The 56,283-nt window shown below is 69.0% G+C and carries 55 protein-coding genes (2 of these 55 cut by a window edge); 26 read left to right on the plus strand and 29 right to left on the minus strand.

Annotated elements, in window-relative coordinates; all coding sequences use genetic code 11:
- Both ACWESM_RS06750 and ACWESM_RS06755 read right to left on the minus strand, forming a co-directional pair.
- Positions 1-210, minus strand: partial view of an SDR family oxidoreductase gene (locus ACWESM_RS06750; RefSeq protein WP_355076832.1) — the 5' portion only. Its footprint begins 588 nt before the window's first position; the window shows 210 of its 798 coding nt (coding positions 1-210); its start codon is at positions 208-210; its stop codon lies beyond the left edge, outside the window.
- Positions 207-1,424 carry an acyl-CoA dehydrogenase family protein gene (locus tag ACWESM_RS06755; protein ID WP_364425164.1) on the minus strand — a complete coding sequence of 406 codons (1,218 nt, stop codon included), beginning with the start codon at positions 1,422-1,424 and terminating at the stop codon, positions 207-209. The genes ACWESM_RS06750 and ACWESM_RS06755 overlap by 4 nt, the downstream gene beginning before the upstream one ends.
- Positions 1,425-1,499: 75 nt before the next feature.
- On the opposite strand from ACWESM_RS06755, the gene ACWESM_RS06760 reads away from it, so the two are divergent.
- The 6 genes from ACWESM_RS06760 to ACWESM_RS06785 all read left to right on the plus strand — a co-directional run bounded on the left by ACWESM_RS06760 (position 1,500) and on the right by ACWESM_RS06785 (position 8,769).
- Positions 1,500-3,047 (plus strand): FadD3 family acyl-CoA ligase, encoded by a 1,548-nt coding sequence (locus ACWESM_RS06760; RefSeq protein ID WP_452491081.1) that lies wholly within the window; start codon positions 1,500-1,502, stop codon positions 3,045-3,047.
- Positions 3,047-3,952, plus strand: a complete 906-nt coding sequence (locus tag ACWESM_RS06765; protein ID WP_355076828.1) for an enoyl-CoA hydratase — start codon at positions 3,047-3,049, stop codon at positions 3,950-3,952. The genes ACWESM_RS06760 and ACWESM_RS06765 overlap by 1 nt, the downstream gene beginning before the upstream one ends.
- Positions 3,952-5,094 (plus strand): acyl-CoA dehydrogenase family protein, encoded by a 1,143-nt coding sequence (locus ACWESM_RS06770; RefSeq protein ID WP_452491082.1) that lies wholly within the window; start codon positions 3,952-3,954, stop codon positions 5,092-5,094. Before ACWESM_RS06765 ends, ACWESM_RS06770 begins: the two co-directional genes overlap by 1 nt.
- On the plus strand, positions 5,091-6,107 hold the full coding sequence (locus ACWESM_RS06775) for an acyl-CoA dehydrogenase family protein (RefSeq protein WP_452491083.1): 1,017 nt from the start codon (positions 5,091-5,093) through the stop codon (positions 6,105-6,107). Before ACWESM_RS06770 ends, ACWESM_RS06775 begins: the two co-directional genes overlap by 4 nt.
- The gene (locus ACWESM_RS06780; RefSeq protein WP_397275182.1) at positions 6,104-7,156 is read left to right on the plus strand and encodes an acyl-CoA dehydrogenase family protein; all 1,053 of its coding nucleotides are present in this window, start codon (positions 6,104-6,106) and stop codon (positions 7,154-7,156) included. Before ACWESM_RS06775 ends, ACWESM_RS06780 begins: the two co-directional genes overlap by 4 nt.
- Before the next feature lie 215 nt (positions 7,157-7,371).
- Positions 7,372-8,769 carry an FAD-binding oxidoreductase gene (locus ACWESM_RS06785; protein ID WP_355076821.1) on the plus strand — a complete coding sequence of 466 codons (1,398 nt, stop codon included), beginning with the start codon at positions 7,372-7,374 and terminating at the stop codon, positions 8,767-8,769.
- A gap of 9 nt (positions 8,770-8,778) precedes the next feature.
- Here ACWESM_RS06785 and ACWESM_RS06790 read toward each other — a convergent pair whose 3' ends face one another.
- Positions 8,779-9,372, minus strand: a complete 594-nt coding sequence (locus ACWESM_RS06790) for a TetR/AcrR family transcriptional regulator (protein ID WP_452491084.1) — start codon at positions 9,370-9,372, stop codon at positions 8,779-8,781.
- Positions 9,373-9,449: 77 nt separating this feature from the next.
- Here ACWESM_RS06790 and ACWESM_RS06795 point away from each other — a divergent pair, with 77 nt between their 5' ends.
- The 4 genes from ACWESM_RS06795 (at position 9,450) to ACWESM_RS06810 (ending at position 12,609) form a co-directional block, all read left to right on the plus strand.
- Positions 9,450-9,938 carry a cupin domain-containing protein gene (locus ACWESM_RS06795; RefSeq protein WP_355076817.1) on the plus strand — a complete coding sequence of 163 codons (489 nt, stop codon included), beginning with the start codon at positions 9,450-9,452 and terminating at the stop codon, positions 9,936-9,938.
- Positions 9,939-10,051: 113 nt separating this feature from the next.
- The gene (locus ACWESM_RS06800; RefSeq protein WP_355076815.1) at positions 10,052-10,525 is read left to right on the plus strand and encodes a MarR family winged helix-turn-helix transcriptional regulator; all 474 of its coding nucleotides are present in this window, start codon (positions 10,052-10,054) and stop codon (positions 10,523-10,525) included.
- Positions 10,522-11,763 carry an MFS transporter gene (locus ACWESM_RS06805; protein WP_364425178.1) on the plus strand — a complete coding sequence of 414 codons (1,242 nt, stop codon included), beginning with the start codon at positions 10,522-10,524 and terminating at the stop codon, positions 11,761-11,763. Before ACWESM_RS06800 ends, ACWESM_RS06805 begins: the two co-directional genes overlap by 4 nt.
- Before the next feature lie 93 nt (positions 11,764-11,856).
- Positions 11,857-12,609 carry a DUF427 domain-containing protein gene (locus ACWESM_RS06810; RefSeq protein WP_355076813.1) on the plus strand — a complete coding sequence of 251 codons (753 nt, stop codon included), beginning with the start codon at positions 11,857-11,859 and terminating at the stop codon, positions 12,607-12,609.
- A 134-nt stretch (positions 12,610-12,743) separates the two neighbouring features.
- On the opposite strand, the gene ACWESM_RS06815 is transcribed toward ACWESM_RS06810, so the two are convergent.
- On the minus strand, positions 12,744-13,661 hold the full coding sequence (locus ACWESM_RS06815) for an AraC family transcriptional regulator (protein ID WP_452491085.1): 918 nt from the start codon (positions 13,659-13,661) through the stop codon (positions 12,744-12,746).
- A 96-nt stretch (positions 13,662-13,757) separates the two neighbouring features.
- Here ACWESM_RS06815 and ACWESM_RS06820 point away from each other — a divergent pair, with 96 nt between their 5' ends.
- Together ACWESM_RS06820 and ACWESM_RS06825 are read left to right on the plus strand one after the other, a co-directional pair.
- Positions 13,758-14,831, plus strand: coding sequence for a saccharopine dehydrogenase NADP-binding domain-containing protein (locus ACWESM_RS06820; RefSeq protein WP_355076810.1), 1,074 nt, complete (start codon positions 13,758-13,760; stop codon positions 14,829-14,831).
- A 7-nt stretch (positions 14,832-14,838) separates the two neighbouring features.
- Entirely contained in the window at positions 14,839-15,249 is a 411-nt protein-coding gene (locus tag ACWESM_RS06825) for a cupin domain-containing protein (protein WP_355076809.1), read from the plus strand.
- A 6-nt stretch (positions 15,250-15,255) separates the two neighbouring features.
- Here ACWESM_RS06825 and ACWESM_RS06830 read toward each other — a convergent pair whose 3' ends face one another.
- The 3 genes from ACWESM_RS06830 to ACWESM_RS06840 form a co-directional block, all read right to left on the minus strand.
- Positions 15,256-16,074 (minus strand): MBL fold metallo-hydrolase, encoded by an 819-nt coding sequence (locus ACWESM_RS06830; protein WP_364425187.1) that lies wholly within the window; start codon positions 16,072-16,074, stop codon positions 15,256-15,258.
- Positions 16,075-16,243: 169 nt separating this feature from the next.
- Entirely contained in the window at positions 16,244-16,576 is a 333-nt protein-coding gene (locus ACWESM_RS06835; protein WP_355076806.1) for a hypothetical protein, read from the minus strand.
- Entirely contained in the window at positions 16,576-17,772 is a 1,197-nt protein-coding gene (locus ACWESM_RS06840; protein ID WP_356963597.1) for a Rieske 2Fe-2S domain-containing protein, read from the minus strand. The genes ACWESM_RS06835 and ACWESM_RS06840 overlap by 1 nt, the downstream gene beginning before the upstream one ends.
- A gap of 198 nt (positions 17,773-17,970) precedes the next feature.
- Here ACWESM_RS06840 and hsaA point away from each other — a divergent pair, with 198 nt between their 5' ends.
- From hsaA to ACWESM_RS06865, 5 genes are read left to right on the plus strand one after another with little or no spacing between them, the layout of a single operon-like run.
- Positions 17,971-19,134: a 3-hydroxy-9,10-secoandrosta-1,3,5(10)-triene-9,17-dione monooxygenase oxygenase subunit gene (gene hsaA, locus ACWESM_RS06845; RefSeq protein WP_355076804.1), complete on the plus strand. Its 1,164-nt coding sequence runs from the start codon at positions 17,971-17,973 to the stop codon at positions 19,132-19,134.
- A gap of 10 nt (positions 19,135-19,144) precedes the next feature.
- Complete coding sequence (gene hsaD, locus ACWESM_RS06850) at positions 19,145-20,023, plus strand: 4,5:9,10-diseco-3-hydroxy-5,9,17-trioxoandrosta-1(10),2-diene-4-oate hydrolase (protein ID WP_364425192.1); 879 nt, start codon at positions 19,145-19,147, stop codon at positions 20,021-20,023.
- A complete protein-coding gene (gene hsaC, locus ACWESM_RS06855) occupies positions 20,023-20,928 on the plus strand; it encodes an iron-dependent extradiol dioxygenase HsaC (RefSeq protein ID WP_355076801.1) in 906 nt (301 codons plus the stop codon). The genes hsaD and hsaC overlap by 1 nt, the downstream gene beginning before the upstream one ends.
- 20 nt (positions 20,929-20,948) lie before the next feature.
- The gene (gene hsaB, locus ACWESM_RS06860) at positions 20,949-21,521 is read left to right on the plus strand and encodes a 3-hydroxy-9,10-secoandrosta-1,3,5(10)-triene-9,17-dione monooxygenase reductase subunit (protein WP_364425196.1); all 573 of its coding nucleotides are present in this window, start codon (positions 20,949-20,951) and stop codon (positions 21,519-21,521) included.
- 34 nt (positions 21,522-21,555) lie between these two features.
- On the plus strand, positions 21,556-21,972 hold the full coding sequence (locus tag ACWESM_RS06865) for a DUF433 domain-containing protein (protein ID WP_364425199.1): 417 nt from the start codon (positions 21,556-21,558) through the stop codon (positions 21,970-21,972).
- Between the two features lie 298 nt (positions 21,973-22,270).
- On the opposite strand, the gene ACWESM_RS06870 is transcribed toward ACWESM_RS06865, so the two are convergent.
- Together ACWESM_RS06870 and ACWESM_RS06875 are read right to left on the minus strand one after the other, a co-directional pair.
- The gene (locus tag ACWESM_RS06870) at positions 22,271-23,128 is read right to left on the minus strand and encodes a 3-hydroxyacyl-CoA dehydrogenase (RefSeq protein WP_364425201.1); all 858 of its coding nucleotides are present in this window, start codon (positions 23,126-23,128) and stop codon (positions 22,271-22,273) included.
- Between the two features lie 57 nt (positions 23,129-23,185).
- Positions 23,186-24,667 carry an AAA family ATPase gene (locus tag ACWESM_RS06875; RefSeq protein ID WP_452491086.1) on the minus strand — a complete coding sequence of 494 codons (1,482 nt, stop codon included), beginning with the start codon at positions 24,665-24,667 and terminating at the stop codon, positions 23,186-23,188.
- Positions 24,668-24,852: 185 nt separating this feature from the next.
- On the opposite strand from ACWESM_RS06875, the gene ACWESM_RS06880 reads away from it, so the two are divergent.
- From ACWESM_RS06880 to ACWESM_RS06890, 3 genes are all read left to right on the plus strand, one after another.
- Positions 24,853-25,425 carry a YdeI/OmpD-associated family protein gene (locus ACWESM_RS06880; RefSeq protein ID WP_452491087.1) on the plus strand — a complete coding sequence of 191 codons (573 nt, stop codon included), beginning with the start codon at positions 24,853-24,855 and terminating at the stop codon, positions 25,423-25,425.
- Positions 25,426-25,514: 89 nt separating this feature from the next.
- On the plus strand, positions 25,515-26,360 hold the full coding sequence (locus ACWESM_RS06885) for an ATP-grasp domain-containing protein (RefSeq protein WP_452491088.1): 846 nt from the start codon (positions 25,515-25,517) through the stop codon (positions 26,358-26,360).
- Between the two features lie 164 nt (positions 26,361-26,524).
- Complete coding sequence (locus tag ACWESM_RS06890; protein ID WP_452491089.1) at positions 26,525-27,700, plus strand: lipase family protein; 1,176 nt, start codon at positions 26,525-26,527, stop codon at positions 27,698-27,700.
- A gap of 97 nt (positions 27,701-27,797) precedes the next feature.
- On the opposite strand, the gene dmpG is transcribed toward ACWESM_RS06890, so the two are convergent.
- From dmpG to ACWESM_RS06910, 4 genes are read right to left on the minus strand one after another with little or no spacing between them, the layout of a single operon-like run.
- Entirely contained in the window at positions 27,798-28,835 is a 1,038-nt protein-coding gene (gene dmpG / locus ACWESM_RS06895; RefSeq protein WP_452491090.1) for a 4-hydroxy-2-oxovalerate aldolase, read from the minus strand.
- 12 nt (positions 28,836-28,847) lie between these two features.
- A complete protein-coding gene (locus ACWESM_RS06900) occupies positions 28,848-29,756 on the minus strand; it encodes an acetaldehyde dehydrogenase (acetylating) (protein WP_452491091.1) in 909 nt (302 codons plus the stop codon).
- Positions 29,757-29,766: 10 nt separating this feature from the next.
- The gene (locus tag ACWESM_RS06905) at positions 29,767-30,552 is read right to left on the minus strand and encodes a 2-keto-4-pentenoate hydratase (protein ID WP_364436159.1); all 786 of its coding nucleotides are present in this window, start codon (positions 30,550-30,552) and stop codon (positions 29,767-29,769) included.
- A gap of 1 nt (position 30,553) precedes the next feature.
- Positions 30,554-32,179, minus strand: a complete 1,626-nt coding sequence (locus ACWESM_RS06910) for an FAD-binding protein (protein WP_452491092.1) — start codon at positions 32,177-32,179, stop codon at positions 30,554-30,556.
- A gap of 114 nt (positions 32,180-32,293) precedes the next feature.
- Between ACWESM_RS06910 and kstD the strand changes: the two genes are divergently transcribed.
- Positions 32,294-33,994, plus strand: coding sequence for a 3-oxosteroid 1-dehydrogenase (kstD, locus tag ACWESM_RS06915; RefSeq protein WP_452491093.1), 1,701 nt, complete (start codon positions 32,294-32,296; stop codon positions 33,992-33,994).
- A gap of 223 nt (positions 33,995-34,217) precedes the next feature.
- Positions 34,218-35,084: a MaoC/PaaZ C-terminal domain-containing protein gene (locus tag ACWESM_RS06920; RefSeq protein ID WP_452491094.1), complete on the plus strand. Its 867-nt coding sequence runs from the start codon at positions 34,218-34,220 to the stop codon at positions 35,082-35,084.
- A 148-nt stretch (positions 35,085-35,232) separates the two neighbouring features.
- Here the strand turns inward: ACWESM_RS06920 and ACWESM_RS06925 are convergent, their stop codons facing one another.
- From ACWESM_RS06925 to zapE, 9 genes are all read right to left on the minus strand, one after another.
- Positions 35,233-35,688 carry a TraR/DksA family transcriptional regulator gene (locus ACWESM_RS06925; protein ID WP_364436146.1) on the minus strand — a complete coding sequence of 152 codons (456 nt, stop codon included), beginning with the start codon at positions 35,686-35,688 and terminating at the stop codon, positions 35,233-35,235.
- Between the two features lie 25 nt (positions 35,689-35,713).
- Positions 35,714-36,283: a CBS domain-containing protein gene (locus tag ACWESM_RS06930; RefSeq protein ID WP_364436193.1), complete on the minus strand. Its 570-nt coding sequence runs from the start codon at positions 36,281-36,283 to the stop codon at positions 35,714-35,716.
- A gap of 122 nt (positions 36,284-36,405) precedes the next feature.
- The gene (locus tag ACWESM_RS06935; protein WP_452491095.1) at positions 36,406-37,929 is read right to left on the minus strand and encodes a PucR family transcriptional regulator; all 1,524 of its coding nucleotides are present in this window, start codon (positions 37,927-37,929) and stop codon (positions 36,406-36,408) included.
- A gap of 274 nt (positions 37,930-38,203) precedes the next feature.
- Positions 38,204-38,665: a hypothetical protein gene (locus tag ACWESM_RS06940; protein ID WP_452491096.1), complete on the minus strand. Its 462-nt coding sequence runs from the start codon at positions 38,663-38,665 to the stop codon at positions 38,204-38,206.
- Complete coding sequence (locus tag ACWESM_RS06945; RefSeq protein WP_355076768.1) at positions 38,662-39,936, minus strand: DUF58 domain-containing protein; 1,275 nt, start codon at positions 39,934-39,936, stop codon at positions 38,662-38,664. Before ACWESM_RS06945 ends, ACWESM_RS06940 begins: the two co-directional genes overlap by 4 nt.
- On the minus strand, positions 39,933-40,895 hold the full coding sequence (locus ACWESM_RS06950) for an AAA family ATPase (RefSeq protein ID WP_355076766.1): 963 nt from the start codon (positions 40,893-40,895) through the stop codon (positions 39,933-39,935). Before ACWESM_RS06950 ends, ACWESM_RS06945 begins: the two co-directional genes overlap by 4 nt.
- 29 nt (positions 40,896-40,924) lie before the next feature.
- Positions 40,925-41,413: a hypothetical protein gene (locus tag ACWESM_RS06955; protein ID WP_356963885.1), complete on the minus strand. Its 489-nt coding sequence runs from the start codon at positions 41,411-41,413 to the stop codon at positions 40,925-40,927.
- Positions 41,414-41,447: 34 nt separating this feature from the next.
- Positions 41,448-42,365, minus strand: coding sequence for a DUF4129 domain-containing protein (locus tag ACWESM_RS06960; protein WP_397275222.1), 918 nt, complete (start codon positions 42,363-42,365; stop codon positions 41,448-41,450).
- A 179-nt stretch (positions 42,366-42,544) separates the two neighbouring features.
- Entirely contained in the window at positions 42,545-43,555 is a 1,011-nt protein-coding gene (zapE, locus tag ACWESM_RS06965) for a cell division protein ZapE (RefSeq protein WP_364436136.1), read from the minus strand.
- Between the two features lie 64 nt (positions 43,556-43,619).
- Here zapE and ACWESM_RS06970 point away from each other — a divergent pair, with 64 nt between their 5' ends.
- Positions 43,620-44,192, plus strand: a complete 573-nt coding sequence (locus tag ACWESM_RS06970) for a TetR/AcrR family transcriptional regulator (RefSeq protein ID WP_452491097.1) — start codon at positions 43,620-43,622, stop codon at positions 44,190-44,192.
- On the opposite strand, the gene ACWESM_RS06975 is transcribed toward ACWESM_RS06970, so the two are convergent.
- The 7 genes from ACWESM_RS06975 to ACWESM_RS07005 all read right to left on the minus strand — a co-directional run bounded on the left by ACWESM_RS06975 (position 44,193) and on the right by ACWESM_RS07005 (position 51,661).
- Complete coding sequence (locus tag ACWESM_RS06975; protein ID WP_364436130.1) at positions 44,193-44,651, minus strand: NUDIX hydrolase; 459 nt, start codon at positions 44,649-44,651, stop codon at positions 44,193-44,195.
- 95 nt (positions 44,652-44,746) lie between these two features.
- Positions 44,747-45,925 (minus strand): lipid-transfer protein, encoded by a 1,179-nt coding sequence (locus ACWESM_RS06980; RefSeq protein WP_355076758.1) that lies wholly within the window; start codon positions 45,923-45,925, stop codon positions 44,747-44,749.
- The gene (locus ACWESM_RS06985) at positions 45,918-46,322 is read right to left on the minus strand and encodes a MaoC family dehydratase (RefSeq protein ID WP_355076756.1); all 405 of its coding nucleotides are present in this window, start codon (positions 46,320-46,322) and stop codon (positions 45,918-45,920) included. Before ACWESM_RS06985 ends, ACWESM_RS06980 begins: the two co-directional genes overlap by 8 nt.
- Positions 46,319-47,254, minus strand: a complete 936-nt coding sequence (locus ACWESM_RS06990; RefSeq protein ID WP_364436125.1) for a bifunctional MaoC family dehydratase N-terminal/OB-fold nucleic acid binding domain-containing protein — start codon at positions 47,252-47,254, stop codon at positions 46,319-46,321. Before ACWESM_RS06990 ends, ACWESM_RS06985 begins: the two co-directional genes overlap by 4 nt.
- An 18-nt stretch (positions 47,255-47,272) precedes the next feature.
- A complete protein-coding gene (locus ACWESM_RS06995; RefSeq protein ID WP_356963576.1) occupies positions 47,273-48,433 on the minus strand; it encodes an acyl-CoA dehydrogenase family protein in 1,161 nt (386 codons plus the stop codon).
- Entirely contained in the window at positions 48,418-49,482 is a 1,065-nt protein-coding gene (locus ACWESM_RS07000; protein WP_452491098.1) for an acyl-CoA dehydrogenase family protein, read from the minus strand. Before ACWESM_RS07000 ends, ACWESM_RS06995 begins: the two co-directional genes overlap by 16 nt.
- A gap of 25 nt (positions 49,483-49,507) precedes the next feature.
- On the minus strand, positions 49,508-51,661 hold the full coding sequence (locus ACWESM_RS07005) for an acyl-CoA dehydrogenase family protein (RefSeq protein WP_452491099.1): 2,154 nt from the start codon (positions 51,659-51,661) through the stop codon (positions 49,508-49,510).
- A gap of 139 nt (positions 51,662-51,800) precedes the next feature.
- On the opposite strand from ACWESM_RS07005, the gene kstR reads away from it, so the two are divergent.
- The 3 genes from kstR to ACWESM_RS07020 form a co-directional block, all read left to right on the plus strand.
- On the plus strand, positions 51,801-52,451 hold the full coding sequence (gene kstR, locus ACWESM_RS07010; protein WP_039794748.1) for a cholesterol catabolism transcriptional regulator KstR: 651 nt from the start codon (positions 51,801-51,803) through the stop codon (positions 52,449-52,451).
- Positions 52,452-52,707: 256 nt separating this feature from the next.
- A complete protein-coding gene (gene otsB / locus ACWESM_RS07015) occupies positions 52,708-55,281 on the plus strand; it encodes a trehalose-phosphatase (protein ID WP_355076747.1) in 2,574 nt (857 codons plus the stop codon).
- Between the two features lie 157 nt (positions 55,282-55,438).
- Positions 55,439-56,283, plus strand: partial view of a metal ABC transporter solute-binding protein, Zn/Mn family gene (locus ACWESM_RS07020; protein WP_355076745.1) — the 5' portion only. It continues 37 nt past the right edge of the window; 845 of the gene's 882 nt are visible here — the first part of the coding sequence; its start codon is at positions 55,439-55,441; its stop codon lies off the right edge, out of view.

The raw sequence follows: 56,283 nt of genomic DNA on the forward strand, positions 1-56,283 counted from the left end.
CGGGAACTCGGCGGCCAGCTCGGTCGCGGTCTCGGCCAGACGCCGCTCGTGCCAGTCGGAGACCACCACGTCCGCGCCCTCGGCCAGCAACCTGCGCGCGGTGGCCGAGCCGATGCCGGTGCCCGCCGCCGCGGTGATCACGGCCGAACGTCCGGTCAGCAGGCCGTGCCCAGGAACGGGCGCGGGGGCGACCGACAGCGGCCCGGTCACGGGCGGGCCTCGCGCGGCAGGCCGAGCACCCGCTCGGCGATGATGTTGCGCTGCACTTCGTTCGAACCTCCGTAGATGGTGTCGGCGCGGGTGAACAGATACAGCCGCTGCCATTCGTTGAGATCGTTCTCGCCCGCCACCAGGCCGCGGGCGCCGAGCACGGCCATCGCCAGCTCCCCCAGCCCGCGATGCCAGTTGGCCCACAGCAGTTTCGCCACCGAGGCCTGGCCCGCGCCGTCGTCCACGCCCGCGCCCTCCATCGTGCGCATGGCGTGCGCGCGCAGCACGCGCAACCCGACCCAGGCGCGGTCGATTCGGTCGGCGATCAGCGGGTCGTCGGCCGCGCCGGTGCGGCGGGCCAGAGCCTCGATGTCGGCCAGTTCGCGGGCGAACCGGATCTGCTGGCCCAAGGTGGAGATGCCGCGCTCGAAGGTGAGCGTGCCCATGGCGATCCGCCAGCCGTCGCCCGGCTCGCCGACCACCAGGTCGGCCGCGGTGCGGGCGTTGTCGAAGAAGACCTCGTTGAATTCCGAGGTCCCGGTCAGCTGGATGATCGGACGCACGTCGATCCCCGGCTGCCGCATCGGGACCAGCAGGTAGGACAGACCCTTGTGCCTCGCGGACCCGCGCTCGGTGCGGGCGACGACGAAGCACCAGTCGGCCACGTGAGCCAGCGACGTCCAGATCTTCTGCCCGTTGATCGACCACTCGTCGCCGTCCAGGTGCGCCGAGGTGGTGATGGCGGCCAGGTCGGAGCCGGCGCCGGGCTCCGAATAACCCTGGCACCACAGTTCGCTGACGTTGCGGATGCCGGGCAGGAAGCGGTCCTTCTGCGCCTGGGTGCCGAACGCGAGCAAGGTCGGGCCGAGCAGTTCCTCGCCGACGTGCGACACCCGCGCGGGGGCGTTCGCCTTGGCGTACTCCTCGTGGAAGATGACCTGCTGGCGCACCGTGGCCTCGCGGCCGCCGTACTCCTTCGGCCAGCCCAGGCAGGTCCACCCGGCCGCGGCCAGGTGCCGGTCCCAGGCCAGGCGTTCGTCGAACGCCTCGTGTTCGCGGCCGGGACCGCCGAGGCCGCGCAGCGCGCGGAATTCGCCGTTGAGGTTCTCCTCCAGCCACTCGCGCACTTCGGCGGCGAATCGCTCGTCCTGCACGGCGGAAAACCGCCCGTCCGGAGCGGCGGTGTCGGATTCTGAGGTCTGGATCGCACCCACGCCGGTAGGATAACCTACCAAGCACTTGCTTTGTAGAGTGCACGCATAACTCGCTCGCGGACGGTAAGGACAACCGTGACAACCCCTGCACAGACGACACCGATGGCACTGCACCACGCCGCTCGGACCTTCGGCGACGCCGCGGCGATCGCCGACGGCGAGGTGCGGTTGAACTGGGCCCAGTTGCTCGAGGCGGTCCAGGAAGTGGCACGGGCGCTCATCGCACGCGGGGTGCGGACGGGCGACCGGGTGGCCATGTGGGCGCCCAATACCCACCACTGGGTGATCGCCGCGCTCGCCGCGCACTACGCGGGCGCGGCGCTGGTGCCGCTGAACACCCGCTACGTGGCCGAGGAGGCCGCCGACGTGCTCGGACGGGTGGACGCGAAGGCCCTGTTCATCGCGGGGCCCTTCCTCGGCCGCGACCGCTTGGCCGAACTGCGCACGTCCGACCTGGCCATCGACACGGTGGTGGTGATCCCGGTCGAACCCGGCACGGAGAACACCGACATCGCCGCGCTGGACTGGTCGGAACTCGCGACCGTCGCCGCGCCGGTCACCGTGGCCGAAGCCGAGGAACGCGCCGAGTCGGTCCGCCCCGACGACATCTCCGACATCTTGTTCACCTCCGGCACCACCGGCCGCAGCAAGGGCACGCTGGTCGCGCACCGGCAGGCGCTGTCGGTGGTGCGGGCCTGGGCGGAGTGCGCCACCTTGCGGGGCGACGACCGGTATCTGGTGGTGAACCCGTTCTTCCACAACTTCGGATACAAGGCGGGCATCCTCGCCTGCCTGGTCACGGGAGCCACGATCATCCCGCAGGTCACCTTCGACGTACCGGAGACGATGCGGCGGATCGGCGCGGAGCGGATCACCGTGCTGCCCGGCCCGCCGACGATCTACCAGACGATCCTGGATTTCCCGCGCCGCGCCGAATTCGATTTGAGCTCCCTGCGCGTGGCCGTCACCGGAGCGGCGACGGTGCCGGTGGTGCTGATCGAGCGGATGCGCTCGGAACTGGCCTTCGACGTCGTCATCACCGCCTACGGCCTGTCCGAGAGCGCGGGTTTCGGCACCATGTGCCGCGTCGACGACGACGCCGAGACCATCGCGAACACCTGCGGCAGGCCGATCGCGGATTTCGAGTTGCGCCTCGGCGAGGCGGGCGAGGTCCTGCTGCGCGGGCCGAACGTGATGCTCGGATACCTGGACGACCCGGAAAGCACCGCGGAGACGATCGACGAGGACGGCTGGCTGCACACCGGCGACATCGGCACGGTCGACGACCGCGGATACCTGACGATCACCGACCGGCTCAAGGACATGTACATCTCCGGCGGCTTCAACGTCTACCCCGCCGAAGTGGAACAGGCGCTGGCCCGGCTGGACGGCGTGGCGGAGTCGGCGGTCATCGGCGTGCCCGACACCAGGATGGGCGAGGTGGGCAAGGCGTACGTGGTGCGCAAGTCCGGCTCGGGCCTGACCGAGGACCAGGTGCTCGCCCACGCCACCACCGTGCTGGCCAATTTCAAGGTGCCGCGGTTCGTCGAGTTCCGCGACCAGCTGCCCTACAGCGCCGCCGGGAAAGTGCTCAAGCGTCAACTACGTGAGGAGAAGTCGTAATGTCGGAACCGGCAACCCCGGACGAGGGTCCGGCGATCCCGGACGAAGGTGAGGTCGTCACCTACGAGCGGCGCGGACGCGTCGCGATCGTCACGCTGAACCGGCCGGACTACCGCAACGCGCAGAACTCGGTGATGACCTACGCCCTCGACGCCGCGTTCGAGCGCGCTGTGGAGGACCCCGAGGTCGGAGTGATCGTGCTCGCGGGCAACGGCAAACACTTCAGCGCCGGGCACGACATCGGCACGCCCGGCCGCGACCACCACGTGCGGTACCAGAACAAGGCCGCGCTGTGGTGGGACCATGTGGACCGGGCCGGCGGCGACCAGCGCTTCGCCCGCGAGCTCGAGGTCTACCTCGGCATGTGCAGGCGCTGGCGGGAGATCCCCAAGCCGACCATCGCCATGGTGCAGGGCGCCTGCATCGCGGGCGGGCTCATGCTGGCTTGGGTGTGCGATCTGATCATCGCCTCCGACGACGCGTTCTTCTCCGATCCCGTCGTCCGCATGGGCATTCCGGGCGTCGAGTACTTCGCGCATCCGTGGGTGATGGGTCCGCGCGCGGCCAAGGAGTTCCTGTTCACCGGCGACCGGTTCGGAGCCGCGCAGGCCAAGGAGTGGGGCATGGTCAACCGGGTGGTGCCGCGCGCCGAACTGGAGGCCGAAACCCTCGCGCTGGCCGAGAAGATCGCCACCATGCCGCAATTCGGTCTCGCGCTGACCAAGAAAGCGGTCAATCAGGCCGAGGACCTGATGGGCATGCGCTCGGGCATGGATTCGGTCTTCGGCCTGCACCACTTCGCGCACGCGCACAACGCCGAGGTCGGCGCCGACTCGCTGGGCGGCATGAACGCCAAGACGATGAAGGCCTCCGCGAGCACCGCAGAACAGAACGGAACGACCTAGTGGATCTGGATCTCGATCAGGCGACCCAGGAATTCCAGCGGGAGGTCCGCGAATTCCTGGCCGTGAACAAACCCGCGAAACCGCTGCCCTCCATGGACACCAAGGCGGGATTCGAGGCGCATCGCGCGTGGGAGCGCACCCTCGCCGACGCCCGGCTCTCGGTGGTGGCCTGGCCGGAGGAGTTCGGCGGGCGCGACGCCTCGCTGCTGGAGTGGGTGCTGTTCGAGCAGGAGTACTACGCGGCGGGCGCGCCGGGGCGGGTCAGTCAGAACGGCATATTCCTGCTGGCGCCAACGCTTTTCGAACACGGCACCACGGAACAGCTGGAACGGATCATGCCGCGGATGGCGCGCGGCGACGACATCTGGGCGCAGGCGTGGTCGGAGCCCGAAGCGGGCAGCGACCTGGCCGGTATCCGCTCGACCGCCCGGCGCACCAACGGCGGCTGGCTGCTGAGCGGCCAGAAGACGTGGAGTTCGCGCGCCGCCTTCGCGGACTGGGCGTTCGGACTGTTCCGCAGCGATCCCGAGGCCGAGCGGCACAAGGGCCTCACCTACGTGATGTTCCCGCTGACCGCCGACGGGGTCTCGGTGCGCCCGATCCCGCAGCTGGACGGCGAACCCGGCTTCGCGGAGATCTTCCTCGACGACGTGTTCGTGCCCGACCGCGACGTCATCGGCGCGCCCGGCGAGGGCTGGCGCGTGGCGATGAGCACCTCCAGCAACGAACGCGGCCTCTCGCTGCGCAGCCCCGGGCGGTTCAGCGCCACCGCGCGACGGCTGATCGATCTGTGGCGCGAGGCGGGCGACGAGGACAACACCGCGCAGCGCGACGCGGTGGTGGACGCCTGGATCGGCAGCGAGGCCTACCGGCTGCACACGTTCGGCACGGTCACCCGGCTCAACGAAGGCGGCAGGCTCGGCGCGGAATCCTCGATCACGAAGGTGTTCTGGTCCGAGCTGGACATCGCCATGCACGAGACCGCGCTCGAGGTGCTCGGTCCGGCGGCGGAACGTTCCGGGCCGTGGACGGACGGATACCTGTTCGCGCTGTCGGGACCGATCTACGCGGGCACCAACGAGATCCAGCGCAACATCATCGCCGAGCGGCTGCTCGGACTACCGAGAGGAAGCAGCCGATGAGATTCGCGCTCAGCCCCGAACAACTCGATTTCGCCGCCAGCCTGCGCAAACTGCTGGAGGCGGGCCGCGCGCCCTCCGCCGTGCGCGCGTGGGCGTCCGGCGACAGCGGGCCCGGTCGCGCGTTGATCCGGCAACTGGCCGAGGCCGGTGTGCTGGGTCTGGCCGTGGCGGAGGAGCACGGCGGCATCGGCGCCGAACCGATCGATCTGGTCGTGGCGTTCCAGGAGATCGGCCGGGCGGCCGTGCCGGGACCGGTGCTGGAGACCGCCGCCGCGATTCCGGCTCTGCTGCAAGCGCTTCCGGACCGAAATCCGGCCGCGCGCTGGCTGCCCGGGTTCGCGGAGGGCACGGCGCTGGGCACCGTCGCCTTCGCGAGCGGTGTCGCGCTGGACGCCGACACCGCCGAGGTGGTCCTGCTGGCCGGCGAGCAGCTGTCCATCGGGCACCGCGGCGGCCTGGTGCGATCGGTCGATCCCGCCCGCCGCCTGTTCGCGGTCGCCGCGGCCGAGCCCGTCGCCGAGGGTGAGCAGGTCGCCGCGGCCGTGGCCGCCGGTTTCGACACCGGCGCGCTGGCCTGCGCGGCCCAGCTGCTCGGCGCGGGAAAGGCCCTGCTGCACGCGTCCACCGAATATGCCAAGCAGCGCAAGCAATTCGGTAAGCCGATCGGCGAGTTCCAGGCCGTGAAGCAGAAGCTGGCCGACGTGCTCATCGCGCTGGACCTGGCCGAGCCGCTGCTCTACCGGGCCGCGCTGACCATGACCGGACCAACTCGGGGTCGCGACGTCTCGGCCGCCGTGATCGCCTGCGGCGACGCCGCCTACCGCGCGGCCCGCACCGCGCTCCAGGTGCACGGCGCGATCGGTTACACCGCCGAGTACGACCTGTCGCTGTGGCTGACCAAGGTGACCGCGCTGCGTTCGGCCTGGGGCACACCGGACCTGCATCGCGCCCGGATCGCACGGGCGCTGCGGGAGGACACCGACCAGGAACGCGCCGAGCGAGGCATCGCATGACCGCCGAACACCAGGAATTCCTCGCCTCGGTGCGTGCGCTGCTGACCAAGCACGCCGGGTCCGCGGCGGTGCGCGCCGCGATGGACACCGAACTCGGCTACGACCCGGCGCTGTGGCGGCTGCTGTGCGAGCAGATCGGCGTCGCGGCGCTGGCGATTCCCGAGGAATACGGCGGCTTCGGTGCGAGCCTGGTCGAATCCCTGCTGGTGGTAGGCGAATTGGGCCGCACGCTCGCCGGGGTTCCGATGCTCGGCTCGGCCGTTCTCGGTGGACAGGCGGTGCTGCTTTCGGGCGACGACGAAGCGTGCGCACGGCTACTGCCCGAGGTGGCGGAGGGCACGCGCACGATCGCGGTCTGCTGGGCCGACGAGCGCGGCTGGGACGAGCCGGGTGTGCACGAGACGGACGGCGCCCTCACCGGGACCGCGCACTACGTGCTCGACGGTATGTCGGCCGACACCTTCGTCGTCGTCACGCCGACCGGTCTGTTCGAGATCGAACCCACCGCGCCGGGCGTCACCCGCAGGCCCGCGCCCACCATGGACCCCACCCGCAAACTGGCCGAAGTCGGTTTCGCCGACGCGCACGCGCGACGGCTCGGCTCGGGTGACCAGTCCGGGACGGTCGCCCGGCTGCGCGAGATCGCGTGGGCGGCGGTGGCCGCGGAGCAGGTCGGCGCCGCCGACCGCTGCCTGGAGACGACGGTCGACTACGCCAAATCCCGCGTGCAGTTCGGCCGGGTGATCGGCAGTTTCCAGGCGCTCAAGCACCGCATGGCGGACATGTACGTGCTGCTGGAATCGGCCCGGTCCGTGTCCGTCGCGGCGACCGCGGCGGTGGCGGCGAACAGCCCGTCGGCCGCCGAGGATGTCTGGGTCGCCCGCGTGCACTGCTCGGAGGCGCTCACCGCCATCGCGGCCGAGACCGTCCAGTTGCACGGTGGCATCGCGATCACCTGGGAACACGACGCGCATCTGTTCTTCAAGCGCGCCCACGCGGACGCGCAGCTGTTCGGGGCCGCGCACCGCCCGATGACGCAGCCCGCCTGAGCCGGGTCAGGGCGCGCCGACCTGGTCGGCGGCGCGCCCTTCCTCGATAGGCTGTCCGGCGTGGTCCCGATGCACTAAGATGTGACAAGCGCCACACGCGCATGCCGGGGGATGCGTTTTCGAGTGGCACCGCAGGTCGGAATCGGTGCCGTAGCGAGTCGATATGCCGGCTCGCCTCCCAAAAGTCGTCGGGGCCCACCAGCCGGGAGGATGCCATGACGCAAACAGTGCATTCCGATCTCGAAGCATTACGGTCCACCATGGACGGGCCGGTGTACGGCCCAGCGGATACCGGGTACGACCGGGCCCGCGCCATCTGGAACGGGGACATAGACCGGCACCCCGCCGTGATCGCCCAGTGCCTGTCGCCGCGTGACGTGGCCGCGGCGTTGGCCTTCGGCCGGGACCGGGGGCTGGAGATATCCGTTCGCGGCGGCGGCCACTCCTACAGTGGGACCGCGGTCGGCGAAGGCGGCCTGATGATCAACCTGAGCGCCCTCAAGGGCGTCGTGGTGAATCCGGAAGCCGAGCGGGCCCGGGTCGGCGGCGGAGCGACGATGGCGGACATGGACGCCGCGACCCAGAAGTACGGGTTGGCGGTGACCGGCGGAGTGATCAGCGATACCGGCGTCGGCGGCCTCACCCTCGGCGGCGGCATGGGCTGGCTGACCCGCATGGCGGGGCTGGCCATCGACAACCTCGTCTCGGCGCAGGTGGTGCTCGCCGACGGCCAGGTGGTACGGGCGTCGGAGACCGAGAACGCGGAATTGTTCTGGGCATTGCGCGGCGGCGGCGGAAATTTCGGAGTGGTCACCGAATTCGAGTACCGCCTGCATCACGTCGGGCCGGAAATCCACCTCGGCTTGCTCTTCTGGGACATGCCGGACGGCACCGACGCACTCCGCCTGATCCGTGAGTTCATCCCCACTCTGCCGCGCCGGTCGGGAGCGTTGATCGCGCTGGCGATGTCGGCGCCGCCCGCGCCTTTCGTCCCGGAGCGATACCACGGTCACGCGGGCCATGCCCTGATCGTCGCCGGTTTCGGCACGGCCGAGGAGCATGCCGCCGCGGTGGCGCCGATCCGGAACGCCCTGCCGCCGCTGTTCGAATTCCGCACCCCGATGCCGTATGCCGGATTGCAGCGGATGCTCGACGCGGCAGCGCCGTGGGGTCTGTACGGCTACGAGAAGGCGCTCGACCTCGACGATTTCTCCAACGACGCCATCGCGGTGCTGATCGCGAACGCGGCCAGGAAAACCGCGCCGCTGTCGTTCATGCCGATCTTCCCGCTCAGCGGCACGTTCAGCACTGTCGGTGAGGACGACACGGCATTCGGCGGCACGCGCCGTTCGCATTACGAGTGCAACATCACCGCGATCACTCCCGACACCGAGACGCTCGCGCTGGACCGGGAATGGGTGCGCACGACGTGGGATGCGCTGCGTCCATTGGCTTCCAACCAGGGCGGGTATGTCAATTTCATGGCCGACCCGGACCATGCCCGGGTTCGCGAATCGTACGGACGCACGAAATACGCGAAGCTGGCGCACATCAAAGCCGACTACGACCCGGGCAACGTCTTCCACCGCAACGCCAACATAGCCCCGGGCTGACCTCCGAGTTCACTCGTCCGAGCGTCTACGGGTCGCATCGGGGCGCAGGCCGTGCAGAACGATCCGCACGAGCCTGCGCCAATCACCGCTGCCGCTGCCGATGGTGGCGGACAACGCGCCGACGATCATGTAGACGTCCGCCACCGTGCAGTCGTCGCGCAATGTTCCCGCGGCTCGGTCCCGCTCGACGAGCTCGCCGATCACGTCCTCGAGCCTGCCGCGGGATTCGCCCCTCGGCTCGCTGCCCGCCGACTGCCGCGCCGTCTCGATCGCCGCCGACAAGCCCCGGTCGGCCGCCAGCACTTCGCCGACATGAAGCAGGTAGCGTGCGAGCCCTTCGCCGGGCTCGGCGCGCAGGCATTCGGTGCGGGCGAACTCCTCGATCTCGGCGAAGCGCTGCTCGGCCGCGGCCTCGATGAGGTCGGCATGGCTGGGGAAATGACGGTAGACGGTTCCGACGCCGACTCCGGCGGCGCGCGCGATCTCGGTCAGCGGCACGGCACTGCCGTGCTCGGCGAACAGCGTGCGCGCCACGGACACGATGCGGGCGCGGTTGAGCGTGGCGTCGGCGCGCTGCTTGCGGGCCGATGGTGGCCTTGACACTGACGATCCCTCCGTGTTTACGCTTCAAACGGAATCGGATTCCGGTTCCGTTTCATCGCTTCGAAGGGTAGCACTTCATGTCCCACAATCGTTTCCGCGTTCTGACCCCCGGCGAGGCACGGCCCGGCCGAGTGCCGCTGCCGCCCGCGTTCGCGGTGAAGGCCACCACCGCCGACACCGAGGGCAGGTTCTCCCTGCTGGAAGTGACCCTCGCGCGCGATATTCCCCGGCACACACACCACGTCGCGGACGAATGCGTCTACGTGCTCGAAGGAACGCTCGACGTCGAGTTCGACGACCGAACCCTTTCCGCGACGGAAGGCATGTTCGTGTTGCTGCCACACGGCGTGCCGCATGCCCTGCGCTGCGGATCGCAGCCGCCGCCACGAGTGCTGCAGATCTCCTCGCCCGGCGGCTGGGAGTGCTATCTGGAGGACCTTTTCGAAGCCGGAGCATCGGTGCTGACCGAGGGCGTACTGGATCCGGTGAAGATCAATCCCATCGCGGCGGCATATGACATCCACTACGAAGAATCGGCGAGTCCCGTTGCCGGACAGGTCGATTGACTCCCTCACCGCCGCCTTGGGCAACCCGGCGGAACCCACCGTCCCGTCGGGTTCCACCTCATGTGGCCGACTTCACCGCAGATAGATAGTTAGCCTATGTAATAATATTTCCTGTGCGGCAAGCTCAGGTGAACGTAGCGGATGACATCGTCGTCGACCTTCTCGTCACCGCGGGCAGGCTCACTCGGCTGGCCGGGGTGATCAGCGGCGACGACCTGCCGCGGGCCATGTTGCGGGCGCTGGCGGTGCTCGACGAACACGGCGCGCTGCGCGTCAGCGAATTCGCCAGAATCGACCGATGTTCACAGCCGGCGGCAACGGCGCTGATCGGCAAGCTGGTCGCGGAAGGCTACGCGACCCGGCGCAAGGACCCGGAGGACTTCCGGGCCGTGATCGTCGAACTCACCCCGGCCGGGCGGACCCGGCTGGCCGAGTTCCGCCGCGCATTCGCCACCGCGATCGGCGAACACCTGCCCGGCTTCGACACCGAGCGACTGGCCCGGCTGGACACCGAACTGCACGACCTGCTGGAGGCCCTGAAAACGGCTACGCGACAGCACGATCCGATCTCGAGGGAACACCGATGAGCACTTTGGCTCCCACCCGCGCCCCGGTCGCGGACAACACCAAGCAACCGAAAGCCGTCTGGGCGGTCGCGTTCGCGAGCGTGATCGCGTTCATGGGCATCGGCCTCGTCGATCCCATTCTCAAACCGATCGGCGAGCAACTGAACGCGTCCCCGTCCCAGGTGTCGCTGCTGTTCACCAGCTACATGCTGGTGACCGGCGTGGCCATGCTGGTCACCGGCGTGGTGTCCAGTCGCTTCGGCGCGAAGAAGACGCTGCTGGCGGGGTTGACGATCATCATCGTGTTCGCGGCGCTGGCCGGTATGTCGAATACGGTGGCGCAGATCGTCGGTTTCCGCGCGGGCTGGGGCCTGGGCAACGCGCTGTTCATCGCCACGGCGCTGGCCACCATCGTCGGCGCGGCCAGCGGCGGCGTTGCCCGCGCGATCATCCTCTACGAGGCGGCGCTCGGCATCGGCATCGCGACCGGTCCGCTGGTCGGCGGCGTGCTCGGCGGAATCAGCTGGCGCGGACCGTTCTTCGGCGTATCGGTGCTGATGGCCATCGCGCTGGTGAGCATCGTCGTCCTGCTGCCGGAAGGGCCCAAGCCGACGCATCACACCTCGATCGCCGCGCCGTTCCGCGCCTTGCGCTACCGGGGGCTGCTGATCGTGAGCATCACCGCCCTGCTGTACAACTTCGGCTTCTTCACCCTGCTCGCCTACACCCCGTTCCCGCTGGATATGGGCACCTATGCGATCGGCTTCATCTTCTGCGGCTGGGGTGTACTGCTGGCGATCGCGTCGGTCTTCCTCGCTCCCCGGTTGCAGCGCCGGTTCGGTTCGCTGCCGATGATGGGACTCTCCCTGGGCCTGTTCGCCGCCGACCTGGCGACGATGGCCGTGTTCGCCGAGCACAAGCCGGTGCTGATCGTCGGCACCGTGCTGGCAGGCCTGTTCCTCGGCGTGAACAACACGCTGATCACCGAGGCCGTGATGATCTCCGCGCCGGTGGAGCGGTCCACCGCCTCGGCGGCCTACAGCTTCGTCCGCTTCGCGGGCGGCGCCGCGGCGCCCTACCTCGCGGGCAAGCTCGGCGAGCACAGCATCTCGCTGCCGTTCTGGGTGGGCGCGGCGTGCACCGCCGCCGCGGTCGTCGTCCTGCTCGCCGGGCGCGCCGCCTTGGCCCACCTCGACGACCACGATCCCGCACCGCACAGCGTCGAGGAAGCCCAGGCCATCACGGTCGGCGACGACTGATCCCCGCGCGCACCGAAGGCAGCCGCCAGCGTGGCTGCCTTCGCCGTTTCCGCATCCTGGCGCGGGCCGGCGCGAGGAGTACGGTCAGGAGATATGACCGAAGCGAAGCGGGGGCGCGTCAGCGTCGAGACCAGCCAGAAGCGTGTGCGCGTCTATCTGGGCGGGCACTTGGTGGCCGACAGCGCGCGGCCGGTGCTGGTCTGGGAGAACCCGCACTATCCGACCTACTATCTGCCCGTCACCGACCTGCGCGCCAAGCTCGAACCGAACGGGCAAACCCAGCACTCCACCAGCCGCGGCGACGCGACGGTCTACGACCTCATGGTCGACGGCACCACAGCGGGCGGGGCGGCGCTGCGCTACCACGACTCGCCGCTGACCGAATTGCGCGAGCTGGTTCGCTTGGAGTGGGGCGCGATGGACGAGTGGTTCGAGGAGGACGAACCGATCTACGTCCACCCGCGCAACCCGTACTCGCGCGTCGACATCCTGGCCAGCTCCCGGCATGTGCGGGTGGAGATCGACGGGGTCACCGTGGCCGACTCGCACGGGCCGCGCATCCTCTTCGAAACGGGTCTGCCCGCGCGGTACTACCTGCCGATGACGGACGTCCGCATGGATCTGCTGTTTCCGTCGGCCACCCACACCAGCTGCCCGTACAAGGGCACCGCCGACTACTGGACCGTCCGCGTCGGCGGCAACGAGTATCCCGACTATGTGTGGGGCTACCGCACGCCGCTTCCGGAGAGCCAGAAGGTCGCCGGGCTGGTCTGCTTCTACAACGAGAAGGTCGACATCTACGTCGACGGGGAACTCCAGGAAAGGCCGCGCTCGCCGTTCAGCTGAGTTCGGCGACAGCCCGCGAGTCTCGCCCCTTCGGCGTCGTTCCCCTCGGTCATCACGTCATACGGCGCTGGCAGGGATCAGTCCTCGCGCCGCGCGCACTTGCCGGTCCGGTCGAGCGATATGCGGCGGCCCGGTCAGACCGCGACCAATGGCGGACTGTCGGCCGCACGGCGGTATTGGCCCGGCGCCACGCCGTATTCGCGTTTGAAGGCCTTCGCGAAGGCGAACTCCGAGGCGTATCCGACCCGGCGGGCCACCGCGCCGAGACTGCTGTCGGTGTCCCGGAGCAGACGAGCGGCGGTCAGCATGCGCCAGCGGGTCACGTAAGCCAGGGGCGGTTCGCCGACCGTCGCGAGGAAGCGACGCGCGAGGGTGGCGCGAGAGACGCCCGCGATGTCACCGAGGTCGGCGACGGTCCAGGCGCGGGCCGGTTCCTCGTGCACCGCCCGCAGCGCCGCCGCGACCGCGGAATCGGCGAAGGCGCCCGCCCAGCCCGAGGAACACAGGTCGGACTGCTCGTCGAACCAGGCGCGCAGGATGAACAGCAGCAACGTCTCGAGGATCGCGGGCACGGCCGCGTCGCTGCCCGGACGGGGCTCGGCGATCTCCGCGGCCAGCAGGTCGACCGCGCCGCGCAGCGCGGGATGTCGCCCCGGACGCGCGGGCAGATGGATGAACTCGGGCAACTCGTCGAGGATCGGATGGGTGCGGCTGCGGCCGAGTTCATAAGCGCCGCACAGCAAGGCGGTCCGCACGCCCGGCCCTACGATCTCCCGTGGCTCACCGGGCTGCGCGGTCTCCGTGACCGGGGTGTCCAGACTGTCCACCAAGTCGTGGTCGGCCCCGCGCGGCATGAACAGCACGTCCCCCACGCCGAGTGCAATGGGTTCGCCGTTCGGCGGCACCACCCAGCAAGAGCCCTGCAAGACCACGTGGAAACCCGCGCCCGGCACTACCGGGTACCGCCGACCCCACGGAGCGTGCCGGATGAACAGGCCGGAGGTGGGACTGCCGGTGCGAATGGCCGCGATGGTCTCGCTGAGAATATCCACCCATTCACCGTAGCACTCTGCAGTTGAGTGTTTCGGACAAATTATCGAGCGCTCTACGCATTGTCCGGCTCACGAGAAACCAATAGCTTTCTGTTCATGACATCGACCGAAACCACCGCCACCATCGCCGTCTACGGCGCGACCGGACACACCGGCGGCTACCTGCTCGCCGAACTGCGCCGCCGCGGCCTCGCCCCGATCCTGGTGGGCCGCGATGCCGATCGCGTCCGAGCCGCTGCCGATGCCGCGGACCTGCCCGCAGCCGACATCCGGGTAGCCGGCCTGTCCGACCACACGGCTCTGGTCACCGCGTTCACCGGAGCGGATGTGGTGATCAGCAGCTTGCCCGCCTATGTCGAGCACGGCTCGGCGGTGCTGGCCGCCGCGATCGACGCGGGTGCGCACTACACCGACATGTCCGGCGAGCAGCTTTTCCTGAAGCGCGTGCTAGACGAGTTCGGACCGCGCGCGGCGGCGGCCGGCGTCACCGTGGTCTCCGGCGTCACCGACAGCAACCTCCCCGGCGACTTGCTGGCACACCTCATCACGCGCCGGGTGCCCGGGCCGGCCGAGGTGGTGTTGAGCCATCTGAGCAAGAGCGGCGGCAATGGTTCCAAAGGCAGCGCGAAGACGGTGCTCGCCAGTTTGGATTGGTTCCGCGGCGGCGGCTGGCACTACGCCGACGGCGAACTGCGCACCGGCGCGACGGCGCGCCGCGAGAAGATGACCTTCCCCGGTGACACCGAGCCGACCACCGTCGCCAAATTCCCGCAGCCCCCGGTCCTGACCATCCCGCGGCACTCGGACGTCTCCTACGTCGAGGGCGTCCTCGCCACCTCGATCCTCGACACACTCAGCGGGTTCACCGCCGAACTGATCGACACGCTGCCGGACGCGCCCGGCGCGGACCTGCGCTACGACCTCGTCGTCGACGCGTTCGGCGCGGACGGGCGGCAGGTCCGCGGCGTGCTCAGCGGCGTCGACTCCTACCGCGATTCGGCGTTGATGGCGGTGGAGTCGGCGGTCCGCTTGGCCGGCGGAGCCGCGGCGCCCGGCGCCCTCGCGCCGGCGGAGGCGTTCGACCCCGCCGATTTCCTGGACGCGCTGGCGCCTTTCGGTATCACCTGGCGTATCGAGGGAAGCCGAGCGTCGGCGAAGGATCGGGCATAGTCGAACGATGACCGACAATCGACCGCCGCTCGCTGTCGCCCTCGATCTCGCGCCGCATCCCGAAGGCGGCTGGTACCGCCAAACCTGGCGCAGCCCGGTGGAATTCACACCGGAGGGTTATCCGGGCCCGCGCGCCGCCGCCACCGCGATCCATTTCCTGCTGCTGCCGGGCGAGCGGTCCGCCCCGCACACGGTGCGCTCCGACGAGCTGTGGCTCTGGCACCGTGGCGGACCGCTGGCGCTGGAGATCGGCGGCGAGGAGGTGATCCTCGGCCCCGACCTGGAGCACGGTCAGGCGCTCCAAGCGGTGGTGCCGGGCGGGGTCAGCCAGTCGGCGCGGCCGGCGACTGCGGAATACGTGCTGGTCAGCTGCATCGTCGCGCCGGGATTCGACTTCGCGGATTTCCGGCTGGACTGACCCGGCTCAGCGCACCGGCACGGCGGCGAATCGTTCGAGCTCGTGCGGATCGTGCGCGCAGAACATTCGCACCCGCTCGCCGTGGTCGGCGTGCAGCGTGCGCAGCCGTTCCAGGTTCTCCACCCGCTCTCGTCCGAGCGTGCTCGCGAACACCTCGAACACGCCGAGGCCGACCGGGGGACGCGCCTTCCCCGCCGCCAGCTGCCGGTGGTGGAAATAGGCGTCGCCGCAGTGCAGCAACCATCCGTCGCTCTGCCGGACCGCGACGCCGCTGTGCCCGCGCGTGTGGCCGACCAGCGGGATCAGCATGATGTCCTCGAGCACCGGGACGGCGGTGAAGCCGAACCAGGTGTCCGCGCCGGTCTCGTGGGCCAGCCAGCGGGGGCCGTGTTCCCACTGGCGCGGCTGATACCGCATCTTCTCCCCGAGGGTGGGGCGCTGGGTCGCCGCGTCGAGTTCGTCGGCGAAGACGTGCACAGTGGCGTCGGGGAAGTCGGACAGCCCGCCCGCGTGATCGAGATCGAGATGGGTGAGCACGATGTGCCGGACGTCCTCGCGCCGATAGCCCAACCCCCGGATCTGGTGCAGCGCGGTGAGTTCGGGGCGCAACCGGGGACGCAGCAACCGCGAGGTACCGAAACCGAGCCTGCCCCGGTCGAGCACGTCGCCCATGCCGAAGCCCGTGTCCACCAGCACCAGGCCGTCATCGGACTCTACGAGCAGGCAATGGCCGACCAACCCGCCGGTCAGCAGACCACCGCTGCCGAGCAGCGCTCGTCCGCCGACCGGGCACATGGTCGCGCAGTCCAGATGCCGCACCAGCATCGCGGAAACTCCCTCCTGCGGCGCCGAATCGGACTGATCCGTTTCGGCACGAAGGTCTCTTTTGTTCCCGTCAACGTAGTCGGAGCACGACTCGGCCGCGACAGCGCGGTCACCGCCGCGGTAATCGGCGGGCGAATCGATCGCCGCCCGCCGATCCCGAACAGCCTGATCACTCAGGAATTTCGAGCACGCCCTCGTCCACGGCCCAGGCGATGGTGCGCTCGAGATCCGGACACGAGTCCGGGCGACCCGGCCCGTGACCGGTCGCGCTCAGTGCGGCGAAAACCGGGCAGTGCTCGGCCGGGTTGCCGGTCCACTGCACCGACGTCTGGTGGTTGCTGCTCTTGCGCACCAGCACATGACTTTGGCAGGCCCGGCACCGCAGGGGTGTCAGGCCGTCCTCCAGATACCGCTGCTTGTCGACCACCGTCTGGGCGCGCACTTCGGCTCGCCGAGCGGGCTGATCGGCGAAATCGGGTGCCTTCGCCCAGGTGGCCGCCATCAGACGCTCGCCTCGGCTTCCTCGGACTCGCGCTTGCGCCGCAGGTTCTCGGCGACCTCGGCTTCCCACGCCTCGTTCGCCTTGGTGGTGTCGACCTCGAACTCGAAGCGCTGGGTCATCTTCTCGGTGACGTCGGCCAGGTCGACGTAGAACTGGTCGTACCAGCGACGCAGCTGGTAGACCGGCCCGTCCTCCTCGCACAGCAGCGGGTTCTCGACCTTGGACTTGTGCTTCCAGATCTCGACGTCCTGCAGGAAGCCGACGCTGATGCCCTCGGTCATCTTCTCGGCCAGCTTGGTCGCCATCTCGCCCTCGACGCCCTTGGGCTTCTCCAGCGTGATGCCCCATTGCAGGACGAAGGAGTCCTGCGTGACCGGGTAGTGGCAGTTGATCAGGACGCTTTTGACCTCGTAACCGCTGTAGATGTTGATCAGCGGGTTGATCATGTACGAGGGCCCGAAGTACGAGGCCTCGGACTTCAGCAGCGTGTCACCGCCGTATTTGGAGGCCATGCCGATGTCCGGCCTGCCCTTGGTCTCCAGGAACTGGGTGGCGATGTGACCCTCGAAGACGTTCTTGAAGTACGTCGGGAAGGCGAAATGGATGTAGAAGAAGTGGGCCATGTCGACCACGTTGTCGATGATCTCGCGGCAGTTGGCGCCCTCGATCAGCATCGAATTCCAGGTCCAGTCGGTCCACCCGCTGTCGAGTTGCTCGCTGGGGTTGCCGTCGGCGTCGGTGTAGGGGCCCTTGATGTGCGGGATCGTGACCTCGGGCGGCGGCTGGCTGCCCTCGTGGTCGTGCCAGACGAACAGCTGGCCGTTGCGCTCCAGCGTGGTCCACTTCCTGGTGCGCGCCAGCGGCGGCACCCGCCGCGCGTACGGAATCGCGGTGCACTTGCCGTTGGTCCCCGACCAGCGCCAGTCGTGGAACGGACAGGCGATGTCGTCGCCCTTGACCTCACCCATGCTCAGGTCGCCGCCCATGTGCCTGCAGTAGGCGTCGAGCACCCGCAGTTCACCACTGCTGTCGGCCCAGACGACGAGCTTGGTGCCGAAAACGTTCACCGCGTGCGGCTTGCCGTCGCGGAACGTCTTGGCCAGACCCAGGCAATGCCATCCCCGCGCATAGCGGGTCGGTGCGGTGCCGACATCCAGCTCCCGGACCTTCGCTCCGCCCTGTGGGGTAACTGCCATCGCGTTTCCTCCTCCATCTGTACTAGAACACGTTACAAAACTGGCGTCCTCGACGCCAGCGATTCACCTCACTTCCTGCATGAGCGCATGTCCGCGCGAGGGTGAACACCGGTTCTCGACATAAATAGGAACGTGTTCTAGTCTCAGAGGCAAATGAGATTCCGGACATCAACCGACCAGGCAGGAGCAGGTCCCGAGATGACGCAAGAAGTGACCGAACGGGTCGAAGCGCTGTTGCCGACGTTGCGCGAACGCGCACAGGAGGCCGAGGACCTGCGGCGCATCCCCGACGAAAGCATGAAGGCGTTGCAGGAGACCGGCTTCTTCCGGTTGCTCCAGCCCAAGCAGTGGGGCGGTCACGCCGCCGATCCGGTGGTCTTCTACGACACCGTGCGCAAGATCGCCGGCGCGTGCGGCTCCACCGGCTGGGTGGCCGGCATTGTCGGCGTGCACAACTGGCACCTCGCGCTGTTCGCGCAGCAGGCGCAGGAGGACGTCTGGGGCGAGGACACCGAAGTGCGGATCTCCTCCTCCTACGCGCCCATGGGCGCGGGCACGGTCGTCGACGGCGGCTACCTCGTCAACGGCGCGTGGGCCTGGTCGTCCGGCTGCGATCACGCCACCTGGGCGGTGCTCGGCGGCCCGGTGATCAAGGACGGCAAGCCGGTGGACTTCGGCAGCTTCCTCATCCCGCGCGACGACTACCGCATCGACGACGTGTGGAACGTGGTCGGCCTGCGCGGCACCGGCTCCAACACCGTCGTGGTGAAGGACGTCTTCGTGCCCTCGCACCGGTTCCTCAGCTTCCGTGCCATGAGCGAACTGAAATCGCCCGGTCTGGAGCAGAATACCGATCCGGTCTACAAGATGCCTTGGGGCACAATCCATCCCACCACCATCTCCACCCCGATCGTCGGCATGGCCTACGGCGCCTACGCGGCGCACGTCGAGCACCAGGGCAAGCGGGTGCGCGCGGCCTACGCGGGCGAGAAGGCCAAGGAGGACCCGTTCGCCAAGGTGCGCATAGCGGAGGCCGCCAGCGACATCGACGCCGCGTGGCGGCAGCTGTCGGGCAACGTCGCCGACGAGTACGCACTGCTGGCGGCGGGCAAGGAGATCCCGTTCGACCTGCGCGTGCGGGCGCGGCGCGACCAGGTGCGCGCCACCGGCCGCTCGATCGCCGCGATCGACAAGCTGTTCGAGAGCTCCGGCGCCACCGCACTGGCCAACGGCACACCGCTGCAACGCTTCTGGCGCGACGCGCACGCGGGCCGGGTGCACGCGGCCAACGATCCCGAGCGCGCCTACCTGATGTACGGCACGCACGAGTTCGGCCTGCCCGTCACCGACGGCATGGTCTAGGAGGACGACCGTGACCTCTACCGCGGAACTCACCGCCGAATCGACCTCGCGCTACGCGCAGGTGCGGCCCGATCTGCGGCTGCACTACCACGAGGCGGGCGTCGGCAGCGGGCCGACGATCGTCCTGCTGCACGGCGGCGGGCCTGGCGCGTCCTCCTGGTCGAACTTCGCGCGCAACATCCCGGTACTGGCCGAGCACTTCCACGTGATCGCGGTCGACCAGCCGGGCTACGGCCGCTCGGACAAACCCACCGAGCATCCGCAGTACTTCGTGCACAGCGCCTCGGCGCTGAAGGACCTGCTCGACCACTTGGAGATCACGTCCCGGGTGCACCTGCTGGGCAACTCGCTCGGCGGCGGCGCGGCGGTCCGGTTCGCACTGGACTACCCGGATCGGGCCGGGAAGCTGATCCTGATGGGGCCGGGCGGGCTGAGCACCAACCTGTTCGCGCCCGACCCGACCGAGGGCGTGAAGCTGCTCTCCAAGTTCAATTTCGAGCCGACCAGGGAGAACCTGGAGGCGTTCCTGCGCATCATGGTCTTCGACCAGTCGCTCATCACCGAGGAGCTGATCGACGAGCGGTTCGCCTCGGCGAGCACGCCCGAGGCGCTGGCCGCGACCAGGGCGATGGGCAAGTCGTTCGCCGGCGCGGACTTCGAGAAGGGCATGCTCTGGCGCGACGCCTACAAACTGCGTCAGCCCGTGCTGCTGATCTGGGGCCGGGAGGACCGGGTCAACCCGCTCGACGGCGCGCTGGTGGCGACCAAGGTGATCCCGCGCGCGCAGCTGCACGTCTTCGGTGGCTGCGGGCACTGGGCACAGCTGGAGAAGTTCCACGAATTCAACCGGCTCGCGATCGATTTCCTCGCGGGCGTCAAGGAGAAGTGATGGGCATCCGCTCACTGGGATATCTGCGTATCGAGGCGACCGACATGGCCGCCTGGCGGGAGTACGGCCTGAAGGTCCTCGGCATGGTCGAGGGCAAGGGCACCGACCCCGAAGCGCTGTACTTGCGCATGGACGAGTTCCCGGCCCGGCTGGTGATCGTTCCCGGCGAGAAGGACCGGCTACAGGTCTCGGGCTGGGAGACCGCCAATGCCGAGGAGTTGCAGGACGTCCGCGACCGGCTCGACGCGGCGGGTGTGCCCTACAAGGAGGGCACGGCCACCGAACTGGCCGATCGCCGGGTGTACGAGCTGATCAAGTTCGACGACCCGTCCGGCAACACGCTCGAGGCTTTCCACGGCGCGGCGCTGGAGCATCGCCGGGTCGTCAGTCCATACGGGCACCGGTTCGTCACCGAGGAGCAGGGGCTCGGGCACGTGGTGCTCAGCACCAAGGACGACAAAGCGGCGCTGGAGTTCTACCGCGACGTGCTGGGCTTCCGGCTGCGCGACTCGATGCGGCTGCCACCGCAGATGGTCGGTCGCCCGGCCGACGGCGAGCCCGCCTGGCTGCGCTTCTTCGGCTGCAATCCGCGCCACCACTCGCTGGCGTTCCTGCCCATGCCGACGCCGAGCGGCATTGTGCATCTGATGCTCGAGGTGGAGAACGCCGACGACGTCGGCCTGACCCTGGACCGGGCGCTGCGCAAGAAGGTCAAGATGTCGGCGACGCTCGGACGGCACGTCAACGACAAGATGCTCTCCTTCTACATGAAGACGCCGGGCGGATTCGACGTCGAATTCGGCTGCGAGGGCTTGGAAGTGGACGACCACGACTGGATCGCGCGAGAATCGACCGCGGTGAGCCTGTGGGGCCACGACTTCACCGTCGGGCAACGGCAGCAGTGACCGAGAGGGCGAGCGAAGCGATGACCGCGGACGGATCCGGGATCGATCCACGGCAGTTCCGGAATGTGCTGGGGCAGTTCTGCACCGGCATCACCGTGATCACCACCTTCGACGACGACGGAGTGCCGATCGGCTTCGCGTGCCAGTCTTTCGCCGCCCTCTCCCTCGAACCGCCGCTGGTGCTGTTCTGCCCCACCAAGGCGTCCCGGTCCTGGGCGGCGATCGAGAAATCGGGGCGCTTCTGCGTGAACGTCCTCGCCGAACAGCAGCGCGAACTGTGCGCCCGCTTCGGCTCCCGCGAACCCGACAAGTTCGCCGGCGCCGCCTGGCACACGTCCGACCTGGAACTCCCGGTGCTGGACGAAGCGCTGGCCACCATCGAGTGCAAGGTGGACAACGTCATCGACGGCGGCGACCACTACATCGTGATCGGGCGAGTCCAGACCCTCTCCGAAACCACCACCACCGGCCGCCCCCTGCTGTTCTACCGGGGCCAGTACACCGCCATCGAACCGGAGAAGACCACCCCAGCCCCGTGGCGCGCGGACCTGGAGCACTTCCTCACGACTACGACATTGGACACCTGGTTGTAGCTGGGCGAAGTCCGACCACCGCTACAGTCGAGGGATGTCCTTACAGGGCCGGATCACATCGGACCCCGCGATCTGCCACGGCAAGCCGGTGATACGGGGACTGCGGTATCCCGTCGAGATGATTTTGGATCTACTGGCTTCCGGCATGACCATCGACGATTTGCTCGCCGATCATCCAGACCTCGAGGCCGACGACATCCTCGCCGCATTGGCATACGCGGCCACTGCGGTCAAAAGCAACGCCGACGTGTGCGAACGTCGGCGCGGCAATCCCCGACAACGGCTAACCGCGGATGAGCTCGTCGCAAGGCACTGCCTCTTGCCCAGGGTTGATAGTTTCGCCATGCGTCTGGAGTCCGACATGCTCTTCGGTGAGGGCATGCGTCGCGCCGACCACGGTGCATCGCGGGAGCTACGCGCCCTCGAGGAGGAGTGGCGCGATGTCGACTGAATCCTCGATGCCCGAATCCCTCCGCGACGCTGGTGTCCCCGCATTGCCGAAAGCATCCGCAAGAACCTGTAAGCCACGGGCGCGCCACTGATTCCAGATGCTGAAGTCGGGGGCATTGTTAGGCAGAAAGCAGGCCACCTGAAGCAGCACCCTTATATCGGACACACGTTCGAGACACGGCGGCAGTCTGGCGACATGCCCGAACTCCCGTGCCGAGACTTTGCACCCACTACTGATATGCGATTTCGGCGGTGGGGTGGCGGCGAGGACCGCCCCTGATGCTCGGCGCCCTCATCGGTCAGTACTTGTAGAAACCCTCTCCGGTGGCGATGCCGAGCTTGCCCTTGTCGATGTAGTTCTCCTTCAACCACTGGGCCAGCCGTTGGGAGTCCTCGTCCTCGTTGTTGACGAGGATGTTGTAAGGCGTGGTCAGCCCGATGATGTCGAGAATGCGGAACGGCCCGGCCGGTGCGCCGGTGCCGATCTGCCAGGTCTTGTCCACCGCTTCGGGATCGGCGTAGCCGCCCGCCGCCAAGTTCATGCCCGCGTTGAGCAACGGCACCAGCAGCGAGTTCAGGACGTAACCGGCCTTCTCCTTGTGGATTTCGATCGGCACCATGCCGATCTTCGAGGCGAAGTCGACCACGGCCTGGTACACGTTCGGGTCGGTGTCGGCGGTGCCCATGATCTCGGCGGTGTTGAAGTGCCACACCTGATTCGCGAAGTGCAGCGCGAGAAATCGGTCCGGGCGGCCGGTGAAGTCTTTGATGGCGCTGGGCAGCAGGGTGGAGGAATTGGTGGCGAAGATGGTGCGCTCCGGTGCGACCTGGCCGAGCTTCTCGTACGTCTGCTGCTTGATGGTCAGCACCTCGGGAATGGCCTCGATGACCAGATCCGCGTCCTGCGCCGCTCGAGCCAGATCGGAAGTCAGCGCGATGCCCGCCGCCGTCTGCTCGGCCTTGCCGTCCCCGCCGCCGGGTACCTGCTCACGGTAGACCGCCACCAGCTTGTCGAGTCGCTCCCTGGCCGCGGTCAGCGCCTTGTCGTCGATGTCGTATGCCGTCACCTCGAAACCGTGGAAGGCCGTCTGGAAGGCGATCTGCGAACCGAGCACTCCGGTGCCGAGGACGGTCACCTTGCGAATGTCGATGGTCATTCGTCTCTCCTCTCGAGACGTTGATGGTGGCGGTGCTCGATGGCCGATATCGTACGTTTACGAGCGGCCGTACAGTTCATCCAGTCCGATCAGCTCGACCTCGCCTTCGCGCTCGGCCCGTTGCAGGTCTTCGCTGAATCCCGCGCCGGAGAAGCAGAGCAGGCGCATTCCGGTGACATCGAATTTCCCGCTCGCGGAGATCAGTTCGCGGATGCGCCGCAGACGGTCCAGATGGCCGAGGCCCATCACCTCGTTCCACTTCGCCTCCCCGATGCCGAGCAGCGGTGGACGGCCGTCCTCGGCGTAACCGACCGCGACGATGTCGACCTCGTGTGTCGTACGGTTCGCCGAATCGTTGACCGTGCCGGACGAAACCTGCACCGGAAGGTCGCCGAGCCGATTTCGGCCGGTGCTTTCCTGGGCGAAAAGCATGGCCCACTCGCGGCAGATTCGCTCGAAGTGCGGGCCGATCACGTTGCTGGCGAACCGATGCGATGCCCGCTGCCAGATACGGCTGGTGTCCGTGGCCAAGGTCAGCTGAGGCCAGAACGGCCGCATGATCGCGTGGTAGAAGGTGACCAGCGGTTCGGCGATCCGGAAATCGCTGCGGTTGGCGCGGAACGCGTCGGCCTCGCGGGTGACGAAACCGGCGTCCTCGAGCACAGTCAAGGGGTGCGCCAGCGTGTTCACCGGGCGGCCGACGTGGCCGGCGATGCCACCCCGGCCGGTGTTGCCGGTGGCGATGGCGTTGAGCACGGAGTGATAGAGGGCGCCGTCCCGAAGATCGGGCTCCTCGGCGAGCAGGTACCGCGCCTCCAGGAACATCGGGCTTCCCGGGGACAGAATCGCTCGAACCACCCAATCATCGAAATCCGCGAGATTCGCGGGCGCGTCATAGCGGATCATCTCGGTCCGATACGCCGGTGTTCCGCCCACCACCGAATGCACGAGCAGGGCCAGCCGAGGGTCACTGATCCCCCAGAACTCCGCTGCTCGCCGGTAACTCAAGGTGGCGATGGGCAATTCGAGCGAAGCACGGCCGCGCAGCGGGGCATTTCCCGAAAGCAGGCCACCCATAAAAGACAACGCCGAACCACAGAGCAGCAACCGTGTGCGCGAAGCGGTGCGCTCGGCTCGCCTCGGCGCATACGCTCCCTGAATGATCGACGGCAGCGCTGGATTCGCCCTGACCAGATAGGGAAACTCATCGATCACCACGGGCGTGTTCTTCTCGCGTCCCATGCGAAGCAGCACATCGATCACTTGCCCCCAGTTCGCCGGGGTGAAGGGAGCGACCAGATCGAGGTGGCGGCTGAGCGCCTCCCCGACGGCGGCGAGCGATTCCGCGTCGGTGGCCTCCTGCGCGGAGAAGTAGAAACCGTCGGCGACTTCGCAGACGGCCTCAAGCAGAAAACTTTTACCTTGCCTGCGTCGACCGGAGATCACGCCGAGAGACGCACTCGGGGCGGGATCGTCGATGAACCGGGTCAGTGCCTCCCATTCCCGGTCGCGATCGAAGATGTCGGACGGTTTCCGCACGCGCCCCTCCCAAAAGTAGTGAACTTATGATAACTGTACTACTCTCACCAGCTGGCACATTAGAGCGGCGAATCCCGGGGACCACCACACGCTCGTGTGCCACCCGAAAGGTGAAGTGCTCAGTTGATGAGCACTTTGGGTCGGAGGATGAGGTGGAAAGACATCACCGCATCTTGGAGGGCACCGTGAGTCGGTTCGATGGAACAAGAATTCTTACTTGTGTCGACGTCGCACAGTGGGAGGAGTGGCTGGCAGCCAATCACGACAGGCACGCCGACGTCTGGCTGAAGATCGCCAAGAAGGGGGCGGCGGACCGGACGATCAGCAACGGGGAGGCGCTCGACGGCGCGCTCTGCTTCGGCTGGATCGACAGTCACCGCCGCGGCCTCGACGCCGAGCACTACCTGCAGCGATACTCGCCGCGCCGTCCGAGTAGTCCGTGGTCGCAGATCAATGTCGCCAAAGCCGAAGCTCTCGTCGCCGCAGGTCGCATGCGGGCCCCCGGTTTCGCGGCCATCGCCGCCGCGCAGTCCGATGGACGCTGGGCGGCCGCCTATGAATCCCAGCGGACCGCCACCTGTCCGGCCGACTTACTCGAAGCGCTCAGCGCGAATTCACGCGCACGGAGGAGATTCGAACTGCTCGACCGCACCGCGCAGTATGCGCACTTCCTGCGGCTGATGAAGACGCGGAGTTCCGCCGAGCGGGCTGGGCAGCTGCGGCGCATGCTCGATGAGTTGAATCAGCCAGCGGCGTAGTCCAAGTCGACTACGGCATCGATGATCATCGATAGCGGCGAGGCGAAAATCGGTTGGGAATCGTGTGCGCCGACGCGAGGATATGTGTTGTGCTGCTTCTTGTTCCGGCCGATGTACTTCGCCCCCAACGCGTCGACGAGCATTTCGCCCCGGAGGCGGACGCGGCTCGTGCCGTCGGATTGGAAGTCGCCGTGGTCGATCACGACGCGCTGACCCGCGCTGAGGGCGCGGAGGAGGCCGTTCGACGCGTTCGTTCCAGCGGGGTGGCTGTCTACCGCGGCTGGATGTTGCGCAGTGCTGAGTACGCCGCGTTCGAACGGAGCTTGCGGCAGCGGGGCGTCACGCTGCGCACGAGCGCCGAACAATACCGGCGGGCGCACGAGCTGCCGGGGTGGTATTCCGCACTCGCCGAGATGACGCCTCGATCGGTATGGACCAGCGGGAGCGGTCGCGCCGCGTTCGATCACGCGCGTCGGGAGCTGGGAACCGGCCCCGTCGTCCTGCGCGACTACACCAAGTCGATGAAGCACTACTGGCACGAAGCGGCGTTCATCCCCGACGCGGCGGACCCGGACGCCGCCTGGCGGGTCGCGAGCAGATTCCGTGAACTCCGCGGCGAAGACCTGACCGGCGGATTCGTCCTGCGCCGCTTCGAGCGTTTCCAGTCTGCCGAAGTCCGCACTTGGTGGGTGGACGGCAAGTGCCGGTTGATCGGCCCGCACCCGGACACCCCGGAGGAAATGCCTGACGTCGCTTTCGATCCGGCCACCGTCGAAGACGCCATCACCACCCTCGGCCTCCCCTTCGTCACGGCCGACTTCGCACTACGCGACGACCGGACCTGGTGCCTGGTCGAACTCGGAGACGGCCAGGTCAGCGACCGGCCTGCGACCATTCCGGCCGAAGAGCTGATCGCCCTCCTCCGCGCGGGTTGAGCACGGGCAGACGAGTATCAGGTACTCGATGGCGGTCCTTGATTTCCGTGATCGAAGAGGTTACGAAGCCCTGCCGCGCGCGAACCGACTGTGGCCGGTACTCGCCGTAAGCTGGAATATGTGGTGCAGCAGTGCACTTCGGGTCGGGTCTGCGAAGGAAGCCGATGTTCGCCAACTGGTTCCACCCTGCCGCCGCCATCCCGAAGCCGCGGCGGGCGATGGCCTTAGTGCTCTGCTCACTCGCTGTGCTCGCTACCGACGTGGCGGGTACAGCCGCACATGCCGACGAGACTGCCTGGGCGACAATGGAACCGGGCTCGGCAGTCGGCTCGCATGGGTTTTCGGGCGGATGGGGTGGCATCGAGTCCGCGCGCTTCATCGAGTACATCACCGAGGGCCCGACCGGCGCGCCGACCATGGCGACCGGCGTGCTCGCGACACCTGACGGAACACCGCCCGCCGGCGGCTGGCCGATCGTCGCCTGGGAGCACGGGACCAGCGGACTCGGCGCGACGTGCGGGATCAGCACGAACCCGCGCTACGACGCGCCCATCGTCCGGCGGCTGCTGGACCAGGGGTACGCGGTCGTCGCGCCGGACTATGTCGGCCTCGGCGCGGGCGCGGCCACCACGCACCCCTATCTCCAGTCGCGCACCGAGGCCACGGCGACCGTCGACCTCGTCCGCGCCGCCCGCCACGTCGATGCCGCGCTCGCGCGTAGGTGGGCGGTGACGGGTGTCTCCCAGGGCGGGCACGCCGCGCTCAACACCGGTGGCATCGCCGACATCTACGCGCCCGAACTCGAATTCCGTGGCACCGCGGCGCTCGCGCCACCGTCGAACATCGAGGGAGTTCTCGCACTCGCCGGACCGTATGTGCCGGAGGTCCCCGGCTTCGAAGGCTCCACCGCCCTATTCGCCGCCATGCTGAACGGGATGCGACTCGCCGCACCCGACACGGTGGCTGCCGCACTGACACCCGCGGGTGCGGACGCGCTGGCTCGGATCGACCGGCGGTGCCAACGGGAGTGGCAATCGGCGGTTCGCGGCACAACGATCGGATCAATGCTCCAACGACCTGTGGCGGGCAGCCCTTTTGCCGACGCCCTCACCGGCTACCTAAGGGTACCGACCTCGGGGTATCGCGGCCCGCTGTTCATCGCGCACGGCACCGCCGACAACGTCGTCCCCATCGCGCTCACCCGGTTGTTACTCACCCAATACACGCTCGCCGGAACGAAGTATGAATTCCGCAGCTACGACACCGATCACGAAGGGATCGTCGCCGCCGCTTGGCCGGACGTGCTCTCCTTCGTCGCCGCAGTTCTCGGCCCCGCGTAGTCGACCCACTCGACCGCCGTCGACCGGCAGAGCCTTACTCGAGCGCAGACGAACTGGGTCGCGAACCTCCGTCCGCGACCCCGCTGCGTTCGCCCGGTCAGGCGGTGACGGTCGCCTTCTCCCGCTGCAATTCCAGCGCGATGTCGATCAGCTGATCCTCCTGGCCGCCGACCAGTTTGCGCCTGCCCGCTCGTACGAGCATTTCGGCGGCGGAGACGCCGTAGCGCTCGGCTTGGCGCTCGGCGTGCTTGAGGAAGCTGGAGTAGACGCCCGCGTAGCCCATCATCAGGGCCTGGCGATCGAGCAGGCATTCCTGGGGCATGGCGGGGCGGACGACGTCTTCGGCGGCGTCGGCGATGGCGAAGAAATCGATGCCTGTCTTGACGCCGAGCTTGTCGCACACGCCGACCAGCGCCTCGACCGGGGTGTTTCCCGCGCCCGCGCCGAAACGCCGTGCGCTGCCGTCGATCTGCTTCGCGCCGGCGCGGATGGCGTAGATCGAGTTGGCCACGGCCAAGTCGAGGTTCTCGTGACCGTGGAAGCCGACCTGCGCGTCGTCGCCGAGTTCGGCCACCAGCGCCGCGACGCGGTCGGAAACCTGCTCGAGCACCAGCGCACCGGCCGAGTCGACGATGTAGACGCACTGGCAGCCGGCGTCGGCCATGATGCGCGCCTGCTTGGCGAGCACCTCCGGCGGCTGGGTGTGCGACATCATCAGGAACCCGACCGTCTCCAGTCCGAGTTCCCGCGCCAGACCGAAGTGCTGGATCGACACGTCGGCTTCGGTGCAGTGTGTGGCGATCCGGCAGATGGACGCGCCGTTGTCCTGGGAGATCTTGATGTCTTCCTTCACCCCGACGCCGGGCAGCATCAGCACGGCGATCTTCGCCCGCTTCGCCGTCTCGGCGGCGATGGTGACCAGTTCCTGCTCCGGCGTCTTGGAGAAGCCGTAGTTGAACGACGAACCGCCGAGACCGTCGCCGTGGGTCACCTCGATCACCGGCACGCCCGCGCCGTCCAGCGCGGCCACGATGTCGCGGACCTCGGTGGCGGTGAACTGGTGGCGCTTGTGGTGGGATCCGTCGCGCAGCGAGGTGTCGGTGACGCGGATGTCGAGTTCTGCTGAGTAGGCCATGTCGAAAGCTCCTTACACCCGGGCCGTGACGATCTGCTCGGCGATGACCTCGCCGACCTGCGTAGCGGCGGCGGTCATGATGTCGAGGTTGCCCGCGTACGGGGGCAGGAAGTCGCCCGCGCCCTCCACCTCGACGAATACCGATACCTTGGCCATGCCGCCGGAGACCACCGAGGGCTCGTCGAACTGCGGCTCGTTGATCAGCCGGTAGCCGGGCACGTACTGCTGGATGTCGGCGACCATCCGGTGGATCGAATCGGCGATCGCGTCGGTGTCGGCGTCGTCGGGGATGGCGCAGAAGATGGTGTCGCGCATGATCATCGGCGGCTCGGCCGGATTCAGGATGATGATGGCCTTGCCGCGCTGCGCCCCGCCGATGGTCTCGACGCCGCGACTGGTGGTCTTGGTGAACTCGTCGATGTTCGCGCGGGTGCCGGGGCCCGCGGAGACCGACGACACCGACGCGACGATCTCCGCGTACGGCACCGGGACGACCCGCGACACCGCGGCGACGATCGGGATCGTCGCCTGGCCGCCGCAGGTGATCATGTTGACGTTCGGCGCGTCGATATTCGCGCCCAGGTTCACCGGCGGCACGACGGCGGGGCCGACGGCGGCGGGGGTGAGGTCGACGGCGCGGATGCCCGCTCCGGCGTAGCGCGGCGCGGCGGCGCGGTGCACGTACGCCGAGGTCGCCTCGAAGATCAGGTCGGGCAGTTCGGATTGCCCGAGCAGCCAGTCCACGCCTTCGTGCGAGGTTTCCAGCCCGAGCCCGCGCGCCCGCTTCAGCCCCTCGCTGTCCGGGTCGATCCCGATCATCCAACGCGGCTGGATCTTCTGCGAGCGCAGCAGTTTGTAGAGCAGATCGGTGCTGATGTTGCCGGACCCGACGATCGCGGCGGTGACGGTCCCGTTGGACACGACAGCCTCCCTAGGTGAATTGCAAACGGACAGAGCCGAGTCCGGCGAACTCGGCGTGGAAGTCATCGCCCGGACGGGCGTCGATGGCGCGGGTGCACGAGCCGGGCAGCACGATGTCACCTGCCTTCAACCGGACACCGAAGCTCGCGACCTTGCGCGCCAGCCAGGCCACCGCGATCACCGGATCACCCAGGACCGCGTCGCTGCGGCCCTCGGCGACCACCTCGCCGTTGCGGGTGAGCACCGCGTCGATGACCTTGATGTCGATGTCCTTCGGCGCGACACGCTGCGCGCCGAGTACGAAGCCCGCCGAAGACGCGTTGTCGGAGATGGTGTCGGCCAGGCCGATGTTCCAGTCCTTGATCCGCGAGTCGATCAACTCGATCGCGGGCGCGAAGGCGACCGTGGCGGCGAGCACGTCCTCTTCGGTGCACTCCGCGCCGGGCAGGTCGGCGCCGAGCACGAACCCGACCTCCACCTCGACCCGGGGGAACAGATACCGGCCCGCTTCCACCGGAACGTCCTCGTAGACTTCCATTTCCGCGAGCAGATGCCCGTAGTCGGGCTCGTCCACGCCCATCATCTGCTGCATGGCCTTCGAGGACAGGCCCACCTTGTGCCCGACCACGCGCGCGCCCGCGTCGAGCCTGCGGCGGATGTTGATCAGCTGGATCTCGTAGGCGTCGACCACGTCGATGTCGGGGTGGCGGGCGATCAGCGGATCGATCGCCACCCGGTCGCGCTCGGCGCGCTCGAGTTCGTCGGCCAGTTCGGTTCGTACCGCGTCGGACAGCACGCTAATTTCCTTCCACTGTTGCGTTTTCCAGCGCCGAGACCTGCTCGCCCGCGGCCGACCGCCCCGCCCTGCGGCCGGAGAAGACGCAGTCGGCCAGCGACAGCCCGCTGACATAGGACTTGGAGCAGACGCCGACCGCGGTGCGCCCGGCCGCGAAGAGCCCGGGGATGTCGGCGCCCTCGGTCGTCTTGACCGCGCCGGTGCGCTCGTCCACGACGACGCCGCCGAGGGTGAGCATGGGGCACGGGTTGGTCAGGCTCGGTTTGATGCCCACATCCAACAACCAGAAGGGGCCGGTACGGACCGGTTCGGTGAACTCGGCGGGTTTCCCGACCGGATCGGGGGCGCCGGTCTCGATCGCGGTGTTGTGCGCGTCGACCGTCGCGCGCAACCCGGCCGGGTCGATGCCCGCCTTCGCCGCGGCTTCCTCCAGCGTGGCGCCGCGAATCGCGGTGCGACGCATGGTCTCGAACTGCCCGCGCTGGAACCAGGCTCCTTGCTTGCCGATCTGCCCGATCGCGGTGCGCATGAGTGGGTTGTCGGCCAGCAGCCACCCCTTGCCGCCGTGCTCGGTGATCAGCTTGTTGCCGACCGCGGCGCCGTAGCGCGTCTCATCGATCACCCGCCTGCCATCGGCGTCCACCAGCAGCGCCGCGGTGAACGCGCTGGGCGGGAGCAGGAATCGCCATGCGGAGACGTTGTCCATGTGATCCACGGCCGCGCCGACCTGCTCGGCCATCAGGATGCCGCTGCCGTCGTCGGCGGTGGTGCCGAGGGCGAGACCGCCGTGGAAGGCGGGCGCGTACTGCCGCACCAACTCGCGATTGGCGATGAACCCGCCCGCGCTGAGCACCACTGCGCGCCGCGCGAGGACCCGGATCGTGCTGCCGTACCGGCGTTCCAGCAGGTCCAGCCGCTGTTCCAGTGCCCGTCGCAGCGGCGGGTAGTAGATGCCGGGCTTTGCCGCGACCTTCGCCATGCGGGTGTAACGGTCGCGGACCCGGCCGGGCGCGTCGCGCAGGGTGCGGCACTCGACGCCGATCACCGCGCCCGCGCCGTCGGTGATCAGTCGGGTCACCCGGGTGAGGGTCTCCACGCGCACGCCCGCCCTGGACGCGGCGGCGGCGAGCGGGCCGGTGAGCTTCTTTCCCGAAGTGCCCCTTCCCTTCACCCGATGTCCGCGCTGGGCGGGCGGGATGTCGCGGAACGCGCCGGAGATCTCGCTGCCGGAGTAGTACAGGTAGTAGCGGTCGTTGGGGTAGGAAGTCTTGTACGGGCACAGCGAGGCTTCGAACGGAACGCCGTGCGCCTTCAGCCACTCGATCAGTTCCGGGCTCTCGTCGACGAACCGGCGCAACGTCTCGGGGGCGACCGCGTCGCCGACCTCGCGCTGGAGGTAGGCGTACATGGCCTCCGGGGTGTCCTCCACCCCGGCCTCCCGTTGCACGGAGGTGCCGCCGCCCGCGTAGATGATGCCGCCCGACAGCGCCGACGTCCCGCCTCCGGCGAAGCGTTCGAGCACGAGCACCTGCGCGCCCGCCTCGGTCGCTTCCAGCGCGGCCGCCGCCCCTGCGGCGCCGTATCCGACCACGACAACGTCGGTGGCCAGGTCCCATTCGAGGCCCATGTTCTTAACTCCGGTCTGAAACTGAAACAAGTTTCCTCGACAAACGGAACGTCGAGCAAGTCTTCTGCCACACAACATAGACCAATGGCGCGTCCATTCTATAACGTGTTCTACATGACTGATCGGGAATACGACGTGGTGGTGGTCGGCAGCGGCGCCGCCGGCATGACCGCCGCCCTCACCGCGGCCCACAACGGCCTGAGCGTGGTGGTCATCGAGAAGGCCGCGCACTACGGCGGGTCGACCGCGCGCTCCGGCGGCGGCGTGTGGATCCCGGGCAACAAGGCGCTGCGCGCGTCCGGTCGGCCCGACGACCGCGAGGACGCACGGACCTACCTGCACAGCATCATCGGCGACGTCGTCCCCTCCGAACGGGTCGACACCTTCATCGATCGCGGGGCCGAAGCGCTGGACTTCGTGCTCGATCACTCGCCCCTGAAGATGACGTGGGTGCCCGGCTACTCCGACTACCATCCCGAAGCGCCGGGCGGGCGGCCCGAGGGGCGCTCGTGCGAGCCCAAGCCGTTCGACACGAAGATCCTCGGCGACGAGCGGTTCAACCTGGAGCCGCCGTACGCGAAGGCTCCGCTGAACGTGGTGGTCATGCAGGCCGACTTCGTCCGGCTCAATCTGATTCGGCGGCATCCGAAGGGCATGCTCCGGGCGATGCGCGTCGGCGCGCGCACCTACTGGGCCAAGTTCACCCGCAAACACATCGTCGGCATGGGGCAGGCCATCATCGCGGGCATGCGCAAGGGGCTCATGGACGCGAACGTGCCGCTGTTGCTGAACACCCCGATGACCGACCTCGTGGTGACCGACGGCGTCGTCACCGGCGTCCGCGCGCTGCACGAGGGCGAGCCGGTCACCTTCACTGCCCGCTACGGCGTCGTCCTGGGCAGCGGCGGTTTCGAGCACAACGCGGAAATGCGCACCAAATACCAGCGCCAGCCCATCACCACCGAGTGGACCACCGGCGCGGCCGCCAATACCGGCGACGGCATCCAAGCGGGCATGGCGGCGGGCGCGGCCATCGGTTTCATGGAGGACGCCTGGTGGGGGCCGACCATCTTCAAGGGCGGCAAACCGTGGTTCGCGCTGGCCGAACGGAACCTGCCCGGCAGCATCATGGTGAACGCCGACGGCAAGCGATTCGGAAATGAGTCCGCTCCTTACGTCGAGGCGGTGCACACCATGTACGGCGGCGAGTACGGGCAGGGCGAGGGGCCGGGCGAGAACATCCCCGCGTGGCTGGTGTTCGACCAGCGCTACCGGAACCGCTACATCTTCGCCGGGCTACAGCCCGGTCAGCGTTTTCCGTCCCGGTGGATGGAAAACGACTTCATCGTCAAGGCCGACAGCATCGAGGAATTGGCAGGCAAGATCGACGTGCCCGCCGACGAGTTGGCCGCTACCGTCACCCGCTTCAACGGCTTCGCCGAGACCGGGAAGGACGAGGACTTCGGCCGCGGCGACAGCCATTACGACCGGTACTACGGCGATCCGACCGTGCGGCCCAACCCGTGCCTGGCCGCGCTGGTGGAGGGCCCGTACTACGCCGCCAAGATCGTGCCGGGCGATCTGGGCACCAAGGGCGGACTGGTGGCCGACACCGCCGGGCGGGTGCTGCGCGAGGACGGCAGCGTCATCGAGGGGCTGTACGCCTCCGGCAACTGCTCCACACCGGTGATGGGCCACACCTATGCCGGGCCCGGCGCCACCATCGGTCCCGCGATCGCCTTCGGCTACCTCGCGGTGCTGGACATCGTCAAGCGCAAGAAGGAGCAGCCCGCGGCCACTGCGGTAGAGGCGTGAGACGAGAGATCGCGGTTCCGGCCATGGCACACGGCCGGAACCCGCGCCCGGCGCGTACCGCGATCTATCCACAGGCAGATGAACGATCCCGAGGAGCGGACGACGCTCTGGCGAGCCGGTGTCCGGACGCGCAGGATCGAACTCGGGCGCCGCGAATTCCGGCGCGCCCGCGCTCGCGGCGGTCGGGCCGGATTTGATCCACATTCATGCACAAGGAGAACTGATGCCCATCGACCCGAAGATCGCGCTCGGCGCGCAACTGCCGAGCCGGGAGTTCGCCTGGACCCCGTCGGACGTACAGCTCTATCAGCTGGGCCTCGGCGCGGGCACGCGCTGGACCGACGCGGCCGAGCTGCGCTACCTCGACGATCGGGAACCGCAGGTGCTGCCCACCTTCGCCACCGTGGCGGCCACCGTGCACGAGACCGAGCCACCCAGGGTGAGCTTCCCCGGCGTCGAGATCGATCTGGCGAAGGTGGTGCACGGTCACCAGGAGGTCGAGGTGCACCGGCCGATCCCGGCCGCGGGCAAGGCGACCAAGGTCAGCCGGATCGCCGAGATCTGGGACAAGGGCTCGGCCGCGGTCATCGTGCAGGAGCACACCGTCACCGGCTCCGACGGAGCGCCGCTGTGGACCGAGCGCTCCTCGATCTTCGCCAAGGGCGAGGGCGGCTTCGGCGGCGAGCGCGGACCGAGCACCAAGACCGAACTGCCCGATCGCGCCCCGGATTTCGACGTCACCACCCCGACGCTGCCGCAGCAGGCGCTGCTCTACCGGATGTCCGGCGACCGCAACCCGCTGCACTCCGACCCCGAATTCGCCCGCGCCGCCGGATTCCCCGCGCCGATCCTGCACGGGTTGTGCACCTACGGCATCGTCTGCAAGACCGCGACCGACATCGTGCTCGACTCCGACACGAGCCGCGTCACCGGTTTCCGCGCCCGGTTCGCCGGGGTGCTCTACCCGGGCGAGACGATCCGCACCCGGATCTGGCGCGAGGACGACCGACTCGTCATCGCCGCAACCGTGGTCGAACGCGACGACGCGCCGGTCCTTGGGGATGTCGAACTGCGATTCCGGCCCGCCTGAGGAATCACTACACAGCTTCACCCGAGCGGCACAGGCAGGTGCGCGTCCGACAGCACTCGCACGAACGGCGGACGTGGCGCCTGAGGGCGCCAGTGCGGACGACTCCCGCCCCGCGCCGGTGCGGATGCCGGACGAAGGGCATCGGCGGTCAACGGCACGCGAGCGTCCCACGTTTCGTCGGCAGGTCGCGTCGCGGCGCTGGGGAGGGTTGGCCCGGCCGCTGTCCGCGTATCACGCGGGATCCGTCGGCGGAAGGGAGATGCCGACGGCACCGCAAGCACCACTGGGTAGTGGGAATGGTGCGCAGCAGGCGAACCGAGATCTCGGCGTCACAGCGGCGGCAGCGGCCGTAACGTCCGGTGGAGATGAGCATGAGAGCTGCCTCGATGTCCGCCAGCGCTTGCCGTGCTGCCGCGGCCAGTTTGCTGTCGACCTCGCGTCTGGCCGCGTCAGCCGGGTCGGCGGGTTCACCTGCGCGGGCGATTACGGCTTCGAGTTCGGCCAGCTGTTGCAGGCGGAAGCGGCGTTGCTGCAACAGGGCGGCGCGCAGCACGGGTAGCTGTTCGCTGAGGCTTGCGCGTGAAACGGGGTGTGCGTGGGTCATCGTCGACTCCAGGGCTGGTTGGTGGTCAATGCTCGGCCGCGGCGGGTGTGAGCGCGATGCTCGCGGTGCGGATGCCGGGCACGGTGCGGGTCAAGGCGACGGCGATGCGTCGTTCGGATTCGTCGGCGAACCGGCCGTAGACGGTGGCGTCGCCGTCGTCGACGGTGACCTGCCAGCGCCGCGCGCCGCGGTATTGATCGAGCAGGCGCTGCGCATCGGCCGCGAGCGCGTCGTCCGGGGTGAGCATGAGCCGCAGCGCGTCGCCGCGGCTGAACATGCCGACCACGCGGTCCTCGGCGTCGACGACCGGCAGACTGCGTAGTCCGTGGGTCACCAGCCTGCTCATACCCTCGGCCAGTGCCGCGGTCTGGGGCAGGGCGACCGCCGGCGTGGTCATCACCGCGCCGACAGCGTCGTCGAGTTCTCCGGACCGCAAGAGGTCACCGCTGGTGAGCATTCCGATGAGGCGGTCGTCCCCGTCGAGCACGGGCAGCGCCGCGTACCGCAGTTCGGCGAGCATCAGCGCCGCATCGCGCGCCGTATCCTCGCGCCGAACGGTGGTGACCGGCCTCCGCATCACCTCACGTACCTGCATGTTCCTCACTCCGATACCTCCTTTCCGGCTCAACCCCATGGTGGCGTGGCGGCGAGGCGATCGATTGCGCTGATCGGACAATCGGAGGGCGGAGAGTTGTGGCGACGGCACAGCGGGCCGGGTCAGTCGGTGTCGGCGACGGCGAGTTCGATCATCATGGCGAGACGTTTGCGCGGATCGTCCAAGCCGAGATCGGTCACCTCCGCCATCTTGCGCAGCCGGTTGCGGACGGTGTTCTCGTGCACGCCGAGCTGCGCGCTCGCCTGGGCCGAGTCGCCCTGCGCCTGCAACCAGGCGCGCAGCGTAGCCACGTACTGGGTGGAGTGCGCGCGGTCGTGGCGCCGTAATTCCGACACCGGTCCCCGCGCCGGGGTGCGTCCGGAAAGTCCTGCGGTGCGCAATCGCTGTAGCAGGATCTCGTCCCACGACTCGTCGTAGGCGGGAGGCTCGGCCGCCGCGGGCCGGGCCTCGTGCAGCGCCAGGCACTCGTCGGCTTCTCGGCGCGCCGACGCCAATTCCGTGGCCCGTGCGAGACCGCTGACGCCGGCCGTCAATGTCATCCCCACGGGCAGCGCGGCCTGTAACTCACCGACCCAGCGGCGTGCCACCGCAGCGGAATCAGCGGGGAGCACGGTGTAGACGGTGTCGCCGACCAAGGCGCTGCGGGTCGAACGGGACCAGCCGAATCCGGTCGTCGCTCGCTCGAAGATCAACAGCAGCGCGGCGTGCCGCTCGTGCGCGTCTCGATCCCGCAGCGCGATCACCCGCAGGTTCTCCGGCGCCAGCCCCAGTCTGCTGGCCACCGTCGCCGCGTCCGCCGCACCCTCCAGTAGACGAATGACCAGATCGGCTTCCACCTGACGCTCCAGGTCCGCGCTGGCTCGCGACCGCAGCAGGTGCAAGGCCACCGTGCGCGCACCATCGGCCAAGGCCGTGCGCCGGGCCCCGCGTAACGGCGCCGGGCACGACACCCATATCGACCCCAGCAGTTGCCTGCCCACCCGCACGGCCACGACCATCCGCCCCGTCACACCGCGTTCGGCGTCCGCGGCGACGAACAACGGCTCATCCGAGGCGGCCAAATGCGCGAAGACACCGCGCGCGTCGAACAGGGCCCGCAACCACGGCGGCATCTCCCTACCGAGGATCGTCTCGACGCGGGCGGGATCGAGGTGCTGCTTCGGCTTCGAATACGCCAGCACCCGAGACCGCCGGTCCTCGATCGTCACCGCGCCCCCGACAGCGTCGGCCACGCTGTCGGCCAAGGCGAACAAATCGGTCGGGCCGCGACCGGCCTCGGTCTCGCGTCCTTCCAGCACCAATCCGTAAACGACCGCGGCAAGCTCGCTCCAGGCCACCGCGGGATCGACCACCAGCACCGCCACGCCATCGATATCCGGCTCGTGCTCGGTCTCCGCACCCCCACGAAAGACTGCGACGACAGCACCCGCCGAGACCGCCCATTCCACCACCTCCGACAGCGAGCGTGCCCCTATCCCCAGCAGCACGTCACCCGCTTCCACGGGCCCCTGATCGGCCGCGTGGATCACCACGCTGCGCAATCGGGTGGACCGGGGCACCGAACCCAACCGCAAGCGGATTCCGTAGCCACTCAGCACGTTCGCCAACCGGTCCAATGTCACCACGAGCCGCTCCGAAGCCGAGCCGACAGCGCTGCGCGCCCAGGCGACCGACGCGGCCCCCACAAGGTCGTGGACGTGGCGGTCATTCGATCGAACTCGGCGAACGTCATAAGACCTCCCGCGGTTGTCCATCTCCCTCGATCACGCCTGCGGAGCCTCAGCGGGGGGTCTCGTCCGTCGGGACCGCCCTCGCACCACCGAACGGTACGCGCACGACCGTGTGGCTTTCGCGGTTCATACCGGCACGGTCTCGGCGCCGAGGGCTGTCGCCTCCGCGTCAGGCTTCGCCCGTCGCCGGAAGTTCGCGATCGCCGCGCCCGCGCCGGGCCGCGGCGCCCTGGATCACCAGCGCGTACAAAAGCAGCACGAGCACCGGCGCGGCCAGCGGCGCCCAAGCCAAGCGCAGCGGGACGAGAGCGGCGACGACGGCGACCGCCGTGAAGCCGACCGCACCGGTCACGGACGGGATCGTGGTCGGCACCACGCCGTGCGGCGCGGTCACCGTGGCGGCGTTGAGCAGATAGGTCGTGGCCACCAGACCCGTCGCCGCGGAAGCGAGCACACCCGCGTCGGCGACCGCGAGCACGGCGAGCGCGAGCAGCACCGCGCAGACCGCCAGCGGCCGCAGCCACCAGCCGAGCGCGACGAAGACCAGGGCGGAAATGCCGATCCACGGCTCCAGCAGCGCCACCGACGCCACCAGCAGCACCCCGGAGAGAACGGCGAGGAATCTGGTCATCGGCGCACCCGTACGGTCCTGCGGTGCTCCGGCAGCACCCGCATGATCTGGTCCAGGCGCGCGTCTTCCGGCCACGCGACGATGTCGACGCCGACGGTGCCCATGTCCCGGTACATCGCCGCGCGCTCGAGCTGCCACATCTTGGCCAGGATCGGGTCGAGGTCCTCACGGAACGGCGTGCCGCGCAGGACGTCCACCACGACCACCACGTGCCCGCGCTTGCGCAGATCGATCAGCGCGAGCGCGAACTGTGTGTCCAGCAGGGTGGAGAAGGCCACCACGATCGCGCCGAGCGGCACGGCGGAGTGCGGCGCGAGGGTGCCGGTGGTCGGGATGTGTTCGTCGCCCACGTCGAGCACGGTGTCCACGATGCGGTAGAACTGGCGCCGCCCGATGTCCGGCCGCAGCCAGCGCGGCGCCTGGCCCAAGCAGACCACCGCGGTCCGGTCGCCCGCCTGCAAGGTCGACTGCACCACCTGCGCCGCGCCGCGCACCGACAGCTCCAGCGAATCGGTCGCCGGTCCCGGCGCTTGCTGCGAGGTGTCCACCAGCACAACGACATCCGCGGAACGATTGGTCAGCCGCTCGGTGACGTACAGCCGCCCGCGCCGCGCGCTCACCGGCCAGTTCACGATGCGCAACTGGTCGCCGGGGGCGTAGGCGCGGATGTCCGCGTACTCGACGCCGGGACCGTGCCTGCGGGTCAGGTGGGTGCCGAGCCGCTCGGGAAGTTCGGTGCGCGGCAACCGCATTCGCTGCGGATCGGTGATCGGGTACACGAACAGCTGCCCCGCGGGCAGCACCGCGGTGGCGACGGCGAGCCCGGCGGGGCTCAGCGCCGAGACCCGCACCGACATCGGGTAGCGCCCCCACCTGGCCGCCGAGAGCGCGAGCCGCAACCCGGCGGGCGCGATTCCGGAATCGCCGGCCTCCTCGATCTGGATCTCCAAGCCGGCCGAACGCTCCGGCTTCAAGCGCAGCAGCGCATGCCCTTTCTCCACGAAGGCGGCGACGGTCAGCGTCACCTCCTCGGTCTCGAAACAGCGCAGCGTGCCGCCGCCGTCGACCTGGATCCTGGTCGAGGACTGCTGCCACGGCGCGGTTGCCAGCACGCCGAGCAGCGGCGCGGCGAACACGAGCAGTTGCCACCGGCCGAGAACCACCGCGAGCACCAGGGCCGCGGCGGCGCACCCCGCGAGCATGAAGACCAGCGGTGCGGGTCGCCACCGCAATTCGGCGTCGACCGCGGAACTGGCGTCGCGGTGCCTCATGTCACGGTGGCGCGCGGTACCGGCAGACGGCGCAGCAGTTCGGTGATCACGTCCTCGCCGCGGATGCGGCGCACCCACATCTCCGGCCGCAGCGTGATCCGGTGCGCCATGGCCGGGATCGCCAGCGCCTTGACGTCTTCGGGAATCACGTAGTCGCGGCCGAGCAGCAGAGCCCGCGCCCGGGACATCTGCACCAGGTCCAGTTCCGCGCGAGGGCTGGCGCCGACCTCGACCTGAGGGTGCCCTCGGGTCGCCGACGCCAGCGCGACGACATAGCTCACCACGTCGGGGTGCACGGTCACGTACTCGACGGATTGCCGCATCTCCAGCAAACCGTTGGCGTCGACGACCTGGTTGACCTGCGGCACCTGCGCCCCGCGCTCCAGTCTGCGGCGGATCATCTGCGTCTCGTCGTGCTCGGACAGGTAGCCCAACCGCAGCTGGATGGCGAAGCGGTCGAGCTGCGCTTCCGGCAGCGGGTAGGTGCCCTCGTACTCGATCGGGTTGTCGGTGGCCAGCACGATGAACGGTTGCGGCAGCAGGAACGTCTCGCCGTCGATGCTGACCTGTCCCTCGGCCATCGCCTCCAGCAGCGCGGCCTGTGTCTTCGGCGGTGTGCGGTTCACCTCGTCGGCCAGCAGCACGTTGGTGAACACCGGCCCGCGACGGAAGGTGAACCGGCCCGAGGACATGTCGTAGATCGTCGAACCGAGCAGATCCGCGGGCAGCAGGTCCGGGGTGAACTGCACCCGGGTGAACTGCAACCCGAGCGCGGCCGCGAACGATCTCGCGATGAGCGTCTTGCCGAGACCGGGTAAGTCCTCGATCAGCACATGCCCACCGGACAGCACGGCGATCATGATCAACTGCAACTCGTCCTGCTTGCCGACCACGACCCGGGACAACTCCCGGAGCACGGCCTCGCTGCGCTGGATGGTCATGTCCATCGGCATGGTCATGTGTGTACCCGCACTTGCCTCAACCCATTTCACATTCTCTGCAGGCGGCTCAGGATCTCGTCCAGCGCCGCACGTCCCGGTGCCCTGCCGGCTTGATCACGAAGGGCCGAATTGGCCGGGTCCACCCAGCGCCACAGTTCCGGCCCGAACTGGTGGACACCCGCCGCCTCGACCGCTCTGCGGTTCTTCGCCACCCGCTGGCCGCTGGACAGCTCGAACTCCTTGGCCAGCAGAGGACGCAGGTGCCGGTCCCAATCGGCACGACTGCCGTCCGCCCGGTCGGCGAGCATCTCCGCCCTGGCGTGCCAGCGCTGCAACATCTCGGCCGGGCCGTTCTCCATGTCGTCGAACTCGTCGGCGTCCCCGGCCTCGGCGCGTTCGAGCAGCGACCAGATCAGCCAGCCCAGCGCCACCGCGACCGGGATGCCCGCGACAATCGGCAGCAGCCCGCGGGCGCGCTCGACGGCGACCAGCTCGATCACCGCGATGACGATCACCCCGGTGATCACCACCCCCATCCGATTCACGCGATGTCCTTTCTCACCCGGCCGGTCACGCGGGCACCTCCCCTTGCAGATCGGCGAGCACGATGCGCAGCAGTTGCTCGGCTCGCATGCGCTGCCATTCGAGCATGGCGTGCGGGCTGAACCTGGCCTCCTCGAACAAGGCGACCAGTTCGCGGGCGGACGCGTCGTGCAGCGCGCCGCGTTCGAACGCGCGGGCCAGCACTTCCATCGGGGTGTCCGAGGCGAGCGGAGCGGCGGCGCGGTCGGAGGCGAGGCCGCGCTCCATCGCGACGTAGCAGGCGATGATCGCGGTGCGCGGGTCCTGGCCCGGGGCGTTCATCGCGGCCAAGCCCAGCTCGGCCGCGCGGGCCAGCGAGTCGGCCACGGTGGGCGTCGGCGCGACCCGGGGCGCCTGCGCCGGGACGGGCTTGCGCCGGGACGACACCGCGACCACGACCAAACCGCTCATCGCCACCGTCACCAGGCCCGCGGCCGCGATTCCGGCCAGCACCAGCGCCGTTCCGGTCAACTCCGCCGACCTGGGCTCGCGTTCGGCGGGCGGCGGGGTCCCCTGCTCCGGCGCGGCGCCCGTGGTGGTGGCGGGGGTCGCCGGGCGCGCGGGTTCGCTCGGCCTGCCCGCGCCGATGAAGTAGATCGCCGTCACAGCCGCGAACAGCACGCCGAGCAGCGCGAGCGCACCGAGCACTGCCAGGCCCACGCGCCCCAACCGCCACTGCTTGCGCTCGTCCGCGCGTTCGGGCTCCGGCATGGCCAGCGGCAACCGGTGCTGGCTGGCGATGACGCCCGCCAGCAGGATGACGATCGATACGGTCAGCAACACGGGCATCAGAGCGACCGACAACGCGGACGGGACTTGCCTGCGCGACTCGCTCTCCGTGATTCCTGGGATGTATCCGTGCAATGCGATGGCGGCAAAAGCCAGCAGCGTGATCAGCACGATCACGCGCGATATCGGCGCTCGCGCCCTGGCCACTGCGTTACCACCAAATCTGAGTACTCCACAAAACAGCCACATAGTTACATGCCGGGCGGTCCGCTCGGGATGGAATGGAATACTTCGCAGTCCTTCCTCCTAAACCGCAACTGTGCGGGGAGGCGGCGGGTCGGCCATCGCGACGGTGACTACCGGACGATTTCGGCCGAGGATTGGGACAATGCACAAAGCCGACTCGTCAAACGTGAGATATCCGGCACTTCCCGCACCTCCCGCACCAGCTCGCCGAGCGCTGCGGACGCGATGACGGTGAGTGCACGATCGGCGTCGTAGAGCACGTCGACGACGTTCACGAAACGCATCGTCCAGTCGGGCGGAACTGTGCGCAGTGGTGGTACATCCCGGATTTCCCAGCGCGGAAAACGTTGTGCCAGCGCAACATAATCCGCCGCGGAAGTTGGGGTCCCGCACAATGCGGCGAAGTCGATGACGAGTGCGCCTCCGTCCGTCGCAATCGCCCGCAAACTTCTGGCACCGAGGGATATCTCGACGATCGATTCGATTTCCCGTTGTGTCGCATCATTATTGCGGGAGGACGAAGCCGACAACGCTTCCACGGTCATGTGCCATCGGGGCGCCACGACGTATCGCCCGGCCGCGAATCCGGTACCGGCGCCCCGGGCACCGAGGGTCCGATAGTCGATCGCGCCGTCGACGGCGACCACGTCCATGTTCGCGAGAATTCGCTCGATCGTCGGCACGAACCGGTCGTGGAACAACGGATTCGGCAGCAGCTCGGCGGGCGGATAGTTCGACGTCACCACCAGCGCGACGCGGCGGGCGAACAGCGCGTCGAGCAGCCGGGCGAACAGCATCGCGTCGCCGATGTCGTGGACGTGGAATTCGTCGAAGCAGACCAGCAGGGCGTCGCCGAGCAGCGCGTCCACCGCGGCATCGATCGAGCCGGACGCGTGCGCCGCGGCGTGCAGGCTCGCGAAGAACTGGTGAAAGTGGTAGCGCCGCTTGCGTTCCGATGCCACCTCGGCGAAGAACCGGTCCATGAGCATGGTCTTGCCGCGCCCGGGCCTGCCGTGGAGGTAGACGCCACGGCTCCGTCGGCTCGGCCTGCCGCGCCGATCGACCAACTCGCGCAACCGCGCCGCCGCCCGCGCCTGCTCGGCATCCCACCGTAGTTCCACGGCACCTCCAAAGTCCTCTACATTTGTAGAGGACGAGGCCGCGCGGCGGCCAGGAAGGGTGATCATGTCCACAGGCGACCGGCGTGCGCTCCTCGTCGACACGGCCATCGAAGTGATCGCGGCACGCGGCCTGCGCGCGCTCACCCACCGCGCGCTGGACACGGAACTGGGCCTGCCCGCCGGTTCGGCTTCCTACTACTTCCGCACCAAACGCGCCCTCATCGAGGCCATCGTGGAGCGGATCACCACCCGCACCCGCGACGATTTCGCCGCTGCCGCGTTGACGCCGACCGCCGACCGGCAACCGGTCGCGGAAGCCATCGCGGCCTGGCTGGACCGGCTACTCGCGCAACGGCGCGGTCACCTGATCGCACGGCACGCTCTGCTGATCGATCTGCTGGACGATCCCGACCTGCATCCCCGGCTGGTGCGCAGCCTGTACTCCATCGACCGCGCCCGCGACCTGTTCCGCGCCATGGGCGCGCCCGATCCGGATATCCGGGCTGCGGATTTCGTCGCCGTCATCGAGGGAGCCGTCTTCGACCGCTTCGCGGGCAATCGCACCGCCCTGCGCCCGGACACGCCGGAGAGCGTCCAGCAGCTCGCCCGCGTTCTCGCCGCGCACTTGCGCGTGTGATCAGCTGGGCCAGCCCCGCTGGCTGTAGGTCACGCCGGTGAGGTAGCCGTGGATACCGGCGGCCGGATACGGAATGAGGGTTTTCGGAAGGTTCGCGAGCGAGAACCACCGCAGCTCGTAGGACTTGTCCGGCTCGCGGTTGACCGGCTCGCCCGACCAGCGGCGCGTCTCGAAGAACAACCCGACCCGGGCTTCCCGTTCGGACTCGACGACGTGCGCGGAATGGACGTGCCGCAGATCCGCCGGATCGATCACCACGCCGACCTCTTCGTGCGCTTCGCGGACCACCGCGGCGAGCACCGACTCCCCCACCTCGAGCTTTCCGGCGGGCAGGTGCCACAGCCCGTCGAACTCGTCCGCGCTGCGCCGCCTGCTCAGCAATAATTCCGCGCCGCGCAGCAGCAACACATGCACATCCACCAAATGCCTGGCCACCACTTGCCCCAAGCTACGCGCCACCCCCCGCACCGGCGGCGGTTCGCACACCCGTCAGCACTCCGGACCCACCATGACGGGTGCCGGAGTGCTGAAGCAGGCAGGCGCGGCCGACCTGATCAGTCCGCACTGAGGACGAGGCCGGAGGTCGGCACGCCGGTGCCCGCGGTGACCAGGATGTTGGTCAGGTCGGCGACCGGGTTGACCGAGACGCCGCGGATCTGGCGCACCGCCTCGGCGATGCCGTTCATGCCGTGGATGTACGCCTCGCCGAGCTGGCCGCCGTGCGTGTTGAGGGGCAGGCGTCCGCCGACCTCGATGGCGCCGTCGGCGATGAACTCCTTCGCCTCGCCCCGGCCGCAGAACCCGAGTTCCTCCAGTTGCATGAGGACGAACGGGGTGAAGTGGTCGTACAGGATGGCGGCCTGCATGTCCTCCGGACGCAACCCGCTCTGCGCCCACAGCTGCTCACCGACCAGGCCCATCTCCGGCAGGCCGGTCATGGCGTCGCGGTAGTAGCTGGTCATCACGTACTGGTCGGCGCCGGAACCCTGGGCGGCCGCGGCGATGACGGCGGGCCGCTGCGGCAGGTCGCGAGCCCGCTCGACGCTGGTGACCACGATCGCGACGCCGCCGTCGGACTCCTGGCAGCAATCCAGCAGGTGCAGCGGCTCGGCGATCCAGCGGGAATTCTGATGATCCGCCAGCGTGATCGGCTTGCCGTAGAAGAAGGCCGCGGGGTTCACCGCGGCATGCTTGCGGTCGGCGACGGCCACGCGGCCGAAGTCCTCGCTGGTGGCCCCGTAGACGTGCATATAGCGCCGGGCGACCATCGCGACCTGCGCGGCCGGGGTGCCCAGCCCTTGCGGGTAGGACCAGCCCGCGTCGATGCCCGACGAGGTGGGCGCGGTGGCCAGCGCCGTGGAGAACTGCCCGAACCGCGACACCGACCGCTCGTTGAACGCGCGGTAGGCCACCACGACGTCCGCGACGCCGGTGGCCACCGCCATGGCGGCCTGCTGGATGGTGGCGCAGGCCGCGCCGCCGCCGTAGCCGATGTGGCTGAAGAACTTCAGCTGCGGAATGCCGACCGCCCTGGCCACAGCGGCCTGGGTGTTGGTGTCCATGGTGAACGTGGTCAGGCCGTCCACGTCGGCGGGCGTCAGGCCCGCGTCGGCCAGTGCGGCGGTGACCGCCTCGGCGGCCAGGCGCAGTTCGCTGCGTCCGGAGTCCTTGGAGAAATCCGTGGCGCCGATGCCGACGATGGCCGCACGGCCGGAAATCTTCTGCTCAGACATCGGCCCTCCGCAACGCGATGACGGCCGTAGCCGTGATGTGGTCGCCGAGGCTGTCCTTGCCGACCACGTCGATGTGTATGTCGTCGCCCTCCAACGCGGTCACCGTGCCGGTCAGCGTCAGCGTGTCTCCGGCGTACAGCGGCACGCCGAGGCGCAGCGCGATCGACTTGACGACGGCGCGCGGGCCCGCCCAGTCGGTGACGAAACGCTGCACCAAGCCGGTGTCGGTGAGGATGTTGACGAAGATGTCCTTCGAGCCGCGGGCGACGGCCTTGTCCCTGTCGTGGTGCACGTCCTGGAAGTCCCTGGTGGCCAGGGCGGTGCTGATCACGAACGTGGGGTCGGCGCCGATCACCAGCTCGGGCAGCACCGTGCCCACGCGCACGGCGGCGCTCACGAGACCACCTGCCAGACCGGCAGTGTCGCCTCGTCGTCGAGCTTCTCGAAGCCCACCTCGACCGGCAGACCGATCCGCACCTCGGCCGGGTCGATGCCGCGCAGTTCACCGAGCATGCGCACGCCTTCCTCCAGTTCGACCAGCGCCACCACGAACGGCAACTGCCGCCCCGGCACCTTCGGCGCGTGGTGCACGACGTAACTGAACACGGTGCCGCGCCCGGAGGCGACGACGTAATCGGTCGGTTTCGACTTGTCCTGCCAGATGGCGGGAATGGGCGGATGCCGCAGCGAGCCGTCCGGCAGCCGCTGGATGCGCAGCTCGCCCGCTTTCGTTCCTTCCCAGAAGAATTCGGTGTCCCAGGAGACCAGCGGCTTGACCCGCGCGCCCTCCGCGGCTTTCGGCGCGGCGGTGCCGGGAGCGAATTTCAGCAGCCGGAACAGCATCTCGGCGACCACCTCGTCGCCGACCCGCCAGGTGGTCTGGAAGGTGACGAACCATCCCTCACCCAGCGCGGTGCGCTTCGGGCCGCGGATGTCCGACAGCGTACTGGTGACCGAGACCTGTTCGCCGACCGCGAGGTAGCGGTGGTAGGTCTGCTGACAATCCGTGGCGACCACGGAGGTGTAACCCGCGGCGTCGAGCAGTTCCGTGGCCGACCCCATCGGGTCGTCTGCGGGACGAGAACCGTTGAGCCCGAACATGGTCCACACCTGGGCCATGGCGGGCGGCGCGACGATGCCTGGATGTCCCGCCGCGCGCGCCGCCTCCTCGTCGACATAGATCGGATTGGCGTCGCCGAGCGCCTCGACCCAGTTGTTGATCATCGGCTGGTTCACCGGATCGCGCCCGAAACGGGGCGCGCTCGCACCCGCCGCCTTGATGGCCTCGGCTGCGGCGACGATCGCTTCCGGAGTAGTGGTTTCCGGCACGCGCGGCTCCTTCACTCGTTATCGGGGTACTCGCGGCAACCGCAGACCGGACGAGGCGACCAGTTCGCGCATCACCTCGTTGACGCCACCGCCGAAGGTGACCACGAGGTTCTGCTTGGTCCTGCGGTCCAGCCAGGTCAGCAGCTCGCCGGTGGCCGGGTCGGCCGGGTCGCCGTAGCGGCCGACGATCTCCTCGGCGAGCCTGCCCGCCTCCTGGAGCGATTCGGTGGAGTAGACCTTGGTCGCGGACGCGTCGGCGATCACTTGCGCCTGGTCGCCGTCCACAGTCGCGGCGACCTGCCAATTCAGCAGTTCGTTCAACCGGACCATGGCGTGGATGCGGCCCAGCGCCCTGCGCACGTCGAGTTCGGCGAGCACGCCGCGCGGTTGCGCCCAGTCGCGCACCCGGTCGTAGAGCTGCTCGATCTTGCCGGACGGCCCCAGGCTCACCCGCTCGTGGTTGAGCTGCGTCGTGATCAGCTTCCAGCCCCGGTTCTCCTCGCCGACCAGCATGTTCGCCGGGACGCGCACGTTGTCGAAATAGGTCGCGTTGGTGTGGTGAGCGCCGTCGCAGGTGATGATCGGCGTCCACGAGTAGCCGGGGTCGGTGGTGTCCACGATCAGGATCGTGATGCCGCGGTGGCGCGACTCGGTCGAGCCGGTGCGGCAGGCCAGCCAGACGAAGTCGGCCTCGTGCGCGCCCGTGGTGAAGATCTTCTGCCCGTTGACGATCCAGTCCCCGGACTCGTCACGCACCGCCGAGGTGCGCAGCGAGGCGAGGTCGGTGCCCGCGTCCGGCTCGGAGTAGCCGATCGCGAAATGGACGTCGCCGGAGAGGATTCCGGGCAAGAACCGCCGCTTCTGTTCCTCGGTGCCGAACTGCTGCAAAGTCGGTCCGACGGTCAGCAGCGTCACCAGCGGGAGCGGGACGTCGGCCCGGACCGCCTCGTTGAAGAAGATCTGCTGCTCGACCGGCCCGAAGCCTTGGCCGCCGTATTCCTTGGGCCAGCCGACGCCGAGCCAGCCGTCGCGGCCCATCCGGCGCACCACGGCGCGATAGGCGTCACCGTGCCGGTTCACCGCCATCTCGGCCTCCTCCTCGGGAGTCACGAGATCGGCGAAGTAGGCACGCAATTCGTCGCGCAGCCCGCGTTGCTCGGTGGTCAGGTCGATGAACATCTCGCCCCCAATCGGTCGAGCCGGAACGACGCGCCGCCGAGCCAGCGAGCGATGTCCTTGGCTTGTGAGTAGTAGCGATGCATCGGGTGGGTCACGTCCACGCCGAGGCCGCCGTGCAGGTGATGGCACTTCTGCATGGCCGCGGGAAGTTCCGCGGCGACGGTGTAGGCGAGGATCTCCAGGTCGTCGTCGGTGCGCTCGTGATGCTCCCGGCTCGCGTCGGGCTGCGCCAGCGCCCAGTTCGCCGAGACCGCGGCCACGTGCAGGGTCCGCGAGACGACGTACAGGTCCGCGATCTGCTGGGCCACCGCCTGGAACTCGGCCAGCGGCCTGCCGAACTGATGCCGGGTGCGCAGATGCTCGGCGGTGAGCGTGATCGCGCCTTTGAGCAATCCGTCGGCCACCGATCCGATCGAGGCGAGCGCCAGCCGGTGCAGATCGGCGAGACCGACCGGCCACAGCTGGTCGGCCGGAATCTGCACCTGGTCCAGCCGGACCGTGTACTCGGGAATGCCGCCGGAGACCGGCGTCGGCGTGCGGGTCAGGCCGACGGCCTGCGCGTCCACCACGGCGATGCCGGCGTCGGTCGGCACGAGCAGCCAGCTCGCCTCCTCCGCGTACGGCACCGCCACCTTGTGCCCGGTGATGCGCACCGTGTCGCCGCTGACGACGGCGGTGGTCTCCGGCTCGCGGACGAACGGCGCCCCCGGTTCGCTCAGCGCCGCGGTGAGCACCGCGCCCTCGGCGACCCCCGGCAGCACGAGCGACTGCACGCGCTCCGGCGCGCAGGCCACCAGCGGCAGCACGCCCAACCCCAGCGTCGACAGCGCCGGCACCGCCACCGCGTCGGTGGCCAGTTCGGTGAGCAGCGCCGACACCTCGAGCAGCCCCATCCCATCGCCGCCGAACCGTTCCGGCAACGCGACGACGAGCAGGCCGGAGTCGGCCAGCTTCGGCCACAATCGCATGTCGCGCGCCGGTTCGCGCTCCAGCAAGCTCACGACGACCTCGGCCACCGCGTCCTGGCCCTCGTCCCTGGTGAAGTCCACGCTTGTCTCCCGGTTGGCTGTAGGGCTAGCTGTCCGCGTCACGAGGCAGCCCCAGAATCCGCTCGGCGGCCACGGTGAGCAGGATCTGCTCGGTTCCGCCCGCGATCGACAGGCAACGCGTGAGCAGGAACTCCTTGGTCACCTCGGAGTCCTGCGCGCCGAGCGGGCCCGCCGCCTCCGCGGCGAATTCCGCTACCGCTTGGCGGTGGCGCACGCCGACCAGCTTGCGCACGCTGCTCTGCGCGCCGGGGTCACCGCCCGCGAGCATCTTCACCGCGGCGCGTTGCTCGAGCAGCAGGCCCGCGATCGCCTCGGCCACGAATCCACCGAGCCGGTCGTTCACCAGCTCGGTGCCGGGGCCGGTGGCGGGCGATTTCGCGATCAGCTCTTCGAGTACCGGGCCGATGCCGTTGCCACCCATGGCAACTCGCTCCGTCGACAGCGTGGAACGGGCGATCTTCCATCCGTTGTTCAGCGCGCCGACCACGCAATCGTCCGGCACGAACACGTCGTCGAGGAAAACCTCGCTGAAACGCGCCTCTCCGGTGATCTGCACCAGCGGGCGCACCTCGAGCCCGGCGCTGTGCATATCGACCAAGAAGTACGTGATGCCGCGGTGTTTGGGCGCGTCGGGATCGGTGCGCGCCAGGCAGATCGCCCAGTTCGCCTTGTCGCCCAGCGATGTCCACACCTTTTGCCCGCGCAGCACCCAGCCGCCGTCGGTCTTTTTCGCGGTGGTGCGCAACGCCGCCAGGTCGGAACCCGCCTCTGGTTCGCTGAACAGCTGGCACCAGACCACTTCGCCGCGCAAGGTCGGCCAGGCGAAGCGCTCGATCTGTTCCGGCGTCCCGTGCTGCAACAGCGTGGGGATCGCCCAGCCGCCGATGGCCAGGTCCGGCGCGGTGAGTCCGGCACGGCGCAGCTCCTCGGAGATGACCAGGCCGGTCATCGGGTCCGCGGCGCGTCCGTATGGCCGCGGCCAGTGCGGCATGACCAGGCCCGCGTCCACCAGCGCGGCACGCTGCCGGTCGGCGGGCAGCGCCGCGATCCGCGCGACCTCGGCGGCGAGTTCGTGCGCGCTGTCGCCGTCCACAGCGGCCACGCCTTCCTCGGCGAAGACCCGATCGGCCCCGGTGGTGCGCCGCAGGCCCCTTCGGGTCAGTTCGGTGACCCGCGCCCGCCAGTGCGCCGAACCGCCGAGCAGTTGGCGCAAGGCCGTGGCCCGCCGCAGATACAGGTGCGCGTCGTGCTCCCAGGTGAAGCCGATGCCACCGAGCACCTGAATACAGTCCTTCGCGGTCTCCACCGCGGCGTCCAAGGCGATGGCGGCCGCGATGGCGGCCGCGATCGGCAGTTCGGCTCCGCCGTCGTCCACGGCCGCCGCGACGTCGGCCGCGGCGGCGCGGATGAGTTCGGCGCGGCACAGCATCCAGGCGCAGATGTGCTTGACCGCTTGGAACGAACCGATCTTGCGGCCGAACTGCTCGCGCACCTTCGCGTACTCGACCGCGGTCTCGAGGCACCAGCCCGCGAGGCCGGACAGTTCGGCGGTGACCAGCGCGACGAGCAGGTCCCCTGCCGCGTGCGGCGCGACGAATACGCGTTCGGCGGGCACGCGCAGGTCGGCGCAGTGCACCCGCGCCAGCGGCGTGCTCGGATCCAGCGGCGCGAGCGCTTCCACCCGCAGGCCCTCGGCGTCGGGCGCGACCAGGCACCACCGCTGTCCTTGCGGTTGGTCGATCGGCAGCAGCACGGCGGTGCCTGGGGCGGCGCCGACGACGGAATCCCAGGTACCCGTGAGCAACACGCCGTCGCTCGCGACGGGTACGCTCACCGTCGAACCGACGACGAAGTCGAGCGCCACACCGCACGGCAGGTCCTCGTCGAGCTGTCCGGCGGTGATCAGATTGGCCAGAGCCGTCGCGAGTACCGGGCCGCCGACGAGATCGTGCGCCGCCTGTTCCACCAGCACGGCCAGATCGGAGACCGACCCGCCCGCACCTCCCGCGTCCTCGGCCACCGCGACCCGGAAGATCCCGATCTCGGCCAGCGCGGGCCAGTAGGCGCGCCAGAAGTCGGCCGCGCCGGCCCGCATTGTTGCAATCGGACGGACCGAAGCGGCCCATCCGCGCATCGACTCCTGAACGGCTTTATGCTCGTCAGTGGTGGCGATGGTCACACTCCATACCGCCTTTCCGGCGTGACTCCCACACCTAGAACATGTTCTAATATCCTAGCCGGGCGGAAGTCAAGAGACCGCCGCGGCCACACCGCGCACGCAGCCGACGAAACGACGTTTCCGGAAAGGACTTTCATCAATGGCCAGTCCGTCCCGATCGCAGCCAGCCGACCCGAGCGCGGGACGGCCCGCCGCCACGGTCACCACGCTCAGCGAGGACGAGCTGAGCTCGGCGGCGCAGCGCGAGCGGCGCAAGCGGATCCTGGACGCGACCTTGGCGCTCGCGTCCAAGGGCGGTTACGACGCGGTGCAGATGCGCGCGGTGGCCGAGCGCGCCGATGTCGCGGTCGGCACGCTGTACCGCTACTTCCCGTCGAAGGTGCACCTGCTGGTCTCGGCGCTGTCGCGCGAGTTCGAGCAGATCGAGGGCAAACGCAAGCCGCTTGCCGGGCAGTCCCCACAGGAGCGCATGCACCTGCTGCTCACTCAGATCACCCGGATGATGCAGCGCGACCCGCTGCTCACCGAGGCCATGACCCGCGCGTTCATGTTCGCCGACGCCTCGGCCGCCGCCGAGGTGGACCGGGTCGGCAAGGTGATGGACCGCGTCTTCGCCCGCGCGATGAACGACGGCGAGCCCACCGAACGCCAGCTGGCCATCGCGCGGGTGATCAGCGACGTGTGGCTGTCGAATCTGGTCGCCTGGCTGACCCGGCGCGCCTCGGCCACCGACGTGACCGAACGACTGGAACTGACCGTCGACCTCCTCCTGGGCGAACGCAACCAGTAAGCTCTAGCGGGATCTCTCAGCACACAGCGAGCGAATCAGCGCCCGGTCACCCCACCGGGCCCGAATAGCTCGTTGTGCTGCGACGAAGCTCACCCGCTCGGATCCCGTTGCCGTTAGCTGGGCAGATCTACCGGACACCGGTTCAGGTGTGCGTTATCGTGCGCACGCGAACCGGCGCGCTTCTGTGCGGCAAATTCAACACAGTATTGTTTTGCCCGCCCCCTGAAAAAACTCCTCCGATCACTAGGTTGGATGCGTGAGCGCACAGGATCTGCCACTGGAACTTCGCCGTGCACTGTCGACGGTCGCGCGCGTGCCACGGCTGTTGGTCGCATCGGACTACGACGGGACACTCGCGCCCATCGTGTCCGACCCGACCAAAGCCTTTCCCCATCGGGAATCGGTGAGCGCGTTACGAGCCCTCGCCGGCCTGACCGGGACCACTGCCGCCGTGATCTCCGGCCGCGCGCTGCGAGATCTCGCGGCGCTGTCCCGCCTTCCGGTCGAGGTGCAACTGATCGGCAGCCACGGCTCGGAATTCGACGTGGGCTTCGTGCACGCGATCGACAACGACGCCAAGCATCTGCTCCAAGAGGTGCAGACGGCCCTGAATCAGGTCGCCGCGGACAACCCCGGCGTCACCGTCGAGATCAAACCGGCCAGTGTCGCGTTGCACGTGCGCAACGCCAGCCCGGAGATCGGTCATCGCGCGCTGTCGCAGGTCCGGCTCGGTCCGGCGTGCTGGTTCGGCGTGCAGGTCACCGAGGGCAAGGCGGTCATCGAACTGGCCGTGGTGCAGACCGACAAGGGCACCGCACTGGACACCGTTCGGCATCAGGCGGGGGCCTCGGCCGCGGTGTTCTTCGGTGACGACGTCACCGACGAGAAGGCGTTCCGCGTGCTGTCCGGCCCGGACGTCGGCATCAAGGTCGGCGACGGCGAGAGCCTGGCCAAGTTCCGGGTGGACAGCACCGAGGCCGTGGCGTGCGCGCTGGCCTACCTGCTGGAGGAGCGCCGGACCTGGCTGGCGGGCGCGAGCGCGCCGCGCATCGAGCGGCTGACCATGCTGGCCAGCCCGCGCTCGGTCGCGCTGCTCACCCCGGACGCCACGGTGACCTGGTTCTGCCACCCCGAGCCCGATTCGGCCGCGGTGTTCGCCCACCTGCTCGGCGGCCCGCAGGGCGGCCACTTCACCATCGAGCCGGAGCGGCCGGGCCTGCCGCTGTCGCAGCGTTACGTCGACGGCACGATGACCGTCGAAACCCGTTGGGCCAAACTGCAAGTCACGGACTACCTGCCGCACGACGTAGCCCCGACCCGCACCGACCTCACCCGGGTGATCACCGGCGACGCGAAGGCCGTGGTCACCTTCGCCCCCCGCCCGGAGTTCGGCCAGGTGCCGGTGAACCTCGAGGCGCAGGAGGGCGGGCTGCGGGTGTACGGCACCAACGACCCGATCGTGCTGCGTTCACCCGGCGTGCGGTGGGAGATCGTCTCGGACGGTACCCACGAGTCGGCACGGGCCGTCGTGGATCCGTCCAAGGGGCCGGTCGTGCTCGAACTGCGCTGCGGCACCGCCGATCTCGATCCCGCCCCGGCCAGTGAGGCGGAGCGGCGGCGGGAGGCGCAGCGGTACTGGTCGGATTGGGCGGGGACGCTCACACTGCCGCCGCTCAAGCCCGACCTGATGAAGCGCTCGGCGCTGACCCTGCGCGGCCTGGTGCACGCGCCGTCCGGCTCGATCCTCGCGGCCGCCACCACCTCGCTGCCCGAGGACATCGGCGGCGTGCGCAACTGGGACTACCGCTACTGCTGGCTGCGCGACGCGGCGCTGACCGCGCAGTCGCTGGTCTCGCTCGGCTCGCTCGCCGAGGCGGAGGACTACCTGGGCTGGGTGCACCGCGTGCTGGAGACCTTGCCCGGCCCCGAGCGGCTGCACCCGCTGTACACGCTGTACGGCGAGACGCTGCCGCCGGAGGCCTCGATCGACCAGCTACCCGGCTACGCCGGCTCCCGCCCGGTGCGCGTCGGCAACGCGGCCAACATGCAGGTTCAGCTGGACGTCTTCGGTCCGATCGTGGACCTCATCGCCACCCTGGCGCACGCCAGGGAGCTGCGCGGCGTCACCGATCCGGCGAACGTGCTGCCCGACGCCGACTGGGAGCTGGTGTGCGCCATGGTCTCGGCGGTGCAGCGGCGCTGGCAAGAGCCCGACCACGGCATCTGGGAGATCCGCGGCAACCCCCGCCACCACGTGTACTCGAAGGTGATGGGCTGGCTGACCGTCGACCGGGCGCTCACCCTGGCGCAGAAGTTCGATCGCGAGGCCGATCCGGCCTGGCCGGTGCTGCGCGACACCATCGCCGACGAGGTGAAGGCCAAGGGCTGGAACGACGAGGTGCAGTCCTACACCGCGGCGTACGACGGCACCGACCTGGACGCGGCGACGCTGCACATCGGGCTGAGCGGCCTGATCGACCCGTCCGACCCGCGCTTCGCGGCGACGGTCGTGGCGACCGAGGCCGAGCTGCGCAGCGGCTCGACGGTATACCGCTACCACCACGACGACGGCCTGCCCGGCGGCGAGGGCGGATTCCACCTGTGCGCGGCCTGGCTGGTCGAGGCGTACCTGCTGATCGGCAAGCGCTCCGACGCCGAGGCGCTGTTCGCCCAGCTGGTCGACGTGGCGGGCCCGACCGGGCTGCTCAGCGAGGAATACGACCCGGTGGCCGAACGGTCGCTCGGCAACCATCCGCAGGCGTACAGCCATCTGGGCCTGTTGCGCTGCGCGCAGCTGCTGGGGCAGCCGGTGGAGGCCGCGCTGGTCTGACCACGTAGGAGCCGAGGGCCCGCGAACGAGGAATCGTTCACGGGCCCTTCGCATTCGGTTTCCAGGTGGGCGTCGCATCCGAACGCTTGACGGCCCCTGCTAGAGTTAACGGGAACGATTTCCATTATGATCTAGAGCACGGCCAGGAGTACCCCACGTGAGAACCCGATTCGCCATCAGTTGCGCAGGTATCGCCGTGGGAGTCGTCTCCGCCCTGACGCTGACCGCCTGCGGCGGCTCCAACGACGACGGACGCCCGACCGTCGTCGCCTCCACCGACGTCTGGGGCGATATCGCCGCCGCCGTCGCGGGCCCCGACGCCGCCGTCCGGTCGCTGATCACCGATCCGTCCGCCGACCCGCACTCGCACGAGACCTCCGCGGTCGAGTCGGCGGCGCTCAGCGATGCCGACCTCGTGGTCTACAACGGCGGCGGCTACGACCGGTTCGCCGAGAAGGCGGTGGCGGGCACGAACAAGCGCACCGTGGACGCGTTCGCCCTGCGGGCCGATCAGAGCGACGACAACGAGCACGTCTGGTACGACGTGCGCACCGTCGACGTGGTCGCCGACCGGATCGCCGCCCAACTCGGCGAACTGGACCCGGGCAAGGCCGCGGCCTACGCCGAGCGCGCGACGACGTTCAAGAACCGGCTCGCCGCGGTTACCGCCATCACCGGCGCACTCGCCGCCGAGCATCCGAAAACGCCGGTGCTGCAGACCGAGCCCCTCGCGCACTATCTCCTGGTCGCCACCGGAGCCGACGACCGGACCCCGCACGAGTTCCAGGAAGCCATCGAGCAGGAGACCGACCCGGCCCCCGCGGCCGTCGCGGCGACGCAGGACCTGCTCACCGGCAAGCGGGTCCGCGCCCTGATCTACAACGTGCAGACCGAGGACAAGATCACCAAAGACCTGCGCGCGACCGCGCGGAGCGCGGGCGTCGCCGTCGTCGAGGTGACCGAGACCCTGCCCGACGGCGTGGATTACATTCAGTGGCAGAC

It is taken from the genome of Nocardia sp. NPDC003999, assembly GCF_053604885.1.

What these genes read in the sequence shown, in the direction of transcription:
- ACWESM_RS06795 (WP_355076817.1), top strand. Translation starts at nt 9,450, where the DNA reads ATGTCCCACAATCGTTTCCGCGTTCTGACCCCCGGCGAGGCACGGCCC.
- ACWESM_RS06920 (WP_452491094.1), top strand. Translation starts at nt 34,218, where the DNA reads ATGCCCATCGACCCGAAGATCGCGCTCGGCGCGCAACTGCCGAGCCGG.
- ACWESM_RS06890 (WP_452491089.1), top strand. Translation starts at nt 26,525, where the DNA reads ATGTTCGCCAACTGGTTCCACCCTGCCGCCGCCATCCCGAAGCCGCGG.
- ACWESM_RS06780 (WP_397275182.1), top strand. Translation starts at nt 6,104, where the DNA reads ATGACCGCCGAACACCAGGAATTCCTCGCCTCGGTGCGTGCGCTGCTG.
- ACWESM_RS06765 (WP_355076828.1), top strand. Translation starts at nt 3,047, where the DNA reads ATGTCGGAACCGGCAACCCCGGACGAGGGTCCGGCGATCCCGGACGAA.
- ACWESM_RS06870 (WP_364425201.1), bottom strand. Translation starts at nt 23,128, where the DNA reads ATGACCATCGACATTCGCAAGGTGACCGTCCTCGGCACCGGAGTGCTC.
- ACWESM_RS06865 (WP_364425199.1), top strand. Translation starts at nt 21,556, where the DNA reads ATGTCCTTACAGGGCCGGATCACATCGGACCCCGCGATCTGCCACGGC.
- ACWESM_RS06980 (WP_355076758.1), bottom strand. Translation starts at nt 45,925, where the DNA reads ATGTCTGAGCAGAAGATTTCCGGCCGTGCGGCCATCGTCGGCATCGGC.
- ACWESM_RS06805 (WP_364425178.1), top strand. Translation starts at nt 10,522, where the DNA reads ATGAGCACTTTGGCTCCCACCCGCGCCCCGGTCGCGGACAACACCAAG.
- ACWESM_RS06835 (WP_355076806.1), bottom strand. Translation starts at nt 16,576, where the DNA reads ATGGCGGCCACCTGGGCGAAGGCACCCGATTTCGCCGATCAGCCCGCT.
- ACWESM_RS06970 (WP_452491097.1), top strand. Translation starts at nt 43,620, where the DNA reads ATGTCCACAGGCGACCGGCGTGCGCTCCTCGTCGACACGGCCATCGAA.
- dmpG (WP_452491090.1), bottom strand. Translation starts at nt 28,835, where the DNA reads ATGGCCTACTCAGCAGAACTCGACATCCGCGTCACCGACACCTCGCTG.
- ACWESM_RS06995 (WP_356963576.1), bottom strand. Translation starts at nt 48,433, where the DNA reads ATGTTCATCGACCTGACCACCGAGCAACGCGGGCTGCGCGACGAATTG.
- ACWESM_RS06910 (WP_452491092.1), bottom strand. Translation starts at nt 32,179, where the DNA reads ATGGGCCTCGAATGGGACCTGGCCACCGACGTTGTCGTGGTCGGATAC.
- ACWESM_RS06950 (WP_355076766.1), bottom strand. Translation starts at nt 40,895, where the DNA reads ATGACCATGCCGATGGACATGACCATCCAGCGCAGCGAGGCCGTGCTC.
- ACWESM_RS06925 (WP_364436146.1), bottom strand. Translation starts at nt 35,688, where the DNA reads ATGACCCACGCACACCCCGTTTCACGCGCAAGCCTCAGCGAACAGCTA.
- ACWESM_RS06840 (WP_356963597.1), bottom strand. Translation starts at nt 17,772, where the DNA reads ATGGCAGTTACCCCACAGGGCGGAGCGAAGGTCCGGGAGCTGGATGTC.
- ACWESM_RS06775 (WP_452491083.1), top strand. Translation starts at nt 5,091, where the DNA reads ATGAGATTCGCGCTCAGCCCCGAACAACTCGATTTCGCCGCCAGCCTG.
- ACWESM_RS06945 (WP_355076768.1), bottom strand. Translation starts at nt 39,936, where the DNA reads ATGAGGCACCGCGACGCCAGTTCCGCGGTCGACGCCGAATTGCGGTGG.
- ACWESM_RS06810 (WP_355076813.1), top strand. Translation starts at nt 11,857, where the DNA reads ATGACCGAAGCGAAGCGGGGGCGCGTCAGCGTCGAGACCAGCCAGAAG.
- ACWESM_RS06820 (WP_355076810.1), top strand. Translation starts at nt 13,758, where the DNA reads ATGACATCGACCGAAACCACCGCCACCATCGCCGTCTACGGCGCGACC.
- hsaA (WP_355076804.1), top strand. Translation starts at nt 17,971, where the DNA reads ATGACGCAAGAAGTGACCGAACGGGTCGAAGCGCTGTTGCCGACGTTG.
- ACWESM_RS06830 (WP_364425187.1), bottom strand. Translation starts at nt 16,074, where the DNA reads ATGCTGGTGCGGCATCTGGACTGCGCGACCATGTGCCCGGTCGGCGGA.
- hsaB (WP_364425196.1), top strand. Translation starts at nt 20,949, where the DNA reads ATGACCGCGGACGGATCCGGGATCGATCCACGGCAGTTCCGGAATGTG.
- ACWESM_RS06940 (WP_452491096.1), bottom strand. Translation starts at nt 38,665, where the DNA reads ATGACCAGATTCCTCGCCGTTCTCTCCGGGGTGCTGCTGGTGGCGTCG.
- ACWESM_RS06785 (WP_355076821.1), top strand. Translation starts at nt 7,372, where the DNA reads ATGACGCAAACAGTGCATTCCGATCTCGAAGCATTACGGTCCACCATG.
- ACWESM_RS06825 (WP_355076809.1), top strand. Translation starts at nt 14,839, where the DNA reads ATGACCGACAATCGACCGCCGCTCGCTGTCGCCCTCGATCTCGCGCCG.
- hsaC (WP_355076801.1), top strand. Translation starts at nt 20,023, where the DNA reads ATGGGCATCCGCTCACTGGGATATCTGCGTATCGAGGCGACCGACATG.
- ACWESM_RS06955 (WP_356963885.1), bottom strand. Translation starts at nt 41,413, where the DNA reads ATGGGGGTGGTGATCACCGGGGTGATCGTCATCGCGGTGATCGAGCTG.
- ACWESM_RS06930 (WP_364436193.1), bottom strand. Translation starts at nt 36,283, where the DNA reads ATGCAGGTACGTGAGGTGATGCGGAGGCCGGTCACCACCGTTCGGCGC.
- kstR (WP_039794748.1), top strand. Translation starts at nt 51,801, where the DNA reads ATGGCCAGTCCGTCCCGATCGCAGCCAGCCGACCCGAGCGCGGGACGG.
- kstD (WP_452491093.1), top strand. Translation starts at nt 32,294, where the DNA reads ATGACTGATCGGGAATACGACGTGGTGGTGGTCGGCAGCGGCGCCGCC.